This is a genomic window from Rhizobium sp. 01N447_2, assembly GCF_056399245.1.
The window spans coordinates 1-57,671 of record NZ_JBFTQY010000022.1; the positions used below are offsets into that span (position 1 = coordinate 1).

The following is a 57,671-nucleotide window of genomic DNA, read 5'->3' on the forward strand; positions in this document are numbered from 1 at the left end:
GGGTTGCGTAAGGCAACCCGCCAACTCTTCACCTCAGCTCGGCGACGTCACCGGCGCAGCTTCCTGCCCGGCCGGAGCCTCCTCATTCACAGTCTCCGGCCGCTTCGTCCTCAAGAGACGCAGCACGAAGACGAAGAAGACGGGAACGAAGAAGATCGCCAGCACCGTCGCCGAAATCATGCCGCCAAGCACGCCCGTGCCGATCGCATTCTGGCTCGCCGCACTTGGCCCGGTGGCGATCGCCAGAGGCACCACGCCCAAGGTGAAGGCAAGCGAGGTCATGATGATCGGCCGGAAGCGCAGACGGGCGCCTTCGATCGCGGCATCCATCAGCGATTTCCCCTCGGCAAAACCGTCCTTGGCGAATTCGACGATCAGGATGGCGTTCTTCGCCGACAGCCCGATGATCGCGATCAGGCCGACCTTGAAGTAGATGTCGTTGGACATGTCGCGGCTCATCACCGCGAGCACGCAGCCAATGACGCCGAGCGGCACGACCAGCATCACCGACAACGGGATGGACCAGCTCTCGTAAAGCCCCGACAGCAGCAGGAAGACGAAGAGAATGCTGAGGCCGAACAGGAACGGCGCCTGCGATCCCGATCTGAGCTCCTCCAGCGACTGGCCGGTCCATTCGAAGCCGAAGCCGTCGGGAAGTTCCGAGGCCAACCGCTCCATTTCGACAATTGCCGCGCCCGATGAATATCCAGGCGCCGGAGCGCCCGAAATGCGCACTGAGGGGTAGCCGTTATAACCGACGATCTGCGCCGGCCCTTTCTGCCATTCGGCGACGGCAAAGGACGACAGCGGCACCATGCCACCGCTCGCATTGCGGACATTGAGCTTCATCAGGTCTTCCGCCTGAAGCCTGCTCTTGTCCTGCGCCTGCACGATGACGCGCTGCATGCGGCCCGAATTCGGGAAGTCGTTGACATAGCTCGAACCGAGATTGGCGGTGATCGTGCTGTTGATGTCGGCGAAGGCAACGCCGAAGGTATTTGCCTTTTCGCGATCGATGACCAGCACGAGCTGGGCCGAGTCAGGCATGCCCTCTGGGCGGATACCAGCGATGATGGGGTTCTGCGATGCCTTGCCGAGCAGCATTCCCGCCGCCTCGGTCAGTGCCGCCTGCCCCTTCGCCCCGCGATCCTGGAGGCGGAAGGTGAAGCCGTTGGTCGTGCCGAAACCTTCGATCGGCGGCGGCGACAGCGCGAAGGACGTTGCATCCTTCAGGCCGAACAGCTGCATATTGGCGCGGTTGGAAATCTCCTGGACCGAATTGCCGGGGCCGCGTTCGGCCCAGTCCTTGAGCGTGACGAACACCAGGGCGGCGTTCGGTCCCTGCCCGGAGAAGCTGAAGCCCTGGATCGCGACGACGTTGGCAACGGCCGGCTCCTTCTTGAAGATCGCTTCGATGCTTTCGAGCGAGGCCACCGTGCGGTTGCGGCTCGCCTCCGGCGGTCCCTGCACGTCGACGATCAGGAAGCCCTGATCCTCATCCGGCACGAAGCTGCTCGGCAGGTTGACGAAGAGATAGCCAAGGCCGACGAGCAGCGCGACATAGACGGCCATGACCCGCCAGGAGCGCTTGGTCAGTCCCCCGACGGTGCGGGCATAACGGCCGGTCAGGCGGTCGAAGTTGCGGTTGAACCAGCCGGCGATGCCCTTCCTCTCATGATGTCCTTTGATCGGCTTCAGGAAGGTGGCGCAGAGCGCCGGCGTCAGTGACAGCGCCAGGAAGGCCGAAAACAGGATTGAAACAACCATGGTCAGGCTGAACTGGCGATAGATGATGCCGGTTGAACCCGGGAAGAACGCCATCGGCACGAAAACGCAGGAGAGAACCAGCGTAATCCCGAGGATCGCGCCGGTGATCTGCCGCATCGCCTTCTTAGTCGCGTCCTTCGGTGACAGCCCTTCCACCGCCATCAGCCGCTCGACGTTTTCCACCACGACGATGGCGTCGTCGACGAGAATGCCGATGGCAAGCACCATCGCAAACATCGTCAGCACGTTGATCGAGAAGCCGGCGGCATACATGACAGCAAGCGTCCCGAGCAGCGCGACGGGAACGACGAGCGTCGGAATGATCGTGTAGCGGAAGCTCTGCAGGAAAATGAGCATGACGACGAAGACGAGCGCGACGGCTTCTGCGAGCGTATGCGCCACCTTCTCGATCGATGCCGAGACGAACGGGCTGGTATCATAGGGAACGGAATATTCGACGCCCGCCGGAAAGAAGCGTGAGAGCTCTTCCATCTTCGCCTTGACCAGGTTGGACGTATTGACGGCATTGCCTGTCGACGACAGCTGGATGGCGATGGCGGCACTCGGCTGGCCGTTCAAGCGGGTGGAGAAGCTGTAGCTCTCGCTGCCCTCTTCGATGCGCGCGACATCCCGYAGCCTGACATTCGATCCGTCGGCATTGGCGCGCAGCACGATGTCTCCGAACTCCTTGATGTCGGTCAGTTGCCCCTTCACCAGCACCGTCGCCGTCAGGTCCTGCGAGATCGGATTGGGCGCCGCGCCGATCTGGCCAGCTGCGACCTGGGCGTTCTGCGCCGATATCGCCGCGCTGATGTCGGATGCGGTGAGGTTCAGGCCGACCATCTTGTCGGGATCGATCCAGATGCGCATCGCCCGCTGCGACGCAAACAGCTGCGCGCGGCCGACGCCATCGAGACGGCGCAGCTCGCCGATGACGTTCCGGTTGAGATAGTCGCCGAGCGCCACCTCATCGGTCTTTCCGTCCGTCGAGGTCAGCGAGATGAACATCAGGAAGCCGGACGATGCCTCCTCGACMGTGATGCCCTGATCCTTGACGGATTGCGGCAGCCGCGGTTCGACGCGGCGTATCGCGTTCTGAACGTCGACGGAGGCCTGGTCTATATCGGTGCCGGCCGCAAAGGTCGCGGTGATCGTCATTGCGCCCGATGTATCCGACGTCGACTCGAAATAGGAAAGGTGCTCGACCCCGTTCAGCTCTTCTTCGATCTGGCGGGTGACGCCCTGATAGATATCCTGCGGCGATGCACCGGGATAGCTGGTGGTGATGCTGAGCTGCGGCGGCGCGACCTTGGGATATTGCGCGACCGGCAGAAACGGCAGCGCGATCAGGCCGGCGATGGAGATGAAGATCGCAAAGACCCAGGCTAGGATCGGGCGATCGATAAAGAAACGTGCCATCGACCTTACTCCGGCTTCTTGGCGTCACCGGACGCGAGCTGACCATCCCGCCACTCTTCCGGCGCGACCTTTGCGCCCGGCTGCAGCTTCTGGCCGCCGTCGACGACGAGACGCTCGCCTGCCGACAGGCCGCTTTCGACCACCCACTCATTGCCGGAGGATTGACCAAGCTCGACGTCGCGCGGTTGCGCCACATCTCCCTCCTGGACGACATAGACCTGCGCCTTGCCGTCGGCCGTGCGGATGACGGCGCGCTGCGGGATGAGGATCGCCTTCTCCCGCACGGCCTGCTCGATGCGGACGCGGACGTAAAGGCCCGGCAGCAGGTCGCCCTTGGGATTGGGGAATTCACCGCGAAGGGTGACCTGGCCGGTCGTCGCATCGACGCTGGCGCTGCGAAAGAGAAGCTTACCGGCCTCGCCATAGACCGTGCCGTCGTCGAAGACGAGCTTGATGTCGGCCTTGCCCGGTTCGGTCGATGTGAGGCTGCCGTTCTCGACTGCCCGCTTCAGCGCCAGCAGGTCTCCGGAGGATTGCGTGAAGTCGGCATAAACGGGGTCGATCTGCTGGATCATCGCCAGCGCATCGCCGCCATCGGCCGTCACCAGCGCGCCTTCCGTCACCAGCGCGCCGCCGATGATGCCTGATATAGGCGCACGAACTTCGGTATAGCCGAGATTGATCTTCGCTTCGTCGAGTGCGGCCTGCGCCAGCGCGACATCGGCATCGGCCTGGGCAAGGGCGACGGCTGCCGCATCGTATTCGATACCGCTTGCAACATCGCGGTCGCGCAGCGACTTCTGCCGGTCCAACTGCAGGCGGGCATTCAGCTGCGTCGCCTTGGCACGCGCGACGCTTGCCTCGGCACTTGCCACCCGGACCCGAAATAGCGCCGGATCGATCCGGTAGAGCACATCGCCTTGCTGAACGAGGCTGCCCTGCTCGAAGATCCGCTGCTGCAGGATGCCGGAAACCCTGGCCCGCACTTCCGAGACGCGCGTTGCGGCAATGCGGCCAGGCAGTTCGCTAACCACGGGAAGCGGGCGGGCACTAAGCGTCAGGGCGCTGATGGCAGCGGGCGGCATCGCGCCGCCTTCCTGTGCGTGAGCCGGAAGGCCTGCGCCGAGGAAAAGTGCCAGCGTCAGCGCGTAACACAATGATTTCGTGTGAAGAAGCATGTTCAAAAGCCTTCCCGATGGTCGCACTGGGATCCAAAAAAGCACAGCCCGCCGAAATGACGTTCGGCGGGCCTCCTCAGCCGACAGATAGTCGATCTTTTTTCTCTTCGCAAGATACCTACCGGTCGGTATGATAGCATTATCATATTTGGAGTTCCCATGGCCCGGCAATCCCGGGAGTGATACTGATCCTCTCCGGCGCCTCGGCGCGAAGCTTATCTCGAACACAGGTCATGCATTGGTAGATAGCCCCCGCAACAGAAAGAAACAGCCGGATGTCGTGCGGCAAGCTCTTCTCGATTGCGCCACCAAGCTGGCGCTCGAACATGGTCTGGCCGCCGTCAGCCTGCAGGCGGTCGCCAGCGCAGCCGGCGTGACCAAGGGAGGGTTGTTTCACCACTTCCCGAACAAGCAGGCGCTTATAGAGGCCGTGTTCGACGGCATGATGGAAAGCCTCGACCGCGAGATCGACCAGGAACTGGAAAAGGATAAGGGCGGCCGCGGCACATTCACCCGCGCCTATGTCCGCACCCTGTTTGCTGACCGCGCCCTCAACAACAGCCCGTGGTCGGCGCAGACGATGACCGTGCTTGCCGACCCCTACTCCAAGTCTCTGTGGCATAGATGGATGAATGACCGGCTTGTCAGGCACGCCGAAACAGACGTGGGAATGCGGCTCGAGATCGTTCGCCTGGCGGCGGACGGAGCATGGCTTGCCCATGTTCTGAAGCCTGACGACCATGCCGGTTCGGACGACACGGCGCTGTTGCAGGAATTAATCGAACTCACCGAAGGGTGACAAGCGATTGGCGCCTCATCCCGCGCCCGAGTATATCACCCGAGCGCGGGCATGGTCGGGCTAGGCAGCTCGCACCGCCGCCATCGGTTTCACGTTCTGGTTCATGCGGAACAGATTGTTCGGATCGTAGCGCCGCTTGGCTTCGGCAAGACGAGCGTAATTGGCGCCGTAGGCTTCTTCGACGCGATCACCTTCATCATCAGGCATGAAGTTGATGTAGGCGGTGCCGACCGCATGCGGCTTGGTTGCTTCGAAAAGCTCCCGCGCCCAACCGATACAGCTTCCATCCATCCCGGCTTCCCGCCAGCGCGCATGCACATTCATGACGAAATGCGAGCTTCGTTGTGGAAATGCGGTCGCCTGGGTGGGCACGCGGCCAGCGGCACCACCGACATGGCCAATGAAGATCTCGCATTCCGGTCCGGGCAGCTTGCGCACGGCCTTGAGCAGGACCTCGATCGCCGCGTCCGAGAGGGAGGCGAAATCCTGGCTCTTCCAGTAATTGCGCGCCCCTGGCGTGAGCAGCGGGTCAAATGCCTGTTGCCAGCCGGTGAACGGCACCGGGCCGACGACGTCGGCAATCGGATTTCCGATCGCGCGCAATCTGGCCGTCGCCTTTTCTCCCGCCGCGATGTCTCCGCAATAGCACATGGCCAGCACCACGATCTCCTTGCCGTGCCATTCGGCCGGAAGGAACGGCAACGGCGGCGCCTGGCGCATCACCACCCAGCAGGTCAGTTCGTCAGGCGCCGCCTCCAGCGCCTGTCGGTATTCCTTGAGCACCTTTTCCGCATCGGCGAAGGGATGCACGACGAGCCCAGCAAGAACCTCCGTGTTGAGAGGGTTGAGCTTGAATTCGAAGGAGGTCACGACGCCGAAATTGCCGCCGCCGCCGCGCAACGCCCAGAAGAGATCAGGCTTTTCCGTCTCGCTCGCCTTGACCAACTCGCCGTCGGCCGTCACCACATCAACCGAAAGCAGATTGTCGATGGTCAGCCCGAATTTGCGGGTCAGCCAGCCGAATCCGCCACCGAGCGTCAGGCCTGCGATGCCGGTGGTGGAATTGATGCCGGTCGGCAGCGCCAGCCCGAAGGCCAGCGTTTCCTGGTCGACATCGGCAAGCGTTGCACCCGGCTCGATCCTGGCGCGCCGCGTTTGCGGATCGACCCGCACCGATTTCATCGCCGACAGGTCGATGACGACACCGCCCTCGCAGACCGCATTGCCGGCAATACCGTGGCCGCCGCCACGCACCGAAACGAGCAAATTATTGTCGCGTGCAAACCGCACCGCCCGCACGACATCGGCAGCACCGGCGCAACGCGCGATAAGCCCGGGCCGGCGGTCGATCATCGCATTCCAGATCGTCCGCGCTTCGTTGTAATCCATGTCTTTACTGGTCAGGAGACTGCCGCGAAATCCGGCCGCAAAAGCATCGATGGCCACGTCATTGACCATCGTCTGCCCCCTTTGCAGGGTCGTGAGGTTCAAATTGTCCATGATTTCCTCCATGCGACCGGCGCCCCGCACCGTCGCGGCCGGCATTTTGCGCTTGCTGCGGTCCTCAAACAAGTTTCGAAAAGGATTAGCCCTCGGCGGCCGCGACGAAAGGAAGCGACTTCCTATTGAATTTTCATGGGAAATCGATGCCGGTGGCGGCAATCCCCGCACGCCGCGGAACAGTCCCTAATCCCGCAGCCCCCGCGCAATGGCATCAATGATCGCGCCAATCCTGCCGGGCACGAACCGGCGTGACGGATGAATGGCGTGGATCGGCAGTACCAGTTTCCGCCAGTCGGCGAGAACTTCCACGAGCCTGCCATTCGCTATGTCTTCCGCCACGAGATCCACCGGGACGTAGATGACGCCTGCCCCGGCGAGCGCCGCCGTCCGCAACGCCTCTCCATTGTCGATCTCGATGTTGCCGCGAACACCCATTGTGAAACTCTCCCCGGCCTCTGTCTCGAACGGCCATTCGTCGCGGGGCACGAGATTGAGGTTGAGGATGCAGCGGCCAAGGCGAAGATCCTCGGGCTTCTCCGGCACGGAAAACCTATCGAGATATGCCGGAGAGGCGCAGCAGACGAAATGATAGCTGCCGACACGCCGCGCGATAAGCGACGAGGGCTTCAATTCGCCGATCCGGATCGCCAGATCATAGCCTTCGGCCACCAAGTCGACATTGCGGTCGCTGAGATTGAGCTCGACCGAAAGTGCAGGATGCCGCTCCGCGAGTTCGGCCATCACGGGCGCAAGCCGCTTGATTCCCAATGTCGTCGGTGTGCTTAGACGCAGGCGTCCCGACATGGCCTCTGCATCAGGGCGAGAGATATCGTTGAGTTCCTCCAGCTCGTCGATGATTCTGTTTGCCTTGACGAGGAAGCGGGACCCGACCTCGGTCAGCCGCTGCGTGCGCGTCGTGCGTTCGATCAGCTTGACCCCATACTCCTGCTCCAGCGCCTGAATACGCCTGCCGACCATAGCAGGCGAAATGCCGAGCCGCTTCGCCGCTCCGGCAAAGCTTCCCGATGTCGCGGCGGCAATGAGGGTCTGCAAGTTCAAGAGATCGGGCATTCGATACTTTTATGCAACTCTGTTATTGGAAGCAATGCAATTAACGATGGAATGTTTCGGATGTATCCCTGTGACCATCGCATCGGAAACAGGAGACAGAACGATGAAGACTGCAATTATCGGCATCGGAAACATGGGCAAGGGCCTGGCCACACGCCTTGCCGGGAAGACTGAGCTGATCGTCGCGGCACGCAACGATCGGGCCGCGCGCGGCCTTGCCGAAAGCCTTGGCGTTGAAAGCGCCACCATTGCAGAGGCGATCGCCGCTGCGGGGATCGTCATCCTCGCCGTTCCCTATGCCAGTGCTCTTGAGATCGCCGCCTCGCCATCGCTCTCGGGCAAGATCGTCGTTGACATCAGCAATCCTCTGAAGCCCGATTTCTCCGGTCTGCTCTTCGGCCACGAGACCTCCGCCGCCGACAAAATCCAGAATGCCGCGACCGGCGCCAAAGTGGTCAAAGCTTTCAACACCATCTTCGCCGAGCTCTTCAACGCGTCCCGCGATGCCACGGCCAAGGTGCCGGTATTTGTCGCCGGAAATGACGAAGACGCGGTGGAAAAGGTTTCCAGGCTGGTCGTGGACGCAGGATTTGCCGTCGAAAAGACCGGAGGCCTCGACGCCGCCAAACTCCTGGAACCGCTGGGCATGCTCAATATCCGTCTCGGCTACGGCCTCGGCCGCGGAACCGCCATCGCCCCGGCCTGGACGAACATCGCCGCCTGAGGTCTCCCATCGACCGGCAGGACCGACATCCCGTCCGCAAGGGCGGGATGTTTTATTGCCCGGACAAAAACTCGCCAACTCCGCCATTTCCATACTGTCGCCCGTATCCGATTGATGTATGGAGGGAGCTCAAAAGACGTGCACGGAGGCGGCGATGGATCACCCGGAAAAATCGAAGACGGAAAAGAACCTGACGAGCGGCGATCTCGACGAGCAGGCGCTTTTCTTCCACCGCTATCCCCGCCCCGGCAAGCTGGAGATCCAGGCGACCAAGCCACTCGGCAACCAGCGAGACCTGGCGCTCGCCTATTCGCCCGGCGTTGCCGCGCCTTGCCTTGCCATTCGCGACAATCCCGAAATGGCGGCCGAATATACCTCGCGCGCCAATCTCGTCGCCGTCATCTCCAATGGCACCGCCGTTCTCGGCCTCGGCAATATCGGCCCGCTCGCCTCCAAGCCGGTCATGGAGGGCAAGGCCGTGCTCTTCAAGAAATTCGCCGGCATCGACGTCTTCGACATYGAGATCGATGCCCCAGGCGTCGACCAGATGGTTTCGACCATCGCCTCGCTGGAGCCGACTTTCGGCGGCATCAACCTCGAAGACATCAAGGCGCCGGAATGTTTCGAGGTCGAGCGGCGCCTGCGCGAGAAGATGAAGATCCCCGTCTTCCACGACGACCAGCACGGCACGGCGATCATCGTTGCCGCCGCGATCCTGAACGGGCTGGAACTCGCCGGCAAGGCCATCGAGAACGTCAAGATCGTCGCCTCAGGCGCGGGCGCCGCCGCGCTTGCCTGCCTCAACCTGCTGGTCATTCTCGGGGCGAAGCGTGAAAACATCTGGGTCCACGATCTCGAAGGCCTCGTCTATGAGGGCCGGCTCGAGCTGATGGACGAATGGAAATCCATCTATGCCCAAAAGAGCGAGACGCGCACGCTGGCCGAAAATATCGGCGGCGCCGACGTCTTCCTGGGCCTGTCCGCCGCCGGCGTGCTGAAGCCGGAACTGCTGGCGCAGATGGCCGACAAACCGCTGATCATGGCGCTCGCCAATCCGACGCCGGAGATCATGCCCGATCTCGCCCGTGCCGCCCGCCCCGACGCAATGATCTGTACCGGCCGCTCGGATTTCGCCAACCAGGTCAACAACGTCCTCTGCTTCCCCTATATCTTCCGCGGCGCGCTCGATTGCGGCGCCGAGACGATCAATGAGGAAATGAAGATGGCGGCCGTGCGCGCCATCGCAGCCCTTGCCCGCGAAGAGCCGTCCGATGTTGCCGCGCGTGCCTATTCCGGCGAGACCCCGGTCTTCGGCCCCGATTACCTGATCCCCTCGCCCTTCGATCCGCGTCTGATCCTGCGCATCGCGCCCGCCGTTGCCAAGGCCGCCGAACAGAGCGGCGTCGCGCGCCGCCCGATCCAGGATTTCGACGCCTATCTCGACCAGTTGAACCGCTTCGTCTTCCGCTCAGGCTTCGTCATGAAGCCGATCTTCACCGCGGCTAAGGCCGCCGAGCGCAAGCGCGTCATCTTTTCCGAAGGCGAGGACGAGCGCGTGCTGCGCGCCGCCCAGGTGCTGCTCGAGGAAGGCCTTGCCGAACCGATCCTGATCGGCCGCCCGCAAGTCATCGAGACACGCCTGAAGCGCTACGGCCTGCGCATTCGGCCGCTGCAGGATTTCGAGGTCATCAACCCGGAAGACGATCCGCGCTTCCGCGAATATGTCGATCTCTATTTCTCCCTCGTCGGCCGCCGCGGCGTCATCCCGGAAGCCGCCCGCACGATCGTGCGCACCAACACCACCGTCATCGGCGCGCTGGCGCTGAGGCGCGGCGAGGCCGATGCGCTGATCTGCGGCCTCGAAGGCCGTTACGAGAAGCATCTGCGCGACGTCCGCCTGATCATCGGCAAGCGCAAGGATGTCCGCGATTTCTCGGCCCTCAGCCTGATGATCTCGCAGCGCGGCGCTACCTTCTTCACCGACACCTATGTCACCTTCAATCCGACCGCCGAGGAGGTCGCCGAGGCGACGGTGCTGGCGGCCGAGGAAATCCGCCGTTTCGGCCTCACGCCGCGCGCCGCTCTGGTCTCGCATTCCAATTTCGGCTCGCGTGAATCCGAAAGCGCCACGAAGATGCGCAACGCCTTGCAGCTCGTACGCGAAGCCGCGCCCGACCTTGAGGTCGACGGTGAGATGCACGGCGAAAGCGCCATCACCGAGGCACTGCGCAAGCGCGTCATGCCGGACACGACCCTGCACGACGAGGCGAACCTCCTGGTCTTCCCGAACCTCGATGCCGCCAACATCACGCTTGGCGTGGTAAAGTCGATGACGGACGGCCTGCATGTTGGCCCGATCTTGCTCGGCACCGCCTTGCCCGCCCACATTCTCGCCCCCTCGGTCACCTCCCGCGGCGTCGTCAATATGGCGGCACTCGCCGTCGTCGAGGCATCGCAACCGGCCTGAGCCGGCTTAGACTGCTGACAAGTCGGCCAACTCCTCTTTCGTCATGCTCGGGCTTGTCCCGAGCATCTGCAGCCGGTTGATATCAAGCAGATATCACGCTGCGGGGCCTAGGATAAAATCTTTAGTACGAGCGGCCATCGAAGCCGCTCCGACATATGTCCTGATGCCATATCAGGCACCCCGCAACGACAGGCGTCCTCTATCCGCAAGCGCATCCGCGCGTTCGTTACCGGCAATGCCGGCATGGCCCTTGCACCAGGCAATGGTCACCAGAGCGTTCTGGGATAGTCGAAGATCGACTGCTTTCCAGAGTTCCACATTGCCGATCGTTCGGTTTCGGGCATTCCCATTGGGGTTGCCTTTCCTCCAGCCGTTGTTCCTCCATATATGCCGCCGGCTGTTGCAGCCTTTGACGGCATAGACGGAATCGGACCAGATGGTCGCGGGCTCGCCGCTTGTATCGCTGTTGATCCAGATTGCCGCCTTGAGGACGGCGGTCAATTCCATCGAATTATTGGCGGAGTCTTCGACGCCACCGAAGCCAGAGGCAATTTCCGCGGCATCACGATAAGCGACGAATGCCCAGCCCCCGTGCCCGGAACCGGGTTCATAGCAACCGTCCACGAAGACGTGGAGGCCGTGTTGGGCTTCGGGTATCCCGACTGTCGCTGCAGGGGAGCGGAGCTCGTTGGAAATGTCTGTCATTTTCGCCGTCCTTCTCGCCTTGGCCGCGCCCGCCGAAGTGGCTGGCCGATACCGTGCACGCGGTCGCCTGTAAACCCAACCGGCGCCGCAAGCGCGGCATTGGCCAGTCGTGCCGGATCCTGATGTCGCGCAACAGCTTGCCGATATGCTGGCGAACGAGAAGAAGAATCAAGCGCCGGAAAATTGAAAGAAGGAGGTCCCGCTTTTGGCGGCACAGCAGATTCCCCGACAGAGGGACCACCCGCATTTGCTGGATAAAATCGCGAAAATGCGCTAGGAATATCTCCAAGCTTATTAAGAGAAACACGCTAAGAGACAACGCGCGGCTATCGAGGCCGCAATCGACCGATCGATTCTTTGCTCATTCCGGGACGACGCCGTGAAACGCCGAAACCTGTCTCTTGCCCTCCTCCTTGCCTTCGCAGCGCCCGCCGCGGCGCAGACAACTACTATCTGTGAGGATCTGCGCGGTCGCTTGGCCGACCTGCCGCGGTCGATCGGCAATAACAACGGCCCGGAAGTGCGCCAATATGCCAGCGCCATGGCCGAGCAGAACCTCGAGCTGCGCAAGGTCCGCAACGAGCTGCGCGGCAACGGCTGCACCTCGGGCAGCATGGTCGTCATCGGCGGCGAGAATGCCGATTATTGCGCCGAGCTCTCGCAGTCCGAAGCCCGCATGATCGACAACATCCGCTATCTCCAGGACCGCCGCGACGAGCTGGCCGGCCAGAACGGCGCCGATGACGGCGCGCGGCGCGAACTGATTGCCGCTCTCGACCGCAATGGCTGCAACAGCGAAAACTTCTATGCCCCGAGCGATCGCAGCGCCAACGAACCGGCTCCGAGCGTCGAGGAACAGGCGATGCGCACCGATACCTTCATTCCGCTCGGCGGCGGTGACGAGGTCGATCCGCGTTACGGCGTGCCGCGGGCCGAGATGCTATCTCCGGTCAGCACCATGTGCGTGCGCAGCTGCGACGGCGGCTTCTTCCCGATCAGCTCGAACGCCACGTCGGTCGATTTCGGCCGCGACGCCCAGACCTGCGCCAAGATGTGCCCGGGCATCGAGACCGAACTATTCTATCGTGACGTGACGAGCACCGAAGCCTCGAACATGATCTCGGTCGCAACGGGCACGCCCTACAGCGCCATGAAAAATGCCTTTGCCTACAAGAACCGCACGCCCGGGGAAAAATCCTCCTGCGCCTGCAATCTCACCGCCTATTATGAGGAGATGCGCTCCAAGCAGGCGGTGAGCGAACCGCCGCAGCAGGGCTCCATCACCACCATCCGCACCAATCCCCCGGCGAAGGATGCCGCCGCGCCGCAACCATCCGTTCCCGAGCGCCCCTACGATCCCACGCAGAACCGCGTCCGTCAGGTCGGCCCGCAGTTTCTGGCCGGCGATCAGGGCTCGATCGACCTCGCCAATCCGGCAACGCCGGGCCCGCAGCCACAACAGCAGTGATATCAAATCATGCCACCCAAAACTGCGCAGCGGTTTTGGGACTACGACATGCATCTTCGATGCGACGCGCTTGATTTAGGGCTCGCTCCGTCCCCATCCATCATGAAAGACGAGTTCATCGAGCGGCAGCCGCTGCCGCCAGCCTTTGACGGAGAGTTCCGGCTCGTCATAGAGCCGATCGACGAAACCGGCACAGAGCCAGGCGACCACCTCGATATGCTCGGGTATGCCGAGAATGCTCTTCAGGTCGCCTTCATGAAAGATGCTGACCCAGCCGATGCCGACCCCTTCCGCCCGCGCCGCAAGCCAGAGGTTCTGGATGGCGCAGACTGTGGAATAGCTATCCATCCTCGGATTGTGCGTGCGCCCCAACACTACGCTGCCACTGCGCGTGGGATCGCAGGTCACGCATATGCCGAGCGGCGCCTCGACAATGCCTTCGAGCTTGAGCGAGCGGTAGGCCTGCCGCCGTTCGCCTTCGAACATCAGCGCCGCCTCCTCATTGGCCCTCGCAAAAGCATCCCGGACGCGCGCCTGCACGGTTGCGCTTTTCACCAGAATGAAATTCCACGGCTGCATGAAGCCGACTGAGGGCGCGTGGTGGGCGGCCGTCAGCAGCCGCTGCACAAGTTCGTCCGGCAAGGGATCGGGCAGGAACTGGCTGCGGACGTCCCGCCGCGTCATGATCGCATGATAGACGGCCTCGCGTTCGGCCAAAGAAAAACCGGACGCCACCGAAAGGGCATCCTCATCAAAGGGTCGCATCGTCAAATCCCCAACAACGCAACCGCCCCGCCGTCCGCGCGGATCGGTCTATCTTGCCAGGCCGGTCTTCTGACTGGGCGTCATCCGTCTGCCGCAGCCTTCCCGGCAAGAAGCCAGTGGCGTGATGAAGCGGCAAACGTCGGCCTTACAGCGTTGGGCACGTTCCGGCTTTGCACCGGATTCCCGATTCTCCCGCCTTACCGGCGGGCACCTGACGGCGCATCTATTTCAGGAAAGCGCGGCTGCGGCAAGGCGGCCCGCATGACGCCGCCGATACGCTGCATGCGACATCGATTTCATGGACAGAGGCGCATTGCTGCCTTAGAAACAAACCGATCCTGACCGACGCCCATGGCGCCGCACTTTTTCTCTTTGCATTTCGGTTGCCCGTGCCCCGCCTCACGCCCATGATCCTTGCGGTCGCCCTGTTCATGGAACAGATGGATTCCACCGTGATCGCCACCAGCCTGCCGGCAATCGCCGCCGATATCGGTACCTCGCCGATCGCGCTGAAGCTTGCCGTCACGAGTTATCTCGTGGCGCTGGCGATCTTCATCCCGATCAGCGGCTGGATGTCCGATCGTTTCGGCGCGCGCAACATTTTCCGCATGGCGATCTTCGTTTTCATGATCGGCTCGATCGCCTGCGCCTTTTCCAACTCGATCACAGCCTTCGTCGTCTCGCGCCTGATTCAGGGCGCCGGCGGCTCGATGATGACGCCGGTCAGCCGCTTGCTGCTGGTCCGGGGAACACCGCGCCACGAACTCGTCGATGCCATGGCCTGGCTCACCATCCCCGCCCTGATCGGCCCGATCATGGGTCCGCCGATCGGCGGTTTCCTCACCACCTACCTCACCTGGCACTGGATCTTCTGGATCAACGTCCCGATCGGCGTGCTCGGCATCATCCTCGTCACCCGTTTCCTGCCGGCGGTCGAGCCGCGCAGTCCGCGGCCGATGGACTTCCCCGGCTTCTGCCTTTGCGGCATAGGCTTCTCCGGCTTCGTCTTCGGCCTGTCGGTGATCAGCCTGCCGGCCGTGCCCGTCATCTACGGTTATGCCACGGTTGCAATCGGCATCCTTGCCGGCCTCCTCTATCTCCTGCATGCCCGCCGCGCACCCAATCCGCTTCTCGACCCGAAGATGTTCCGTTACCCGATGTTCCGGGCGGCGATCCTCGGCGCCTCGAATTTCCGCATGGGGCTCGGCGCCCTGCCCTTCCTGATGCCATTGATGCTGCAGCTCGGCTTCGGCCTGACGCCGCTGCAATCGGGCTCGGTCACCTTCGTCAGCGCGCTCGGCTCCATGGGCTCGAAATTCGCCGCCTCGCGCACCTTCAAGGCGTTCGGCTTCCGCACCGTCATATCAATCACCACTTTGCTGGCGGCGATCTTCCTCGGCATCAACGGCCTTTTCACCGCCGAGACGCCGCTGTTCCTGATCATGGCCTGCCTGCTGATCGGCGGCCTGTTCCGCTCCATGGCTTTCTCGGGCGTCAACGCCATGGCCTTCGGCGATGTCGACGACGCCGACAGCAGCCAGGCAACCGCGATCAATGCCGTTGCCCAGCGTATCTCCATGGCGATGGGTGTGGCGATCGCCGGCGGCATCCTCGAAATTTCGAGCAGCTTTCACGACGGCAGGCTGCTGGTCTCGGATTTCCACGTCGCCTTCTTCAGCGTCTCGGCGATTTCGGCGCTGGCCTGTATCACCTTCCTGCGCCTGCCGCGCGATGCCGGGGCGGAACTGACGGCGCGTGGCCGCAAGCGCCGGCACGCCGAGCCCGAAGAGGCCGTGGCGGAAAATAGCTGATCGAGACAGATCTGCCTGGCGCGATGGAAGCATTCCTCACCCGCCGGTTCGCAAGACTCGGCGCCGGCAGACGCCAGGGTGAAATGACCCGCGTGTACCCCAGCACCCCATTCTACTTTATGATTTATTCACACATCAAATACACACTGCGTTTGCGCGTTTTGGGTCGCAATTCGGACATGGGCATGAGGGCTCGTGATGTGATCGTCAGCGTCGATGCCCGTATTGATACGCCAGTCGGGAACATGTCCGACTGAGCCGCAATTCTAGGCCGCCGCGGAATGTTCCAATTTTTGAAGACGATGCCTCTGACCGCCAAGCTGGCGGCGATTATCGTTGCCGTGAACCTCTGCGGCATTTCCGCTTTCGCCACCTATACCTGGATGTACGAAACCCGGGCCTTGATCGATGGCGCCAAGGCGAACTGGTCCAAGGATGCCGAGCAATTTGCATCTCTGGCAGCGGGCGGCGTGAAATGGGGGAAGGCGAACGCCGTTCGAGAGGCTTATTCGCTCTATCGCGACGACCCCTCGCTCGATCTCGTGCAGTTTGCCGCATTCAACGCTGAACCTGCCGCCGTCGATACCTGGGCGCGCGATGGCGTTAGTGGGTTGCCCGCACCAGCCGATCTGGCGAAGAGCCTCAGCGCGAAACCGGAAAAGACCACCATCGATGACGGTAGAATATCTGCCGGCGTCGTGACGATCATCGCGCCGCTCCCGCTGGATAAGTCGGGCAAGGCCACCGGTTACATCGTCACGAACTGGTCCGTCGAAAAAATCGCTTCCGAAGTCAGGCAGAAAGTTCTCATTTCGCTGCTCACGCAGTCCGCGATCACCGCCATGGCCGTCGTTGCCTTCCTTCTCGCCATGCGCAGCCTGGTCGGCCGGCCCATCAGGGTGATCAGCGAACGGATCAGCGCGCTGCAGAAAGGCGATCTGGTCTCACCCGTCACCTACAGGGAAAACGGCGATGAAATCGGCTTTCTGGCGCGGGCCCTGGAAGTTTTCCGCCACGAGGCGATTGCCAAGGTCGAAAGAGAGCAGGCCGCCGCCGAGCAGAGTGCTTCGCTCGACGCCGAGCGGGCGCGCAACGCAATGTTGACGGAAGAGGCCAGCAACACGCAGCGGCTGGTGATGCACGCTCTTGAAAATGCCTTGGAACAGCTCGCCGCGGGCGACTTTTCGATACATCTGGCCGATGTCGGTCCTGAATTCGATAAGTTGCGGCAGGATTTCAACAACATGGTCGATGCGGTCGCAGCCGCTCTGACAGAGATCAAGACCGCCTCCGTGGCTGTCGAAACCGGCTCGAGCGAGCTGGCGACCTCCGCGGATCAGCTCGCAAGACGGACCGAGCAACAGGCAGCCGCATTGGAAGAGACCGCCGCCGCACTGGATGAGGTGACCACGACGGTCAGGACATCGTCGCAACGGGCTGAAAATGCCGGGCAGCTGGTCGAGGAGACGAAGCGGAGCGCCCATGTCTCGGCGACGGTGGTGCGCGATGCGATCGGGGCGATGGACCGGATCCAAACCTCGTCGAGCCAGATCGGCCGCATCATCGGCGTCATCGACGAGATTGCCTTCCAGACGAACCTGCTGGCGCTGAATGCCGGCGTCGAGGCGGCGCGCGCCGGCGAGGCCGGCAAGGGTTTTGCGGTCGTTGCGCAGGAAGTGCGTGAACTCGCCCAGCGGTCGGCAAATGCCGCAAAGGAAATCAAGAACCTGATCAACGTATCCGGCCAGGAAGTTGCCGCGGGCGTCGGGCTGGTGAACGAAACCGGTGACGCCCTGCTGAAGATCGAGGAGCAGATCAACCGCATCAGCGATAGCATCGCTTCCATCGTCCAATCCTATCGCGAACAGGCGACGGGCCTGCAGGAAATCAACAGCGCGATCAACCAGATGGATCAGACGACACAGCAGAACGCGGCAATGGTCGAGGAAACCAACGCGGCCTGCCACGAACTGCTGTCGCAAGGACGCCTTCTGCAGGACTCGGCCGGCAGGTTCGTCGTCGGTGCGTCTACCGCCAGCCAGCCCAAACCCGTTCAAGCCGCCCGCCAAGCTCGTCCCGAGCCCAGAGCCTTCGCGCAGCGTCATGCAGGAAGTGCCGCCGTTGCCGCTGCTCCCGGTGCCTGGGAGGAGTTCTGACGTCGTCTGCATCCGATAAGCCTTAGTTCTCAGCAACCTATAATCAGGAAGGAAACGCTTATGAAGAAAATCGTGCCCGCATTTCTTTTGGCCTGCACCGCATTTGCCATGCCCATGGGCGTATCCATGGCGCAGGATGCCAAGCTTGCCCCGATCTCCGACTACGTGACAAGCGATGTAAAGCCCTGGCTTAACGACCCCGCCATCATCGAGGCTATCAAGGCGCAGAACGCTGCCAACGCCAATCTCAGTGCGGCTGATGTCGACGCCCTCGACAAGAAATGGCGTGCCGAAGTCGATGGCTCCGACCACTCGATGATCGACGACGTGCTCAACAGCGCACTGTCGAAATTCCTTCAGGGAAAGAAGGAGGCTTCCGGCGGCAAGATCACGGAAATCTTCGTCATGGATGCAAAAGGCCTGAATGTCGGTCAAAGCGACACCACATCGGATTACTGGCAGGGCGACGAGGCCAAGTTCCAGAAGTCCTTCGGCGCCGGCAAGGACGCCGTCTTCGTCGATGAGATCGAAAAGGATGAATCGACCCAGACGCTGCAGTCGCAGGCAAGCGTCACGATATCAGACGACGCGGGAACGCCGATCGGCGCCATCACCGTCGGCGTGAACGTCGACGCCCTGTGATCTCAGGAACTGCGTTTTCTACAACAGTGCGAATGACCGTCGCCCGGAAGCATCTTTAGGGCGACAGGTTTAAACAAAGCCTAGAGCGCGTCGCATGCACGAGATCGAGTGCGACGTGCTTCTTGCCTCGCCGGGGGTGTACCTTCCGCAGAAGCCGTTGCCATCTCGGGGAGCGCCGGATCTTCAGGCTGCAAATTCTACGTGACAACGCGTGGCTGTGACACTACATACGCCTCATGTCGATCACATCAATCTACGCCTCGCGATTTTATTGGTACCGCTACTCTCAGCGGATGCGGGTCCATGCGTAACTGAATTCGACGCGACGACAACCCGAATAGCCGCTAGTCTACCTGGCGGCTTTTTTGTTCCGCGCGGGTATGACCAAACAGGAGCCATACCGTGTCTGATACCATTGATGATCTGCGTATTGTCGAAATCACCCCGCTGACCAAACCCGCCGATATCATCGCGGAAATTCCCCGCAATGCTGATGTCAGCAAGACCGTGACCAGCAACCGCAATGCGGTCCACAAAATTCTCCGGGGCGAAGACGACCGGCTGATCGTCGTCATCGGCCCCTGCTCCATCCACGATCCCGTCGCCGCCCGCGAATATGCCGAACGGCTGGCGGAACAGCGCCGCCGCTTCGCCGGCGATCTCGAGATCGTCATGCGCGTCTACTTCGAAAAGCCCCGCACGACCGTCGGCTGGAAGGGCCTCATCAACGACCCGCATCTCGACGGCAGCTACCGCATCGAGGAAGGGTTGAGGATTGCGAGACGCCTGCTGCTCGATATCAATGCCATGGGCCTTCCGGCCGGCTGCGAATTCCTCGACACGATCACGCCGCAATATATTGCCGATCTCGTCAGTTGGGGTGCGATCGGCGCACGCACGACCGAAAGCCAGATCCACCGGCAGCTCGCCTCCGGCCTCTCCTGCCCGATCGGCTTCAAAAACGGCACCGACGGCGGCGTGCGCGTCGCGCTCGACGCCATCCTCGCCGCCTCGCAGCCGCATCACTTCCCGGCGGTGACGAAGGACGGACAGGCGGCAATCGCCTCGACGACAGGCAATGAGGATTGCCACATCATCCTGCGCGGCGGCAAGCGGCCGAACTATGAAGCGGCCGACGTCGAAGCGGTTACCGTCGAAGCCGTCAGGCTCGGCGTCGCCCCACGCATCCTCATCGATGCCAGCCATGCCAATAGCGGCAAGGACCCGATGAACCAGCCGCTCGTCGTCAGATCCGTGGCCGCGCAGATTGCCGCCGGAAACGGCGACATCAAGGGCATGATGATCGAAAGCAACCTCGTCGCCGGCCGCCAGGACCTCGTTCCCGGCAAGCCGCTGGTCTACGGCCAGTCCATCACCGATGGCTGCATCGACTGGGATATGTCGGTCGCCGTGCTGGAAGACCTGGCGACATCCGCCCGCGAGCGGTGCCGGACCCGCGTTTAGTCGGCCGGAAAATAGCGGACATAGGCGAATTCTTTGCCATCAGGAGACCAGCAGGGCACGTTGATCGTGCCCTGCCCTCCAAAGAGCTCGAACAGCGTCTTCAGATTGCCACCGTCCATGTCCATCAGCCGCAGCCGCACGTCGAGATCGCGCGGATGGTCGAACACCGAAGGGTCATAGGACAGGATCAGCACCTTGTCATTCGTAGGCGACGGATGGGCGAACCAATTGCCCTGATTGTCCGAGGTCACCTGCTCGAGCCCGGTGCCATCGGGATGGATGCGCCAGATCTGCATCAGCCCGGTGCGGCTGGAATTGAAATAGATCCATTGGCCGTCGGCGGAATAATCCGGTCCGTCATTGCGTCCCTCGCCATGCGTCAGCCGCGTTTCGGCGCCGCCATCGACGGAGATGGTGTAGATATCGAAGAGGTCGTCGCGGATGCCACAATAGGCAAGCTGGCGCCCGTCCGGCGACCAGCCATGCCAGTAGGATGGCAGGTTCTGGGTGATAAGCCGCGGCGTGCCGCCTTCGATCGGCAGGATATAGATCGCGGACTTGCCGAATTCGGTCTTGTCGGAGATGACAATCTCAGTCCCATCAGGCGAAATGCCGTGATCATTGTTGCAGTTGACGGCAAAGCCTGTATCGACCTTGACCACTTCGCCGCCATCGAGCGGCAGGCGATAGAGCAGCCCGTCGCCGTTCAACAGAAGGTAGGAACCATCCGGCGAAAAGTTCGGGGCCTCCACCAGCCTGTCCGTCTGCCAGACCTCGCGGGCCCTGCCCGTCCCGACATTGTAGATCTCAACCGAGCTGCGCATGTTTCCTCCCGAAAATCCTACTGCACCGCGCGTCTTTCAGACGCGTAAAGGACGCTGGAACACTTTGAATTGCCGCCGTCAGCGATCTCGATTGCGTCAGCGATCCCTGAAGCGGTTGGTGATCGGATAACGCCGGTCGCGGCCAAAGTTCTTCTTGGTGATCTTAACACCCGGCGCCGATTGCCGGCGCTTGTATTCGGCGAGATAGAGCAGATGCTCGACCCGGTGGACGGTCGCCACGTCATGGCCGCGCGCGACGATCTCTTCGACCGCCATCTCCTTCTCGACAAGGCATTCGAGAATATCGTCGAGCACGGGATAGGGCGGCAGCGAATCCTGGTCCTTCTGGTCGGGACGCAGCTCGGCCGAGGGCGCCTTGTCGATGATATTCTGCGGGATCACCTCGCCGGAAGGTCCCAGCGCATCCGGCGGCACGTTTTCGTTACGCCAGCGGGAAATCGCATAGACCTGCATCTTGTACAGGTCCTTGATCGGATTGAATCCGCCGTTCATGTCGCCGTAGAGCGTGGCGTAGCCGACCGACATTTCCGACTTGTTGCCCGTCGTCACCACCATCGAGCCAAACTTGTTGGAGATCGCCATCAGAATGACGCCGCGCGCCCGGCTCTGCAGGTTCTCCTCGGTGATGCCGCTATCCGTACCTTCGAAAAGGCTGGCGAGCGCGCTGCTGAAGCCCGTCACCGGCTGCTCGATCGGCACGATGTCGTAGCGGCAGCCGAGCGCCTTCGCACAGTCGGCCGCATCCTTCAGCGAATCCTCGGAGGTGTATCGATAGGGCAGCATGACGGTGCGCACCCGCTCCTCGCCGAGCGCATCGACCGCGATTGCTGCGCAGATCGCAGAATCGATGCCGCCGGAAAGGCCGAGCACCACTGTTTTGAAGCCGTTCTTGTTGACGTAGTCGCGGAAGCCGAGCAGGCAGGCGCGGTAATCGGCCTCCTCGCTTTCAGGGATATGCGCCATGGGCCCTTCGGCGCAGTGCCAGCCGCCTTCGCCGCGCTTCCATGTCGTCACCGCCAGCGCGGTTTCGAACTGGCTCATCTGGAACGCGAGCGACTTGTCGGCATTGAAGGCGAAGCTCGCCCCGTCGAAGACCAGTTCGTCCTGGCCGCCGAGCTGGGCGGCATAGATCAGCGGCAGGCCGGTCTCGATCACCTGCTTCAGCACCACCTGATGGCGGATATCGACCTTGCCGCGATAATAGGGCGAACCGTTCGGCGACAGCAGGATTTCGGCCCCGCTTTCGGCCAGCGTCTCGCAAACGCCGAGATCGCCCCAGATATCCTCGCAGATCGGAATGCCGACGCGCACGCCGCGGAAATTCACCGGCCCCGGCATGGCGCCTTGATCGAAGACGCGCTTCTCGTCGAACTCGCCGTAATTCGGCAGGTCGATCTTGTCGCGCACCGCAATCACCTTGCCGCCATCGAGCACGGCGACGGAATTGTAGCGCCCGGTCTCGTCCTGCCGTGGAAAGCCGATGATGACGCCCGGCCCGCCATCCGCGGTCTCGGCCGCCAAGCTCTCGACCGCCTTCCAGCAGGTACGGATGAAGGCGGGCTTCAGCACCAGATCTTCAGGCGGATAGCCGGAGATGAAAAGCTCGGTCAGGACGAGCAGATGCGCGCCCTCCCGGGCAGCATCGGCGCGCGCCTCGCGCGCTTTGGCAAGATTGCCGGCGACATCGCCGACCGTCGGGTTGAGCTGGCCGATGGCGATGCGGAAGATATCAGAAAGGGCGTTTTCCTGTGTCATGTCATTTATTTAGCCTGCACCTTTCGCAACCGCAACATGTTGGCGCCAAAAGCGACGCTTGGCGGTGACGAAATTTTTATGAACGGATTGCACATCGCGCCGCGCGGCACCGATACGCATTGCAATTTACCGGCGGAGCGGAATACTGGCGCCGAAGTGATAACCGGCATCGGAAACAGGCCATGTATAATCTTTCGAATTTCGTGCATCTTCATTTCGACAAGCCGGCCGATGAACTCGGCGACATCGAAAAGCGCGTGCTGGCGAAAACGCACGAGCGCAAGATCATCTCGACCGACGTCAACGCCGCCTTCTCGGCCGAGGCCTCCTTCGGCGAACGTGTCGCCGACAGCATCGCCCGCATCGGCGGCTCTTGGTCCTTCATCATCGCCTTCTTCGTTTTCCTCATCGCCTGGACTGTCATCAACACCATCATTCTGATGACCGGCGCCTTCGATCCCTATCCCTTCGTCTTCCTGAACCTGATCCTGTCGATGCTCGCCGCCATCCAGGCGCCGATCATCATGATGTCGCAGAACCGCCAGGCCGAGCGTGACCGCTTCGAGGCCGCCAAGGATTACGAGGTCAATCTCAAGGCCGAGCTCGAAGTACTCTCCCTGCACCAGAAGATCGACATGCACGTACTGACCGAGTTGACGGGGCTGCGCGAGGACGTGGCCCGCCTCAGCGCCGAACTTTCCGCCAGAAGCTGAGGCAGCGCTTATTGCGCGACGATCAGCCGCCCGGACCGGCAAACAGGATGAGATTTCCGTCCGGATCTAGCACGATGAAGTTTCTGGCGCCCCACGGCTCCTTCCTGAGGGGCTGATGGAAGGATACGCCTGCGGCCTGGAAATCCAGGAACAGGCGCTTGATCTCGTCTGATGTATCGACGGTGATCGAGGCTGAAAGCAGATGCTCCCGTTGCCTGATATCGCCGACGAACACGGGCTCGCATACCAGCCTCAGAGCGAGTTGAGCATTGTCGCGGATGACCTGTCCGTAAAACGGCGGGTCGCCATAGACGAAGTCGACCCTGAAGCCGAGCTTGCCGGTGAAGAATTCGCACGACGCCTTGATATCGGTGACGAACAACTGCGCGGATAGCGAACTCAGGATGGCTTGTGGTGCGGGCTGTTTTTTCGGATCTGTCATGGCTGCGGCTCCTGTCTTGAGCGCCTGCCATCCCTCGAAACCCATTTGACGTGCGATCAGGTCCTGCGCGTCGCTAAGCTTGAAGCGCGCCTCCAGCACCTGGCTGTCATCGAGATGACGGAAACGCGGCAACGCAGCTCTGATCTCGGCTGCAACCGGATAGTATCTTTCGCGGTGCCATCGCAAATACTGCTTGGCCTGCTTTTTGAGGTTTTCGAGATTCGGCATGGGCGCAACTGTTGATACATTGTAGGCGGGCATTGCCCTTTCGACATTCGACGAAGCGCCCTACGCAGCACGGTAAACCTAGCCTCGGCGATCAACCCTTGTCAATCACGGGGCCAGCGAGGATGACGAGGGGGGATTCCCGTCATATTGCGGTAGGCCATCTGATATTTCGTAGAAATCGCCCTTGTCGGCGCAGTAGATATGATGGCCGAAGGCAAGGCCGCTCGGCGTGTCAAAGGCGCCGGCCATGACCGAAATCTCCGCCGATCCGTCCGCCTGCCAGAACAGCGCGGAGCCGCAATTCGAGCAGAAGCCGCGCTGCGCCTCTTCGCTCGACCGGTACCAGCGGACCGCCTCGGTGCCATCAACCGAAAGAGCCGCGCGGGCCACGTTGACCGCGGCGTAATAAAACCCGGTCTGCCGGCGGCACTGCGAGCAATGGCAGCCGACGACAGGCCCTGGCTTCGCCGTCGTTGAAAATCGCACGGCGCCGCAAAGGCAGCCACCTGTATGCCGTTCGGTCATGGTCGCCCTCCCGTTTATGACGGGACGTTGCCGCCGATCGCCCGCGGCGTCAAATCCATTCCGTTCAACGAAATCATCAGAAATCTTGAAAATTGCCGGCCTTATGCATGCTTGGCACCTGTTGCTCGACAACAACAGCCGCCAACCTCATCTCATCCCGGCATTGAATCGCCGGCTGTTGTCGGCGATACTGCAGGTCAAATTTATTCAACCCCCGGGAGACTGACATGAGAGCGACCCTGTCCGAACAGAAAGGAAACATCCCCCACAAGGACATTCAGCTTCATGAACATTCGGTTCTCCCGCGCGAGGAAAAACTCGCGACGCCATAACCCCTTCCTGAAATTCTTCCGCGACGATGCGAATGCCGCCGACCGCGAGCGGCGCTGGTCGCGTATGCGCAAATTCCTCTCCTACTATCGTCCGCACCTGCCTTTGCTGCTGGCGGATCTGCTTTGCGCCATCCTGGTGGCCGGCACGGCGGTCGCCCTGCCGCTCTGCGCCAACATCGTCACGAGCCGCCTTCTGGCTCTGCCCGACGCGCCGCAGGCCTTCGCACACATCCTTGCCATGGGCGGCGTCATGCTGGCCGTTCTGGCGGTCCAGATCGTCGCCATCTTCTTCGTCGATTATCGCGGCCATGTGATGGGTGCGCGCATCGAAGCGACGGTGCGGCAGGAACTCTTCGAGCACTGCCAGAAGCTCTCGTTCAGCTTCTACGACCGCCAGCGCACCGGCCAGCTGATGAGCCGCATCACCAATGACAGTCTGTGGCTGGGCGAGCTCTTTCATCATGGCCCCGAGGATCTTTCCATCGCCGTACTCAAATACGGCGGCGCCATGCTGGTACTGTTCTTCATCGATCCGCCATTGGCGGCTCTCATCCTGCTGCTCACACCGGCGGCGGTCGCCTATGCGCTCTATTTCAACCGGCGCATGAACCGCGCGCTCGAAGCCAGCAAGCGGCAGATCGCCGCCGTCAACGAGCGGGTGGAGGACGCTCTTGCGGGCATCCGCGTCGTCCAGTCCTTTGCCAACGAGGCGCTGGAGAAGGAACGCTTCGCCGAGCAGAACCGGCGCTTCCTGCAAAGCCGCGCCGAGGGCTATCGGAGCGAAGCCTGGTTTTCGGTCGGCACCGAAACCTTCGCCCAGCTCGTCACCATATTGGTGATTATCGTCGGCGGCCTGCGCATCCTGGCGGCGGAACTGACCGTGCCTGATATGCTGACCTTCCTGCTCTGCATCGCCGTGCTGGTCGATCCCGTGCAGCGGCTGGCGAATTTCGTGCGCCTCTGGCAGGAGGGTTATACCGGCTTCGTCAGGGCCATGGAGATCCTGGAGATCGCTCCCGATATCACCGATCGGCCGGCGGCGCGGCCGATGCCGGCACCAAGGGGCGAGATCAGCTTTTCCAACGTCGCCTTCGGTTACGAGGCCGATGGCCCGCGGGTGCTCGAGCAGCTGTCGCTCACCATCGCTCCCGGGGAGTTCGTCGCCCTGGTCGGCCCGTCAGGGGTCGGCAAGAGCACRCTTTGCGCGCTGATACCGCGCTTCTACGATGTCGAGGCCGGGGCGATCCGGATCGATGGCATAGACATCCGCGATGTGACGCTGGCCTCGCTCCGGCGCCATGTCGGGGTGGTGCAGCAGGATGTCTACCTGTTTGCCGGTACGGTGGCGGAAAACCTGCGCTACGGCCGGCCCGACGCCAGCGATGCCGAGCTGGAAGTGGCCGCGCGCGCCGCCAATGCGCACGACTTCATCATCGCCCTGCCACATGGCTATGACACCGATATCGGCCAACGCGGCGTCAAGCTCTCGGGCGGCCAACGCCAACGCATCACCATCGCCCGCGCCTTCCTCAAGAATCCGGAGATCCTGATCTTCGACGAAGCGACCAGCGCGCTCGACAACGAGAGCGAACGGGCGGTGCAGCAGGCGCTGCTCAGCCTGGCGAACGGCCGAACAACCCTGGTCATCGCCCACCGTCTGTCCACCGTCCGCCATGCCGACCGCATCCTGGTCCTGACGGCCGATGGTATTGTCGAACAGGGCACACATGACGAGCTCATGGCGCAAGACGGCGTCTACGCCAATCTGCACAGCGTTCAGGCCAGCATCTGAGCGGCTGGTGCGGGTGCACGATAACAAAAGCCCGGCGGTCCGCCGGGCTGCTAACAAGTCGACCAACTCCTCTTTCGTCATGCTCGGGCTTGTCCCGAGCATCTGCAGCCGGCACAGCAGATCTTCGGCACAAGGCCGAGAATGACGTCGAGAAAAGAGCGAGGCCTGTCAATAAAAAGCCCGGCGAACCGGGCTTTTCTTCATTCATTTTAGGCTGATCTCAGCCGTTCGCGACCATGCGCTTTTCGTCGCGGCCGCCCTTCATGCGCTCGGCAAGCAGGAAGGCCAGCTCGAGCGCCTGGTCGGCGTTGAGGCGCGGATCGCAATGGGTGTGGTAGCGGTCCTGCAGGTCTTCTGCAGAGACCGCGCGGGCGCCGCCGGTGCACTCGGTCACGTCCTTGCCGGTCATCTCGATATGGATGCCGCCGGGATGAGAGCCTTCGGCGCGGTGGATCTGGAAGAAGCTTTCGACTTCCGACAGGATCCGCTCGAAGGGACGGGTCTTGTAGTTGTTGAGCGTGATCGTGTTGCCGTGCATCGGATCGCAGGACCAAACGACCTTGCGGCCCTCGCGCTCGACGGCGCGAATGAGCTTCGGCAGGCTGTCGGCGACCTTTTCGTGGCCGAAGCGGCAGATCAGCGTCAGGCGCCCGGCCTCGTTGGCAGGATTCAGGATGTCGATCAGTTGCAGCAGGTCGTCAGCCTGCAGCGACGGGCCGCATTTCAGGCCGATCGGGTTCTTGATGCCGCGGCAATATTCGACATGCGCATGGTCGGCCTGGCGCGTACGGTCGCCGATCCAGATCATGTGGCCCGACGTTGCATACCAGTCGCCCGACGTGGAATCGACGCGGGTCAGCGCCTCCTCATAGCCGAGCAGCAGCGCCTCGTGGCTGGTGAAGAAATCGGTCTCGCGCAGCGCCGGCTGGTTTTCCGAGGTGATCCCGATCGCCTTCATGAAATCCATGGTTTCGCTGATGCGATCGGCAAGCTTGCGGTAGCGCTCGCCCTGCGGGCTGTCCTTGACGAAGCCGAGCATCCACTGATGCACGTTTTCGAGATTGGCGTAGCCGCCCATCGCAAAGGCGCGCAGAAGGTTCAGCGTCGCGGCCGACTGGCGGTAGGCCATGGCCTGGCGTTCCGGGTTCGGAATGCGCGACTCCTCGGTGAATTCGATGCCGTTGATGATGTCGCCGCGATAGGCCGGCAGCGTCACGTCGCCCTGCTTCTCGACATTCGACGAACGCGGCTTGGCGAACTGGCCGGCAATGCGACCAACCTTCACGACCGGCAGCTGCGCGCCAAAAGTCAGCACGACGGCCATCTGCAGGAAGGCGCGGAAGAAGTCGCGGATATTGTCGGCGCCGTGCTCGGCGAAGCTCTCGGCGCAGTCGCCGCCCTGCAGCAGGAAGCCGTTGCCTTCGGCGACATTGGCGAGATGTTTCTTCAGGCGGCGCGCCTCACCTGCAAAGACAAGCGGCGGATAGCTGGCAAGCGTGGCTTCCGTTGCCGCCAAAGCGGCTGCGTCGGGATATTCGGGAACCTGCAGGATCGGTTTTTGCCGCCAGCTGCTCGGGGTCCAATTCTCTGCCATCTCACTCACCTGTTCTCACATCCATACCTCAGGATGCCCTCAATATGCGGCGGCTTATAGACCTTTAGGTCAGGCTTGCAAAGACCAATCGCCGACAGTTGTCGCCTCACTACCGCCGCCCCGCCGTTGTCTGGTTAAACCCGCATATACCATGTCGATTTCCCCATATTTTAGACTTTCAATGTAGAACCGCAAAGAGTTTCAACATCGGGGACATGGCATGGCGATCCTTCCGCCCGGTTTCATATCGGACCGCTCGGGCAATTTTGGCATCATGACGGCGCTGCTGGTCGTACCGCTCTTCGGTGCGGCCGGCATGGCGGTGGATTTCGCCCATGCGCTCAGCCTGAGGACACAGCTTTACGCCGCCGCCGATGCTGCCGCCGTCGGTTCGATCGCCGAGAAATCCGGCGCGGTCGCAGCCGCCATGACCATGAGCGGCAACGGCACGATCTCGCTCGGCAAAGACGACGCCCGCAGCATTTTCATGTCTCAAATGTCCGGGGAGCTGACCGACGTTCATGTCGATCTCGGCATCGACGTCATCAAGACCGCCAACAAGCTGAATTCACAGGTTTCCTTCAGCGCGACCGTGCCCACCACCTTCATGCGCATCCTCGGCCGGGACTCGATCACGATCTCAGGCTCGGCGACGGCCGAGTATCAAACCGCCGCCTTCATGGATTTCTACATCCTGCTCGACAACACGCCTTCCATGGGCGTCGGCGCAACCGCGACCGATGTTTCCAAGCTGCAGGCCAAAACAGGCTGCGCCTTTGCCTGCCATCAGATGGACCAGAGCACCAACAACTACACCATCGCCAAGAGCCTCGGCGTCGCCATGCGCATCGACGTCGTGCGCCAGGCAACCCAGGCGTTGACCGATACGGCCAAGACCGAACGCGTCAGCAGCGACCAGTTCCGCATGGGCGTCTATACTTTCGGCATCAAAGCCGAAGACGCCAAGCTGACGACGATCTCTAGCCCCACCTCCGACCTGACGAAGGTGAAGAATTACACCGACGCCGTCGACCTGATGACCATTCCCTACCAGAACTACAACCAGGACCAGCTCACGAGCTTCGATAGCGCGCTGACGCAGATGAATACCATCATCGATCCGGCCGGTGACGGCACGTCGAATATCAGCCCCGAAAAGATCCTGTTCTTCGTTTCCGACGGCGTCGGCGACAGCTACAAGCCGTCGGGATGCACTAAGAAGACGACTGGCGGCCGCTGTCAGGAACCGATCGACACCTCTTTCTGCAAACCGCTGAAGGACCGCGGCGTCAAGATCGCCGTGCTCTACACCACCTACCTGCCGTTGCCGAGCAACGATTGGTACAATACATGGATCAAGCCCTTCCAGAGCGAGGTCCCGACGAAGATGCAGGCATGCGCCTCGCCCGGCTTCTATTTCGAAGTAACGCCGACCGAAGGTATCACCGATGCGATGAAGGCGCTTTTCCTCAAGGTCATCCGGGCGCCGCGCATCACCAGCTAGCGCATCGGCCCGAAAATCAGAATCGATTTTCGGAAAGCACGATGCGTAGATTCAAAAAGTTAGAGCGTCCCTTGTGCGTCCGAAGGGACGCACGGCGCTCTAATACATGTTGCCCGGAAGTGTGCAGCGGTTCCGGGTCAACGAGATAGATAAAACAAAGAGCTAAAGCCCGTCGCGGCTCAAAGCCGCTTGCCGTCGCGGATCCGATAGCTCGGCGCATACATGGTCACGAGCTCTTCGGCGGCGGTCGGATGCAGCGCCATGGTGCGGTCGAAATCGTCCTTGGTGCAGCCGGCCTTCAGTGTGATGCCCAGCAACTGCGCCATCTCGCCGGCGTCGTGGCCGAGGATATGGGCGCCCACCACCTTGCGGCTCGCCGCATCGACGATCAACTTCATGATCATCCGCTCGGCTCGGCCGGAAAGCGTGGCCTTCAGCGGCCGGAACTGGGCGCGGTAAACCTCGAGCTCGCCGTAACGTTTGCCCGCATCCTCTTCCGAGAGGCCGACAGTGCCGATCTCCGGCTGCGAGAAGACGGCGGTTGGGATCAGCTCGTAGTCCGGCCGGGTCGGATTGTTCTTGTATTCGGTCTCGATGAAGCACATCGCCTCGTGGATCGCCACCGGCGTCAGCTGTACCCGGCTGGTGACATCACCGAGCGCATAGATGTTTTCAACATTGGTGCGGGAATATTCATCGACGATAACGGCGCCGCGTTCGTCGACGGCGACGCCGGCCGCCTCAAGGCCAAGGCCTTCGGTGTTCGGATCGCGCCCGAGCGCCAGCATGACGACGCCGGCCTGCAACGTGCCGTTATTCAGCGTCTCCAGAATGAGCCCGTCCTCACCCTTCGAAACCTTCTGCAGCGTGTCGTGACAAAGGATGCGGATACCCTTGGCGACCATAGCCTCGTGCAGCCCGCGTCTCAGATCCTCGTCGAAGCGCGACAGGATCTCGGCGCCGCGATAGATCAGCGTCGTCTCGACGCCGAGGCCATGGAAGATATTGGCGAACTCGACGGCAATATAGCCGCCGCCGGCGATGACGATCGATGTCGGCAGCTCTTCGAGATGAAAGGCCTCGTTGGAGGAGATGCAGAGTTCGTGACCGGGAAGGGCTGCATGCGGGTTCGGCCGTCCGCCGGTGGCGATCACGATCGTCTTGGCCGTCACCGTCTGTCCAGTCTTCAGCAGCCGGACCGTATGGGCATCGACGAGCTCTGCGCGCGTTTCCAGGATTTCGGCATTGGCGCCGGCGAGACCTTTCTTGTAGAGGCCCTCCAGACGGGCGATTTCAACATCCTTGGCCGCCACCAGCTTCTTCCAGTCGAAGCTGCTTTCGCCGACCGTCCAGCCGAAGCCCGCGGCATCCTCGAAATGCTCATGGAACTGCGAGGCGTAGACGAAGAGCTTCTTCGGCACGCAGCCGCGGATCACGCATGTGCCGCCGTAGCGGTATTCCTCGGCGATCGCCACCTTCTTGCCGAGCGAGGCGGCGACACGCGCGCCGCGCACGCCTCCGGAACCGCCACCGATGACGAAGAGGTCGTAGTCGTAGGAAGACATGAGGAGCTCCGGAAGGGAATCGCAGGAAGAATGTTCCTGATATAGGGGCGATCATCACGAAAACAAAAGCCCGCTCCTGCGTCATCCCGTTCCCATCGCCGAATCTTCGTTGTAAACGGCTGCGATTGACCCGGTCAGCCGAGGCTGGCAGGCAATCCATGGGATGGAAAAGAATGCCGGAGCAAAAAATGGATCAAACTCTCTTCACCAACCTGTGCAGGGCTGGCAAATTCAAGGAAGCGCTCGGCCTCGCCATTCAGGGCCATGAGGACGAAAAATACACGCCGAGCCGTTTCTCGATCGACAAGAAGACGAGACTGCCGATCTTCTACCGCGGCAACAAGCGCGTGGAACCGGATGAGGACGGCGTGTGGCAACTTGCAAAGAACCCGAACGCATAGGGACTGAATTCCGGCGCATATGCGACGCCAATTGCATCTGCCTAGCGATTGATGCTCTCAGCGGGTAATGTGGAAATCCGTCGGGTTCTTCTCAAGCTGGGCTGCTTCCGTCTCGACGCCCGAAACCGACGCCCCCGAAGGCCCGCGCCTGAAACGCTCGATCATCGTCGAGATGGCGCTGTCGGGTCCTGCGATCACAGCGACGACGGCCCCGTCCTCTTCATTGCGAACCCAGCCCGTCAAACCGAGCCGTACGGCCTCGTCGCGCGTCCAAAAGCGAAAACCGACACCCTGGACCTTGCCGGATATCCGCACTCGGACAGCCTTGTCATGATCGGACATCTGCAGTCACCTGAAACCTCGCCGGCGGCATTTGCCGCATCATAGCAAAAAAGCCCGGACGATGCCGAGCTTTCGCAAATTGACGGGGCAAGCCTTACTGCTGGGCAGCCGGTGCGGGAGCCGGAGCGGCGGGGCTGTCGGTTGCCGGCGGCGGCGCCTTGATCACCTTGGAAAGCTCGGCGTTGCTCTGCTTTTCCAGGTCGCGGGAAATGCCCTGTGCCCAGATGTCGGCAGCCTTCGCCGTCTCGCGCGAGGCGACTGGACCGTCGCGCAGCAGCTTCTTGCCGATGTCGGAATTATAGAAGTCAGCGATCGCCTTCAGCTCATCGACGGTGAAGGTTTTGGCATAGGTGAGTGCCGCCTCCTTCTCCAGATCGCCGCGGCGCGGCGCCAGCGCCAGCGCCTGCGCGTCGACCGTCGACGAAATGATGTCCTGGTAGTTCGGCGAATCCTGGATCAGGCCGGCCTTCAGGCGCTCGGCGAGACCCGGCAGGATATTGTCGAACTGGGCAGTGGCGCCAATGGCGTCGATCGCCGCGCGAGATGCCTTCAGCTGCTCCTCGGAGACTTCCTGCGCCTTAACGGCGGAGCCGAAAGCAAGCCCGGAAAGAACGACGGTCGCAGCGGCGAGACGGCCAAGACCTGCAATGTTCATCATGAGTATACGCTCCTGTTATCTGTTTGCCTGCAGTGTGCGCACACCCGCAGGACCGGCAATAATCGCAAGTGCCGCCATATTGATAAAGAGCCCGTGTTCGACGACGCCGGGTATGGAATTCAGCTCGCTCGAAAGCGCCTCTGCATCAGGAATGCGGCCAAAAGATGCATCGATGATGTGATGGCAGCCATCCGTGGTAAACTCTCCGTCACCCGACTGGCGCAGAGCGAGTTCACCCGAGAGGCCGAGCCGGGCCGCGACCTTTTCGATCGCGATGCGCGTCGAGACGAGCCCGAAAGGATTGACCTCGATCGGCAGCGCGAAGGCGCCGAGCATTTCGACCAACTTGCTCTCGTCGGCAATGACGATCATCCGCTCGGAGGCGGCTGCGACGATCTTTTCGCGCAGCAGTGCACCGCCGCCGCCCTTGATCAGCCTGAGCCCCGTATCGACCTCGTCGGCGCCATCGATCGTCAGGTCGAGCGCCGGCAGTTCGTCGAGCGACTTCAGCGGCACGCCGAGTTCGACGCAGAGCCGCGCGGTTCTTTCGGACGTCGGAACACCTTCGACCCTGAAGCCGCCCGCGACCTTCTCTGCCAGCAGGCGAACGAATTCTTCCGCCGTGCTGCCGGTGCCGATCCCGAGACGCATCCCGCCTTCGACATGGGCGAGTGCGGCCTCGGCGGCCTTGATCTTCATTTCGCGGGYATCCATGCGCCGCCAGCTCCGATTATTGCGTTGGATGTGCTGTTTACACGGCTCGCCTGGCAAACGAAAGTCAAAATCATCACGGAAAATGAAAAGCCGAAACAGAGGCCTGCGGCCTTCCCGGCCATCGCCGGACGTTGCTTTCCGCCGCGCGATCGCCTACCTCAGGACGATCCATCGCTCCTCAAGACGACCATCGCTCAAAGAGACATGCCCTTGACCCCTGCCCCTGCTCGCCAAGCGCTCGTCGTCTTCGATCTCGACGGCACCCTTCTCGATACCCATGTGGACCTGGTCGAGAGCCTGAACCATACGATCTCGGCGCTTGACCTCGAACCGGTCAGCTACGACGACCTCACCCATCTCGTCGGCCAGGGCGCGCGCGTGATGATCGAGCGCGCCTGCCGGCTGCGCGGCCATCCGCTTGAAGGCGACGCCCTGCCGTCGCTGGTCGAGCGTTTCGTTGCCCACTATGCCGGCAACATGCCAGGCCGTACCGAACCCTATCCCGGCCTGGTCGCCGCCATGGACCGGCTTAGATCCGAAGGTCACCGCCTCGCCGTCTGCACCAACAAGATGGAAAGCCTGGCACTCGGCCTGCTCGACAAGCTCGACCTCACCCGATATTTCGACGCGATATCAGGCGGCGACACCTTCCCCGTGCGCAAGCCCGACGCCCGCCACCTCACCGGCACCATCGAACGCGCCGGTGGCGACATCGCGCGCACGGTGATGATTGGCGACAGCATCAACGACATCGCGGTTGCCAAGAATGCCGGCGTGCCCTCGATTGCCGTGCCATTCGGTTATTCCGACGTGCCGGTTTCGAGCCTCGATCCGGATGTTATCATCACCCATTTCGATGAGCTGACATCGGAGCTGGTGGAAAGGCTGTTACGGGAATACGCGGAGAAGGTTGCCGTCTGAGACCGGAGCCGCGCCCCCGCTTTCTGCTGGGGTGCCACACAGTGCGCGCCCTCTCCACTTTGTTCCCATTCCGTAATCACCGCCAAAAACAAAAACGGGCGACCCAAAGACCGCCCGCCAGCATCGCTAATCCGATCCGATTATCAGATCTGCGCCCCACGTGCCTTGGTCGTCGCGTCGAAGGCCTTGTCGACATAGGCGTCGCGGCCGTAGACGTCGTCGAAATATTCCACCACGCCGTCCTTGTTCGGCCAAGCCGTGAAGTAGGAGACGTAGACCGGGATCTTCTGCGGCACGCGCACCGCATGGTTCTGCCCGCTGGCGATCTGTTTGGCGACATCGTCGACCGTCGTGCTGAGCACGGCAGCCGCCATCGCACGCGGATCGGCAAGGCGCACGCAACCGTGGCTCAGCGCCCGCATGTCGCGCTTGAAGAAGCTCTTCGACGGCGTGTCGTGCATGTAGATCGCGTGGCTGTTCGGGAACAGGATCTTCAGTTCGCCGAGCGCATTGTCGCTGCTCGGCGGCTGGCGTACCGAGACGTTATCGGTCGAGCCGTACCAGTCGACGCTTGAAGAGGCGACGGCATGGCCGTTCACCTCGACTTCATAACCGAGCTGGTCGAGATAGTTCGGATCCGAGCGCAGCTTCGGCAGCATCTCATTGATGATGATCGACTGCGGCACGCCCCAGAAAGGGTTGAATTCCACCGTCTCGATCTCGTCGTCGAAGAAATAGGTCTGGTTGTTCTTGCCGCCGACCACCACGCGCATCGACAGCTGTTCCTTGCCGTCATTATGGTAGTAGACCATGTAAGCGGGCTGGTTGATCATGACGTACCGGGAACCGAGATCTTCCGGCAGCCACCGCGCCTGCTCCATGGCGACGACGAGCTTGTCGATCTTCGAGGCATTGGTGTCGCCGCCGGTCATGGCGCGCACGGTCGCCTGGCCGATAACGCCATCGGACTTCAGCCCGCGCTCCTTCTGGAAGTCCTCGACCAGCGAAACGATGTCAGGCGAATAGTCGCTGCTGCCTGCGTAAGCAGCAAGCGTTGCCGCATGATCGGTCCTCAGTGTTTCGGAGCCGTGCTTGCCGATCGCCTTGACGATATTGGCAATCTCGGGCGAGCTGTCGCCAGGCCTCAGCAAATTGTCGAGCGAAACGACGATTCGCTCCTCATTGCCGCCATCGGCGGCGCGAAGCTTTGCAAGCTCCGCCTTGAGCGCCAGGAACTGCGGACTATCAGGCGAGCGACTGGCGATGTAGGCGCCGACATCGGGGCTCATGCGGGCAAGCTTCAGCACCGGGGCCAGATTGACCACCTTGCGCTGGAAGTCGTGATAGCCGGAGATCTTGTTCGGATCGATGCGGCCGCGCACCGTATCCTGGACGAAGGCGAGCACCTTGGCGGAGAGTTCAAGCTCGAACTGTGTCAGCGCCCGATCGCGGAAGGCGGGATCGGGATTAGCCGGGTCGATATCAGGAGTCTGGACGGCGTAATCTGCCGGATCGAGACCGACGACGGCCGCATCGGCAAGAACTGACATTGCCGACTTGGCGCGGTCGTTGATCTGGTTGCCCTCGACCCAGACGAGCGGATTGCGGCTGTCGCCGTAATAGGCTTCGAGCGCCTTTGCGACGTCGGCATTGGCGCGCACCTTGGCCTGCGCCAGGAAACGGCGCTGTACGGCGGGTTCGGCGCTAGCATCGCCACTGCCCGAAACATCGGCGACCGCGCCGGTGACGACGGGATCGGCGAACTTGCCGGCATCGACGAACTGCAGCGTCTCGGTTTTGTAGGTATAATAACGCGGACCGCTCACCTTCGGCAGCGGCGCCTCAGGGTCGAGCCCACCGAGCGATCCGCCGATGCCGCCGCGCTGGCCTACGCGGCCGGGCGGCATCTGGTCCATGAAGATGGTGCTCTGGGTCCGCTGCCTGTCGCCGCGCAGCATATCCATCAGCGTATAGGCATGCGCGGGAGCAGCACTCATCACTGCCAGGCCGCAGGAGAGTGCCAATGCGGATACCGCGCTTTTCAAAACGAACGTCATATATCTTCCAGTCCCGGTGTCATGCTGTTCTTGTCACGAGCGCAAGGCTCAAGCTCAAATCCCGCGAAACTCAAGAGCGTAGGCCCTCATTGATCAGAAACCGGCCTGCGCCGCCAGCGCCGGCGGACTCAATTTTGTGTGACGGAGATCCTGCACGGCGCCGCGCAGCAGTTCACACAAAATTATGAAATTATTAGTTAATTTTTTACCGAATTTTCGCTCCCAGACCAGTGTGGCGAAAACGCCCGGACGCATAAAATTTCCAAAGTGGCTTAAAAAGCACGCCGAAAAGCCTGCGCAAACATGACTTCCGATTTCAATATTTCGCACGGCGTCCAGTTTTCTTGTCCGGCTTTCCAACCTATAAGACCTCATCTTTCGAAGATGCCCGAAAACAGCATGTAAGGGAAGGCAAGGCTGATGACCGCAACCCGCACCGAAACCGATACTTTTGGCCCGATCGACGTCGCCGCCGACCGATACTGGGGCGCCCAGGCCGAGCGTTCGCTCGGCAATTTCAAGATCGGCTGGGAAAAGCAACCGCTGTCGATCGTGCGTGCGCTCGGCATCGTCAAACAAGCTGCCGCCCGCGCCAACGTGTCGCTCGGCCAGCTCGATCCTGTCCTCGGCAAAGCGATCGTCGACGCCGCCCAGGAGGTGATTGACGGCAAGCTGAACGACCACTTTCCGCTGGTCGTCTGGCAGACCGGTTCGGGCACACAGTCCAATATGAATGCCAACGAAGTAATCTCCAATCGTGCAATAGAAATGCTTGGTGGCGTCATGGGTTCCAAGAAGCCGGTGCATCCGAACGACCACGTCAATATGAGCCAGTCGTCGAACGACACCTATCCGACGGCCATGCACATCGCCTGCGCCGAACGGATCGCCCATCACCTGCTGCCGGCCATGAAGCACCTACATGCCGCCCTCGACATGAAGGTCACCGAATTCAGCCACATCATCAAGATCGGCCGCACCCACACCCAGGATGCGACGCCGCTGACGCTCGGCCAGGAATTTTCCGGTTATGCCGCCCAGGTCGGCTCCGCCATCAAGCGCATCGAGATGACCCTGCCAGGCCTCTGCGAACTCGCCCAGGGCGGTACTGCCGTCGGCACCGGCCTCAATGCGCCGGTGGGCTTTGCCGAAAAGGTCGCCCAGGAGATCGCCAATATAACAGGCATGCCCTTCGTCACGGCGCCGAACAAGTTCGAGGCGCTCGCTTCGCATGACAGCATGGTCTTTTCCCATGGCGCCATCAATGCGGCGGCTGCCGCCCTCTTCAAGATCGCCAACGATATCCGCCTGCTCGGCTCCGGTCCGCGCGCCGGCCTCGGCGAGCTGGCGCTGCCGGAAAACGAGCCCGGCTCCTCGATCATGCCCGGCAAGGTCAATCCGACCCAGTGTGAAGCGATGACGCAGGTCTGCATCCATATCTTCGGCAACAATGCTGCTCTCACCTTCGCCGACAGCCAGGGCCATTTCGAACTCAACGTCTACAATCCGATGATGGCCTATAATTTCCTGCAGTCGGTGCAACTGCTCGCCGACGCCGCCGTCTCCTTCACCGACAATTGCGTCGTCGGCATCGAGGCGCGCGAGGACAATATCAGGGCCGGCCTCGAACGCTCGCTGATGCTGGTGACGGCACTTGCCCCGAAGATCGGCTACGACGCAGCCGCGAAAATCGCCAAGACAGCGCACAAGAACGGCACGACGCTGAAGGAAGAGGCCCTCGCCAGCGGCCTGGTGACATCGGAAGAATATGACGCGATCGTGCGCCCGGAAACGATGATCGGGCCTAAGTAGGACGGGGCCGCCCCTCATCCGCCTGCCGGCACCTTCTCCCTGTAAACGGGGCGAAGGGGACAGGTCGCAACATCTCCGCTCCCCGCCACGTCTCGTATGGCAAGTCCTCTCGCCCCGTTTTTACGGGGGTCCGGAGGACGGGTCGATACGGGTGGCTCGACCCCGGTAAGGTTAGGGTGAGGGGCTGACTCTGGGCAAATCCAGTAAGCGTCCTTGTCCAGCCTCAAACCAACAGCGAAAAGTTGTCCATCACGACGGAATTGCCCATGAAGTCGAAACGGATTTCGTCGATGTCTTCGAGATTGACCTCGAGATTGGGGTCGGTGATCTCGAGTTCCTGCTGATAGACGATCAGGCCGTCGTTCAGGGCAGTCAGCGTCAGGTGAAACGGCGATGCCGACAATTCGGCAATCGAAACGCTCTGAAAGGTGAACTCCCCGCCATCGAGCATTTTCAAGCTTACGGGCGCAGAACCCGGCGATAGGACCGTATCGCTGAAACCGTCCTCGGTGATGGCGTCGACTCCCGGGATGGTATCATAGACATACCCGTTCAGAAGCGTGAATTCGTGACCGCCGTTCACCGAGAGCGCAAAGTTGCGGTAGTCAGGCAGAGAGAAATTATCCGCCCTCGAGGTGACGCCCAAATCGTCGAAATCCAGGTTTTCATGGTATTTTTCGCCTTCGTTGACGCCGTCGATCGCCAGCGTCAGCACGCCGAGGTCCGTGCCCCCTGAGCCATCGGACATCTTGAAGCTCAGCTTCTCGATGAGCTGATCGTATTTCGTTAAATTTTTCACGACGTCGAGCGTGTAGTCCAGCTCGTACTCGAAGTGACCGTCAGGTTTCAGTTTGAAGGTTCCGTACTCGCCCCTTATGATCGTTTCGTGGTCAGGCCCATGTTTGGCGTCGATACGCACGCCATTGACGAAGCGAACATACATGTCCGCTCCCTCGGGATCGCTGGAGAGGCGCAGCAGATTCCCGCGGATCCAATTGTCTTCGAAAAAAACGAGAAGGTCGTCGACAGCAGTTGGCTTTGCATTTGTCATTTGAAGCCCCGGCAGGTTAACGCTGCCGGGAATATGGACTGGCCTCGAACCGAAGGCAACCTGGAGTCGTCTTTGTCGAGGCGATTACGCTAGTTTCACCCGTTTCGCGTGGTGCAGCACGCGCGACTCTGGCTTAACCGGCCGGACTCCGGCGCAGCCTGATTGCATTTGCCCCGCGGCGGATTTAGACCGGTTCCAATCTAGCGACGCCCTACCAGAAAGGTCACTTCGATGGCTGACGATCTCTTCCCCCTCGGCAAGGATGCCACCCCCTATCGCAAGATCAGCGGCGACCATGTCTCGGTTGATACGTTCAAGGGCCAGGAGATCCTGACCGTCGAGCCGGAGGGCATCCGCCTGCTTGCCGAAACCGCCTTTGCCGACATCAACCATCTCTTGCGCCCCGGCCACCTCAAGCAGCTCGCCTCGATCCTCGACGACCCCGAGGCGACCGACAACGACCGCTTCGTCGCCTATGACCTGCTGAAGAACGCCAATATTGCTGCCGGCGGCGTGCTGCCCATGTGCCAGGATACCGGCACGGCGATCATCATGGGCAAGAAGGGCCGCAGGGTCTGGACCGAAGGCGAGGATACGGCGGCGCTCGCTCGCGGCGTCATGGATGCCTACGAGAAGAAGAACCTGCGTTACTCGCAGCTCGCGCCGGTCAAAATGTTCGAGGAGAAGAACACGAAGAACAATCTGCCGGCCCAGATCGACATCTACGAGGAAGGCACCGACGCCTATGAATTCCTCTTCGTCGCCAAGGGCGGCGGCTCGGCCAACAAGACCTTTCTCTACCAGGGCACGCCCTCGCTCTTGACCCACGATCGCATGATCGACTTCCTCAAGGAGAAGATCCTGACGTTAGGGACGGCAGCCTGTCCTCCCTATCATCTCGCGATCGTCATCGGCGGCACCTCGGCCGAGATGAACCTGAAAACGGTCAAGCTCGCCTCCACCCGCTATCTCGACGAGCTGCCGACCGAAGGGTCCGAGAGCGGCCACGCCTTCCGCGACATCGAGATGGAGAAGGAAATCCACAAACTGACGCAGCAAATGGGCGTCGGCGCCCAGTTCGGCGGCAAGTATTTCTGCCATGATGTGCGCGTCATCCGCCTGCCCCGCCACGGCGCCTCGCTGCCGATCGGCCTCGGCGTCTCCTGTTCCGCCGATCGCCAAGCCAAGGGCCGCATCACCCGCGATGGCATATTCATCGAGCAGCTCGAAACCGATCCGTCTAAATACATGCCTGAGATCGACGAGGCGAAACTGTCGGAATCGACAGTGCGCATCGATCTCAACCGGCCGATGGCCGACGTGCTTGCCGAACTCTCCAGGCATCCGGTCAAGACGCGCCTGTCGCTATCAGGCACCATCATCGTCGCTCGCGACCTGGCGCATGCCAAGATCCGCGAGCGGCTGGAAAAGGGCGAAGGCATGCCGGATTACCTGAAGAACCACCCGGTCTATTATGCCGGCCCCGCCAAGACGCCTACAGGTTACGCCTCCGGCTCCTTCGGTCCGACGACCGCCGGGCGCATGGACAGCTACGTCGACCAGTTCCAATCCTTCGGCGGCTCGATGGTAATGCTCGCCAAGGGCAACCGTTCGCGCGCCGTGCGCGAGGCATGCAAGAAACATGGCGGCTTTTACTTAGGCTCGATCGGCGGCCCCGCCGCCCGTCTTGCCCAGGACTGTATCCGCAAGGTCGAAGTCTTCGAATATCCCGAGCTCGGCATGGAAGCCGTCTGGAAGATCGACGTCGAAGACTTCCCTGCCTTCATCGTGATCGACGACAAGGGCAATGATTTTTTCCAGGAGCTGAATTTGGGGTGAGTGGCGGGCTGCGTTACCGCCTGCTGTACCGAGCCGACGCCTTATCCGACGCGCTTGTGTTATGCGCCGTTACCGCCTCGCCTACGCTTACCACATCCCCGCCATTGACCATTGCCAGGATCTCCGTGCGGAAAGCCCCCGCGAAGAAGCCGGTGTGCTCCAGCAGCAAGGCGCCGGCGGCGAGGACGGTAAGGGCGAGGATGGCGAAAGAATTAGAGCGGGACGTTTCCATCATCTCACACCCTGGTTTGCGAGCTGCGATCGCGTCTGCTGCCCAGGAAATATCATTGCAAAATATCGGCGCTGCAATACGAAACGACCAAAACCAACTGTCGACAAGATGAATACGCTCTCCGGCACAGAAGAACTGTAAGTTTTTCAGACACCGTTCCCGCTCAGCGAGTATGCACTGTCTCGCTAAAGATACGTTTTTCCGTGGAGAATCATAGGCCTGATCGAAGTATTGCCCCATGCGGCATTTGTCGTATGTAATCTTTGGTATATATCGCTTTAATCTTTTCCCAAGAAATTTAAGCTAACAAATAGAATATTGCCTTTGAATATATGAGGAGTTCGCCGGATGAATACGGCTGTCGCGCCCAAGGTGCAAGTTCCCGACGTTGCGGGTCAGATCACCTATGCCATGCGCTCCATGGGCGTCGCGCCGATACCGCGCAATTACCAACTCTTCTATGAGGCCTATATCGGCTCCAATCCAGCCCTTACCCGCGAGCTCGCGGCCCTCGGCGGCCAGGTGACCCAAGCCGAACTCGATGCGCTCGGCGCGCAGCACTTCACCCACAGTCCGGCCCGCGTCTTCGACGATGCCCATACGCGCATATCAGGCGAACTCGACGGCCTGCTGCGTATCCTGAGGCAGGAGCAGAGCTCGCTCGAAAGCTACACCAGGCTGCTCGGCGAGACCCACAAGCGCATCACCTCCAAGAGCAATGCCAGCGTCGAACTGATCGAAAACGCCATCGATCTCCTGAGCCAGGCGACCGGTGACACCATGGCGCATGGCGAACGCACCGTCGAGGACGTCGTCCAGCGCTCCCAGGAGATGGATCAAGTCCGCAAGGAACTCGACGAATACAAGCGCATCGCCAACACCGACTCGCTGACGCGGCTTTCCAACCGCCGCGCCTTCGACGACCGCCTCGCCGCCATCTTCGACAATTCGAGCATGCGACCGGTGACGGCGCTGCTGCTCTGCGACATCGACAATTTCAAGAAGATCAACGACACCTACGGGCATCCGGTCGGCGACAAGGTGCTCGCCACCGTCGCCTCCGTGATCCGCAGCAACGTCCGCCGCGACGTTTTCGTCGCACGCACCGGCGGCGAGGAGTTCGCCCTCATCATCGAGGGCAATACGCCTGAGGAAGTCACTGGCATCGCCGAGCGCATCCGCCGCACGCTGGAGACGACGCCCTTCAAGAATTCCCGTACGCGGGTGAATTACGGTCCGGTCACAGTCTCGATCGGCATCTGCATGGCCTCCAACGCCGATGATGCCGGCGAACTTTACAGCAAGACCGACATCGCGCTTTACGGCGCCAAGAATGCTGGCCGCAACTGCACAATCCTCTATCAGGACGGCATGCAGAAGGATTTCACCAAGAGCTGGCTGATCTACAAGACCTGACGGCCCGCACGCTGTCACTGGCAGGTGACGGCGACAAGCTGCTGTCCGGTTCGCCCGCTTGCTCCCTCTTCTCCCCAGCGGGGAGAAGGTGGCCCGAAGGGTCGGATGAGGGGGCCACACGGCACATCATTCATTGCCCTTCGCTCGCGCTCAGTGCATTCGCGGCCCGGCCGCTCACCCCCTCATCGCCTCGCTATCGCTCCGGCACTTCTCCCCGCTGGGGAGAAGAGGTATGTGGCAACGTCGTATTCCTCGCTCGTCCGTCAGGAGCCTGAGGGAACGGACGAGTTTGCCGCTTGTGACGCCGAGTAAAAAGCCGGCGGCCACAGGCACGCTTCTCTACCACATCGTCTTTGCCGCCCGCCCCGGCCATTCCCGGTCGTAGGTTTCCTGGTCGAAATCGCCGGTTGCGGCCTTCAGCATCTGCCCGGGCGTCGGCAGCTTTGCCGGATCGGCGAAGTGCTCTCCATTCCAGAGCTCGGCCCGCATCACAGCGCGCGCGCATTGGAAATAGACCTCGTCGATCGAAATCACGACGACGGTGCGCGGATGTTTGCCGTCCATCTCGAAGCTAGAAAGCAGCGCCTCATCGTCTGAGACGACGCCGCGGCCGTTGATGCGCATCGTCGTGTTCGAGCCGGGGATCAGGAACATCAGCGCCAGTCTCGGATCGCGCACGATGTTGGAGAGCGAATCGACCCGGTTGTTGCCGCGCCAATCCGGCAGATGCAGTGTCTCGTCGTCGGCGACGCGCACCACGCCGCCAAGATCGCCGCGCGGTGAACAATCGAGCCCCTCCGGCCCGACGGTCGCAAGCGCTGCAAACGGCGAGATCTCGATCATCTCACGATAGAGCGGGGTCAATTGCTTCGTCACCTTGGTGACGGAGGCCGGCGAAAGTCCGGCGCCATAGATCGTGTTGAGCTCTTCGATGCTGCTGATGATTTTCATGAGGCGTCCCGCCGCGGCTTGATCTTCGCGACGGACGCTACAACGCCGCGCGCCTTGCCGGAAGCTCAAAAAACGGAATGATCTCAGCATCTTTTTTGATGTTTTCATCACGCGCTTCACCCGCGTCCCGATCGCCGTCGAGAAACGCCGCAATCGCGGTAAGAACCGGCGCGGCGCCGATGATGCGTCGGTGGCCGAAGCCGTTCGCCCAGAACAACCGAACGCCCTTTCCCGCCGCGCCGTAGCGCCTGGCATGGAGAGGCGACACCTCCTTGTCGTCCTCGGCATGGATGACAAGTACCGGGCGGCCGATCTCGCCCGCCGCTTCGCCTGCGTCGAAATCCTCAAGTCTCCGTCCGGTGACGCGATGAACCTCATTCTCCAGTGACGCTTGCGCCACAGGGCGAAGGCCGACCATCCCGCCGAAATCGGTAAACAGCCAGCCCATCTCGCTCGGTGCACCGATCAGTACCAGGCGCTCACCGCTGACAGGCGCCACGCCAGGCAGCAGGCCTGCCGCCGAGACCATCAGTGCCGCACCGCCGAAGGAATGGCCGATCGCCGCATCGAAGGTGCCGAAGCGCGCCTCGGCCGCCGCGATCGTCTCGACCGCAAGGCCCATATGCAGGAAGCGCCCGCCGGATCGGCCGTGGCCGGGAAAATCGAGCGCCACGACCTCCGCACCCGTTGCAGCAAGCATCGAGACGAGTTCGGCCATATATGCCGCGCTCGATCCCCAGCCATGCGTCACCAGATAGCGCTTGCGCTTGCCCCTCGCTCCGCCGTTCAGCCGATAGGCATGCGCTTGGAGCCCGCCGGCAAGCCTGAGGGTGAAGCGTTCGGCGCCGGCAAGCCGGGCCGCACCCGCCGCATGCGCTGCCTTCGCCCTTGCTCCCTTCGGCTTTGCCGATGGCGTCCGGCAGAACAGCTGGAATGCCGCTCTGCCTGCCAGATCAGGCGAAATCGCCTGCAGAGCCGAGAACCCGAGGCGGGTGACGTCAAGCGCAAAGTTTGCCATAGTGGGATTCCAAAAGACTGTTCAACACTGAACAATAAAGTACAACGATGAACAAAAATCAATCCCTTCCCTGGGATCATCCGCGTTTTCGCAGCTGGATCGCGGTGGCTCGCGCCTGCCAGCTGATGCAGCAATCGCTCGCCCGCTCGCTTGCCGATCTCGACATCAAGCCGCCGCACCTCGATATCCTGGTCAATCTCTATCGTTTCGAGGGCATCTCGCAGCAGGAGCTGGCGCGCAAGCTGCTGGTCGGCCGCTCCAATATGAGCATGCTGCTGCCGCAGATGGAAAAGCGCGGCCTGATCCTTCGCCGCGATGACGAGCGCGACAAACGCGTGCTGCGCCTCTATCTGACGCCGGAGGGTCGAAAGCTGAGCGAGGAAGCCATGGCCATCCAAACCGGCCTCATCGACCGCGTGTTGTCGGACGAACCGATCGAGCAATGCATGGCGACCGCCGATTCCATGGAGCGCATCATCACCGTGCTGCTCAAGGATTTGCGCGACGAAGACTGAGGCGAGTCCCATGTCGCCGGCGCGGTCCAATGGTTGCGGCCGCTTGGGCTCGCCACAGCCGCGCGCCGGGCTGACTTTAGGTTGTTGTCTGGACTTTTCAGACTGCTTTGTTTAGCGTTCGCTTAAAGACTAGAAGATGATGTCGTGCTGGACGTTGAATTTAAGAGGTTCGACGGCGAATGGCAGTCTCTCCGGAAGAAAATCGGTTCAGTTTCGGTGCATTTGTGCTGGATCTCCAGACGGGCCTGCTTGCCCGTGACGGTTTCGTGGTGCCGATCCGACCGAAGACATTCACGCTTCTGATGCATTTACTCCATAATCCGAACCGGGTGATCTCCAAGGACGAACTGATCGCGGCCGTCTGGGAACGGGCGGTGGTGACGGACGATGCGCTCACTCAGACCGTGCGCGATCTGCGCCGTATCCTGGGCGATGAGGGTGCACGCCTGCAATCCCTGCCGAAGCGGGGCTATGTCTTCGCTCATGAACCGGCGAAGGATAATGGCGCCAAGCCAGGACTGGATGGTCGTCATCCGCCGTCCGTCGACCTCTCCCCGCCCGGGTCGGCCAGTCACGCGGCCAGTATTCACGCGGCGCTTCTGCCGCCGGCCGATCTGTCGCGGATCATCGGTGTCATCTACGATTGCACCCTGGATCCCACCCGCTGGGAGACCGCGCTCTCGGAAATCGCGGCGGTGATGGATGCCGAATCCGCGATCCTGTCGCTGAACGACCTGAGCCGGCATCGCGTCATCATCCACAAGAATGTCGGTTGGGGAGAAGAGGGCATTGCCGAGCGACAGAAGCATATGCCCGAGATCCACGCCCGCCTCGGGGAATGGTTCGCGACGGGGGCACCCCTCGATGAGCCCTATGTCGCCTCCCGCCGGCTTCCGCGGAGCTACCTGGACAGCTCGCCCTATGTGCAGACCTGCCTGAAGCCGCGCGGCATCGTCGATATCTTGCATCAATTCCTGATATACACACCGACACATCTGTCCGAACTTGTGATCAGCCGCCATTTGAGACACGGCCCGATCACCCATCGCGAGATCGGCATCAGCGCGCTGCTGCTCCCCCATTTGCGGCGCGCCGTCACCATCACCAATGTCCTCGATGCCCGCAGCGTCGAACGGCTGCGCTTGGCCGAGACGCTCGATCTCCTGCACTACGGCGTGGTTCTGACCAATTCGGACGGCCGCATCCTCCACACCAATGCCCGGGCCAAACGCATGCTTGATGAAGGCAGGTTCGTGACAGGCCGAAGCGGCCTGCTTGCAGCAGCGACGACCCGCGCTTCGCAGGAGCTCGCGCGGGCCATCCGCATTGCGGCAAGGGACGAGGCTGCGCTTGACGGGGCCGGCCTATCCGTTCGGCTTGCCGGCGAAAGCGGGGGCGAACTTGCCGCGCATGTCCTGCCACTCAATGGAAGCGACCTGCGCATCAGCCTGGAGCCCGCAGCCGTGGCCGCCGTCTTCATCGGAGCGCCGCCGCCGCTCGATCCGGTCCATTCGAAAGGCACCATTGAGAAATTCCTTCGCGAGCGCTTTGGCCTCAGCAAAGCGGAAACAGACATAGCGCTCGAGGTCGCCTCCGGCGATGACCGCGCTATGGTCGCTGACAGGCTGGGCGTCAGTGCAGCCGCCCTTCGCAATGATCTCGGCCGCATCTTCCTGAAAACGGGCGTGCGTCATCTGTCCGGCCTGGTCCGTCTGCTGGCCGATGCCGGTCACAATCAGCACGGTCCGTAACTACTGCATAATTCCTTAAATCGGAATCGATTTAAGGATAAAATTATGCAGCAATTCAAAGTGCTACAGCGTCCTTTGCGCGTCTAAAAAGACGCGCGGCGCTGTAGCGCATAACCCCGAAAACCGGAATCGGTTTTCGGAAAGGATTATCCGCAGATTCAAAGTGATAGAGCGTCCTTAGCGCGTCTGAAAAGMCGCGCGGCGCTCTATCCGGCCACCCTCGACGCACGAACCCTCAACAGACTGCCGATCGGGCCTGCAACGCAGACCAGCAGGATTGCGCAGAAGATGAGGCCGGCACCGGCCAGCGTGGAAAGCCCGGGACGTTCCTGCAGCACGACAAAGGCGCCGAGCGCACCGAAAATGCTTTCGGCCGAAACGATGACCGCGGCGCGGGAGGCGGAGGTGTGGCGCTGTGCCCAGGTCTGCAGGCCGAAGGCAGCGCCCGTCGTGAAGACGCCGAGGATGAAGAGATGCGGCGCCGCCGCGCCGATACTGGCCGGCGCCGGCATCTCGCCGATCGCGAACGGGCTCGAAAACAGGGCAGCCATCACAAACTGGATGCATGCGGACCGGACAGGGCATCCATGCGCTGCCGCATGCCTGCCAAGCGCAACCATCCAGATCGCATAGAACAGCGCCGCAACGAGACAGGCAACATCACCATACTGCATGGTCGGCGCGCCGGAGGAGGCGCCAGACATCAGGAAGATGCCGCCGATGGCGATCACGGTCGCGGCGATCTCACTACGGCCCGCAATCTGGCCAAGTGCCAGCCATGCGATCAGGGGCGTCAACACCACACATGTATTGACCAGGAAGCTGGCATTGGTCACGCTCGCGCCGAGATAAGCATATTGCTGGATGGTGATCGCGGCCGTGAATGCCCCTGAGACCATCAGGATACTCTTCCAGTAGCCTTGGTCTGCCACCGGCTTCTTCTCGAACAGAATGAGTGGGATCATGACGGCAGCGGCAATCGCACACCGGAGACTGACTGCACTGAACGGACCGATATCCGCGAGCACGAGCTTCTGCGACAGATTGCCGAAACCCCAGAAGGCCGCAGCGAGCAGAAGGGCGAGTGGGGCAAGGCTCGTCGGCATCGCATAGCCCTCGCTCAGCTGTCTTTAACGAGGTTGAACACCATACCCAGCAAGACGGCCGACAGCAGGATGCCCGAAATCGGACCGACGGAAATTATCGAGGCGGCGCCCGTGGCGAGGCCGATCCGGAAACCGCTGAGACTCGCAAACGCTGACATGACCCGCCCCATCCCACATGGCGGGGGGAGAATCGTTCAAATCGAAATTTTTGTCCGGTAGGCTTTCTGAAATTTTACTGAAATCGACCTGCCGATGACAGCGCCACGCCTCTGAAAGGACGCGACGCCGGACTCCCTAATGCAGCGTCGGCGCAGTCTCCGTGCCGGTCAGCGAGCGATATTCCCAGGCGGCGACAATGATCAGCACTAGCGTCGCCAGGATGCCCATCGGATAGACCTCGATGAAGGGTGCTGCGAAGGCGAGCAGGATCAGAAACACCAGGCCGGCAAGATGTGATAGCGGCAGCTGGCCGCTGGTCGCGCCCTTGAACCAGAGATTGCCGATCAGGAACAGGCCGGAGCCGCCGAGCACGGCCGCGGCAATGCCGAGATCGCCGGTCTCGTGCGGATGCGAGAACATGAATTCGACCGCCACCGCATGAACGATGATGCCGGCCAGAATCGGGATATGCCCATAGGTGAAGGCCAGCCGCGCCAAGCTCCCCGGCGTCTCTTCATGCTCGATGCGGTGGGCGGCGCGCCCGTGGCCGAAGCGGAAATAGAGCCACCACATGGCGACCGTGCCGACGAAGCCGGTGACGAAGACGATGCTGGTCAGCCCGGAGAATGGCAGTTCCGAAAAGGTGCGGCCGGAAACGAGGATCGCTTCGCCGAGGCAAATGATGACGAAGAGCGCGCAGCGTTCGGCCATATGCGCGCCGGAAACATCCCAGTCCCGCGCTGTCGAGCGGCCAAGCCCTGGCACGGCAAAGCCCGCGGCCGGCCCGGCATATTCGATCGCAAGCGCAATCACCCAGGCGATCAGCCGGGCTTCATGCTCGAGCAGCCCGCCGGCAATCCAGAAGACCCCGGCAACCACGAGCCAGGCGGTGATGCGGACGAAATTCAGCGTGTTGGGGCGGTCGACGCGCGTCATCGCATAGGTCGTAAACAGCGAGCGCCCGACCTGCATCGCCACATAGGCGCCGGCAAACAGCAGCCCCTTGTCGCCGAAGGCCTCGGGGATGGAGGCAGACAGCAGCAGCCCGAGCATCATCAGCGCCACCAGCATGCCGCGCACTGGCATTTTGTCCGGATCGAGCCAGTTCGTCACCCAGGCCGTGAAGATCCACACCCACCAGACGGCAAAGGTCATCAGCGCCGCTTCGGCGGCACCGAGCGGCGTGTAATGGGCGGCAAGCGCATGCGAAAGCTGCGAGATCGAAAAGACGAAGACCAGGTCGAAAAACAATTCGAGAAAGGTCACCTTGCTGCCGCTAGCGCTGCCCTTGGCGCGCAGCCAGTTCTTTCCGTTCGTCTTCGCCATATGGCCCCCGATGGCTGGATTATGCGTGGATTGAAAGTGTAGCGGCGCTCAGCGCGGCTTTTCCGCCGTGTCGCGGCTTATGCCTTTTTCGCGGAGCTCGTCCTCATAGGCGGAAAACAGCTCAGCGCCCCGTTCGCCGAGCTCGCGCAGATAGGTCCAGGTGTAGATGCCGGTATCGTGCATGTCGTCGAAGCCGATCCGGACCGCGTAATTGCCGGTCGGCATCATCGAGATGATCGCGACGTTGCGTTTTCCCGGCACCGTCACCTTCTGCCCCGGCCCATGGCCCTGCACCTCGGCCGAGGGCGACAGCACGCGCAGGAGTTCGGCCGACAGGTCGAAGCTCTGGCCGTCGTTGAAGGTCACCACCAGCCGCTGCCTGTCTTTCGAGACGCGAAGTTCGCTCGGCCAGATATCGCTCATCATTTTGTCCTCTTCTCATGCGAGGAGTAGGCGCTGATCTTTTTCAGCGCAAGCTGAAATTGGCATGCTCGCGCGGGCTGTTTCCCTTGACGCGACAATAGCATATGCCCACATTGATGAGAGCACGGAGATACAGGTGAACACCAGAGTTGGAACGATAGGCAATGCATCGCCGCTGGTGGCAGGTGCGCACCCGATGATCGACCCCTTCGGGCGGGCGGTCACCTATCTCCGTGTCTCCGTCACCGACCGCTGCGATTTCCGCTGCACCTATTGCATGGCGGAGAATATGACCTTCCTGCCAAAGAAGGATCTCTTGACGCTGGAAGAGCTCGACCGGCTCTGTTCCGCCTTCATCGACAAGGGTGTCAACAAGATCAGGCTGACCRGCGGCGAGCCCTTGGTGCGCAAGAACATCATGTATCTGGTTCGCCAGCTCGGCCAGAAGATCGGCTCCGGCCTCGACGAGCTGACGCTGACCACCAACGGCTCGCAGCTTTCGCGCCACGCCGAGGAGCTCTATGATTGCGGCGTGCGCCGCATCAACGTCTCGCTGGATACGCTCGACCCCGACAAGTTCCGCAAGATCACCCGCTGGGGCGATTTCGCCAAGGTCATGGAAGGCATCGACGCCGCGCAGAAGGCAGGATTGAAGATCAAGCTCAACGCCGTGGCGCTGAAGGATTTCAACGATGCCGAGATGCCGGAGCTGCTGCGCTTCGCCCATGGCCGCGGCATGGATCTCACCGTCATCGAAACCATGCCGATGGGCGAGATCGAAGAAGACCGCACCGACCAGTATCTGCCGCTTTCAAAGCTGCGTGCCGATCTCGAAGACCAATTCACCCTTGCGGACATCGATTACCAGACCGGCGGCCCGGCGCGTTACGTCAGGGTCGAAGAAACCGGCGGCCGCCTTGGCTTCATCACGCCGATGACCCATAATTTCTGCGAGAGCTGCAACCGCGTGCGCCTCACCTGCACCGGCACGCTCTACATGTGCCTCGGCCAGAACGATGCCGCCGACCTGCGCGCGAGCCTCCGCGCCACCGAAGACGACGCCCTCCTCCACGCCGCCATCGACGAGGCCATCACCCGCAAACCGAAGGGCCACGACTTCATCATCGACCGCACGCATAATCGTCCGGCGGTGGCGCGGCATATGAGTGTTACGGGTGGGTGAGAAGCGGTCCCACAAAGCGGGAGCAATCGATCCAGTGAATCGATTGCAGCTTCGAACGCCCTGAGCCATGCGAAGGGCCGGGATACGGTGCGGCAGACTCCCTCTTCTCCCCAGCGGGGAGAAGATGCCCTTCAGGGTAGATGAGGGGGTGAGCGACGAAGCCGCGAATGCGCTGAGCGCAAGCGAAGGGCAATCAACGCTGTGCCGAGTGGCCCCCTCATCCGACCCTTCGGGCCACCTTCTCCCCGCTGGGGAGAAGAGGGAGCCAACCCAACCCCATCACCCAGGCTTGCGCGCGCAAATCGCAAACCGCTCCTGCACCATCCGCTCCAGCCCACGCAGAAACGGCATCTTGCKGGCCTGAGCCCAATGGATATCGCTGAGCTTGCGGTCGATGACGATATCCGTAAAACCGGCTTGGCGCAGAAGATCGACGACTGCTTCGGCCGGCATCTGGCTGGAGAAATGCACGCGTGAGCGGATCTTCTGGTGCCGCGCCATCATCTCCGGCGACATGTGGCTTGCCGGCGGCTTGCCGGTCACCTTCGTCCAGAGCTTCTGCAGGCCCTTGACCCAGGTTTCCCTACCCATATTGCCGTCGAGGATCAGCACCTTGCCGCCCGGCTTCAATACCGAGAACCATTCCTTAAACGCCGAAGCCGGGTCCACCAGCGTCCAGACGAGATGGCGGTTGGTGATGACGTCGTAGCTGTTCTTGGGCTCCATGGTGTTTTCGGCGTCGCCGGAAACGAAACGGATATCGGTGCCGCGCTTCTTCGCCTTGGCACGCGCCTGCGCCAGCATCGCATCCGACCAGTCGAGGCCGGTGACTGCAAAGCCTGCACCATGCATCAGATGTGATATGACAGCGGTGCCGCAGGCAAGATCGAGGGCCGCGCGCCCTTGGCCCTCGCCCAGATGTTTTCTGATCAGCCGCTGCCAGCCTTTCCGCTCCGCTTCCGAAAAGATTTCATGGCCGACGCTCTGGTCGAAGGTCGCCGCCCGTTCCGACCAGAAGTCGCGGATTTCATCGCGGATCGAGTAGTTCGTGTTCATGGAATTCATCTGAGGCACCCCGGCATCGGATCAGTTTGGAAAGGCTCTAAAACATATAACTTGATTCATAAAGTCATATTTCTTATGCCTGCGGACATTATTCAGACATCGGGGGAATTTCCAGATGAATTTCGTGAAAATACTCGCAGTCTCCGCAGCGGCGATTGCGAGCCTGATGCCGCTTTCGGCCTGGGCGCAGTCCTTCACCGTCAAGGATGTCGCGGGCCGCGAAGTGATCTTCGACAAGCCGGTCGAGCGTGTGATCCTTGGGGAAGGCCGCATGCTCTACGCCGTCGCGCCGATCGAGAAGGAAGATCCTTTCGCCAAAATCGTCGGCTGGCGCAACGATCTCTGGACCACCGACAAGGACGGCTTCAACGCCTATGTAGAGAAGTTTCCGAAGGGCAAGGACCTGCCCTTTCTGGGCAACCTGACCGACGGCACGCTGCAGACCGAGACGGTCGTCAAGCTTCATCCCGACGTGCTGCTGCTGCCGATCGGCAACAAAGCGGCCGCCGACGAAGTGAAACTCGAAGACATGCTGAACGGCATCAGCGTGAAGATCGTCTACATCGATTTCCGCGAGCACATTCTCGCCAACACCGAGCCGAGCTTGAAGATCCTCGGCCAGATCTTCGGCCATGAGGACCGCGCCGAAGCCGTCGCCAGCTTCTGGAAAGAGCAGATGGCCCGCGTCACCGACAGACTGAAGGCCGCCAATCCGCCGAAGCCGAATGTCTTCATGTACCGCGCCGCAGGCCTGGTCGAATGCTGCGGCACCTTCGGCCCCGACAATTTCGGCCTGATGGTCGATTGGGCCGGCGGCCACAATCTCGGCTCCGATTTCCTGCCGGGCTATACCGGCTCGATCAATGCCGAGCAGGTCGTCGCCTCCAATCCTGACGTCATCGTCGTCACCGGTTCCAACTGGAGCCAGACCAAGAATGCCAAGGACTTTGTGAATGTCGGCCCGAATGCCGCCGTCACCTTCGACGACAGCCGCAAGGCGCTGAACACGTTGGTGGAAAACCCTGCCTTCACCGGCTCCAGAGCGGTTGCCGGCGGCAATGTCCATGCGATCTGGCACCAGTTCTATACCAGCCCCTACCAGTTCGTCGCCGTGCAGCAGCTGGCCAAGTGGTTCCATCCGAACCTCTTTGCCGATCTCGATCCCGATGCCACCTTCAAGGAATTCCACGAAAAATTCCTGCCGGTCGCCTATCAGCCGGGTTACTGGGTCGACGCCAAGGCGGGTCAGTAATCCGACATGGCCGAGATCGCCGCCATATCGATAGAAGCCGAAGCCGGGAGGGAGCGCTACCGCGCCCTCGCCCGGCGCAAGCTGCTGATCCTTGCCGCCATGACGGCAGCGCTCTGCCTGTCCTTTGCCGTCGATCTCGCCTGGGGCCCGGCCCGCTACAGCCTTAGTGAAGTCGTCGCCGCCCTTCTCGACCCCTCCTCCGYTTCGGATCAGGTGCGCGCCGTAGTCTGGGACATCCGCATGCCGGTTGCGGTGATGGCGATTGTCGTCGGCGCATCGCTCTCCGTCGCCGGCGCACAGATGCAGACGATTCTTGCCAATCCGCTCGCCAGCCCCTTCACGCTCGGCATTTCAGCGGCGGCAAGCTTCGGCGCCGCACTGGCGATCGTCACCAGCGTTCCGCTTCTGCCGGTTGCAGCCGGCCTGCTGGTGCCGGTCAACGCCTTCATCATGGCGCTGATCGCCACGCTCTTCATCCATTTCGTCTCGCAGGCCCGCGGCGTCTCGGTGCAGACGGTGGTGCTGCTCGGCATCGCGCTGGTCTTCACCTTCAATGCGGCTCTCGCCTTCCTGCAATATCTCGCCTCCGAACAGGCACTGTCGGCTGTCGTCTTCTGGACGATGGGCAGCCTCACCAAGGCCACCTGGCCGAAGATCTGGGTAACGCTTGCCGTTCTGCTGATCGCCCTGCCGCTCTTTGCCCGCAATGCCTGGGCGTTGACGGCCATCCGCCTCGGCGAGGACAAGGCCGCAAGCTTCGGCGTCAATGTCCGTCGCATCCGGCTCGAAACCATGCTTGTTGTCTCGCTGCTCGCCGCGGTGCCGGTCAGCTTCGTCGGTACGATCGGTTTCGTCGGCCTCGTCGGGCCGCACATCGCACGCATGATCCTCGGCGAGGATCAGCGCTTCTTCCTGCCGGGCTCTGTCCTGTCGGGCGCGCTGCTGCTGTCGCTGACCTCGATCGTCTCGAAGTCGATCATTCCGGGTGTCGTCTTCCCGATCGGCATCATCACCGCGCTGGTCGGCGTGCCCTTCTTCTTCTCGCTCATCCTCTCGAACAGGAGCCGGTCGTGGTAGCGCTTCAGTTGCAATCGGTCGGCGCCTATCACGGCCGCAAGCTCTTCGTCGAAGACGTGACGACGCCGGTGATGACATCGGGCGAGGTCGTGGCGGTGATCGGCCCGAACGCTGCCGGCAAGTCGACCCTCTTCAAGCGCATTACCGGCCTCCTCAAAGGGCCGGGCCATGTCGTGGTCGAAGGCTCGAAGGCCAAAAAGGCCATCGGCTACATGCCGCAGGATACCTCGGCCAACGCGGTGCTGACGGTCTACGAATCCATCCTGCTTGCCCGCAAGCAGGGCCAGTCCTGGGCCGTCAGCGACAGCGACTTGCGCTTCATCGACGAGATCATGAAGGCGCTAAACATTACCTCCATCGCCTTCCGCGATCTCGGCGCGCTTTCCGGCGGCCAGCGCCAGCTCGTCTCGATCGCCCAGGCTCTGGTCCGCGAGCCGGAGATCATGCTGATGGACGAGCCAACCAGCGCGCTCGATCTTCATCGCCAGGTCGAGGTCCTCGATTTCATGCGCCGCCAGGCCCGCACCAAAGGCATGATCGTGCTGATCGCCATCCACGACCTCAACCAGGCGCTCCGCTTCGCCGACAAAGTCCTCGTCATCGCCAACGGCCGCATGCATGCCTGCGGCACCCCCCGCGACGTCGTCACCGCTGAGATGCTACGGGAAATCTACAGGGTCGAGGCCCGGGTGGAGAGATGCTCGCTGGACCACGACCACGTGATTGTGGATGGGACGGCGCATTGAGGTTGGGGAATCAGTCTGCCTCATCAGTTGATCAATCGCTGCGCGGTAAACTTGTCCGTAACAAGCATGTGGATGACCCCCACGCGGAGCGCGCCTGCGATCGCGTCGGTCTTTTTGGACCCGCCGGCAAGAGCAATGACCCGGTCCACCCGTTCGAGATCCTCGAGTGGAAGCCCTATGACCCGGTCGTCCAGGGGCGTCTTGACCGGCTTGCCGTTTTTATCGAAGAAGCGAAGCGAGATATCGCCGACGGCTCCCGCTTCCGCGAGATCAGACAGTTCGCGGGACGAAAAGATGTTGCCTGACCGTGCGAGAAGTTCGGACGGTTCGACCGCTCCGATTCCGACAATCGCAAGCGTTATGCTGCCGAACAGGTCCATCGTCTCCCGAACGTATGGATCGGCCTGCATAAGAAATTTTGCCTCTCTGGACGTTGTAACGCCCTGCACAGCGAGCAGTTTTGGCTCAGCGCCGGTCAGCCGAGCAAGCCGCGTGGTAAGCTGCGTCGCATGTGTCTGCACTGAAGGATCGCCCATGCCTCCAAGGGTTTGGACGACGTATTTCGCCTGAGCGCTCTTAAGGGGATGAATGTTCTCGACCATCTTGGAGATGGTCTGGCTCCAACTCGAAACGCCGATGATCTCCCCTGGCGCAAGCGTCACCTCCAAGAGATGAGCCGCTGCCTCTCCGATACGGGCCATGATGGCGCCGTCCCGATCTTCCGTACACTCAACGACGATCGCCTCCGGCAAATCATATTTCTCGCGAAGCGCGCTCTCAAGCTCGCTGTAGGTGCCAACGGGGGGGGTCACGCTGGTTCGCACAATATCTTCGGCCTCGGCACGCTTGAGCATGCGCGACACTGTCGCCTGCGACAGGCGAAGGTGCTGTGCGATCTCCGCCTGTCGCCGCCCCTCCAAGTGGTACATCTGGGCGACCCTTGAGATGAGGCGGAGTTCATTGAGGCGAGTCATCGCTAATCCTAGGGTGAATTTTTATTCATCATTAGCCGTTGTTTCGCGTGCCGTCGAGCGGGCAAGTGCATCATTCCAGGTATTCAGAAGCACCGCTCGATCCACGGGTTCCGGGTCAATGATATGTGAGCTCCGGGGCAGCTCCGCGATAACCTGAAGATCGCTCCACAAGCCAAGTGAGAGACCCGCGAGATATGCGGCTCCCAAAGCCGACGCCTCGGGTGCTTCGCATTGAATCACGGGATGTTCGATGAGATTCGAGACACATTGCATCAGGAAGCGGTTCTGGCTCGGTCCGCCGTCCACATAGAGGGCCCCGAGCTCGCCGCCGCTTTGTGCTCGCATGGCGGCGATCACGTCGTGCACCTGGAAGGCGATCGAGTCGGTGACCGACCGCGCCATTTGCGCACGTGTCGTATTGAAGTTGATCTGGGAGAACAGGGCACGGGCGTCGGAGTTCCAATAGGGTGCGCCCAGTCCCACGAATGCTGGCACGAAGCCCGGTCCGCCCGGTTCGGCGCTCGCCGCAAGTTCGACAAGGGCCGCCACGTCCGAAAGGCCGAGAATGCCTGCCATCCAGGGGAGACTGGCGGCGCAGACGAGAATATTGCCTTCGAAAGCGAAGGTCGGCTTTCCATGGAGACGCCATGCGACGGTCGTAGTGACGCCGTTGCGTGGGGGAATAAATCGCGGAAGCGTCGTCATCACCGACGAGCCGGTTCCGAAGGTTACCTTGCCATCACCCGGCTTGAATGCTCCATGACCGAACAGCGCAGCATGACTGTCTCCGATCACGGCCATGATCGGAGTTCCATCCGGCACGCCTGGCAACCCTTGCGTCCTGCCGAAGTCGGCAGAGCTGTCGAGTACCTCGGGCAGGAGCGCGATATCCACGCCGAAGATCTCGCCAAGTTCCTCGCTCCATCTCTGCTCCTGGAGATCGAACAACTGGCTCCTGGCGGCATTGGAAGCGTCGCAGACATGCCGGCGCCCGCCCGTCAGGCAGTGGACGAGCCAACTGTCGACCGTTCCTAGCCGCACCGAACGCCCAGCCGGAATACGGTCGAGCAGCCATCGGAATTTCGAACCCGGAAACATCGGATCCAGCGGCAGGCCCGTGAGCGCCTGCACACGGTGAAGGTGGCCTTCGGTAATAAGACGTTCGCAATCCTGTGCCGTTCGGCGGCACTGCCAGCTTACCACCGGCCCAAGTGCTTCTCCCGTTTCGGCGTCCCAGGCAGTGACTGACTCGCGCTGGTTGGAAATCGCCACCGCCTCAATAGCTACATCGGGGCCAGCCTTCAGGCAGGCGTCGATCGCCTCGCAGACGGATGCGTAGAGCCGGCGTGGGTCTTGTTCGACCCAGCCTGGTTTCGGATAGGCGATGCCGACTGGAGCCGAACCTCTGCCAACAATTTCTCCCTTTTCGGAAACGAGAACTGCCTTTG

The 57,671-nt window shown here is 61.7% G+C and carries 50 protein-coding genes and 1 riboswitch (1 of these 51 running past the window's edge); of the genes, 22 read left to right on the forward strand and 28 right to left on the reverse strand.

Features of this window, described 5'->3' with window-relative positions:
- Positions 1–33 precede the first annotated feature (33 nt).
- On the reverse strand, positions 34–3,186 hold the full coding sequence (locus tag AC1ECN_RS17365; RefSeq protein WP_018072315.1) for an efflux RND transporter permease subunit: 3,153 nt from the start codon (positions 3,184–3,186) through the stop codon (positions 34–36).
- Positions 3,187–3,191: 5 nt separating this feature from the next.
- Positions 3,192–4,364, reverse strand: coding sequence for an efflux RND transporter periplasmic adaptor subunit (locus AC1ECN_RS17370; protein ID WP_130662804.1), 1,173 nt, complete (start codon positions 4,362–4,364; stop codon positions 3,192–3,194).
- Between the two features lie 238 nt (positions 4,365–4,602).
- Between AC1ECN_RS17370 and AC1ECN_RS17375 the strand changes: the two genes are divergently transcribed.
- A complete protein-coding gene (locus AC1ECN_RS17375) occupies positions 4,603–5,163 on the forward strand; it encodes a TetR/AcrR family transcriptional regulator (RefSeq protein WP_018072316.1) in 561 nt (186 codons plus the stop codon).
- Between the two features lie 60 nt (positions 5,164–5,223).
- On the opposite strand, the gene AC1ECN_RS17380 is transcribed toward AC1ECN_RS17375, so the two are convergent.
- Together AC1ECN_RS17380 and AC1ECN_RS17385 are read right to left on the reverse strand one after the other, a co-directional pair.
- The gene (locus AC1ECN_RS17380; protein WP_026170916.1) at positions 5,224–6,663 is read right to left on the reverse strand and encodes an FAD-binding oxidoreductase; all 1,440 of its coding nucleotides are present in this window, start codon (positions 6,661–6,663) and stop codon (positions 5,224–5,226) included.
- 186 nt (positions 6,664–6,849) lie between these two features.
- The gene (locus AC1ECN_RS17385) at positions 6,850–7,737 is read right to left on the reverse strand and encodes a LysR family transcriptional regulator (protein ID WP_130672665.1); all 888 of its coding nucleotides are present in this window, start codon (positions 7,735–7,737) and stop codon (positions 6,850–6,852) included.
- A 103-nt stretch (positions 7,738–7,840) separates the two neighbouring features.
- On the opposite strand from AC1ECN_RS17385, the gene AC1ECN_RS17390 reads away from it, so the two are divergent.
- The gene (locus tag AC1ECN_RS17390; protein WP_130672666.1) at positions 7,841–8,461 is read left to right on the forward strand and encodes an NADPH-dependent F420 reductase; all 621 of its coding nucleotides are present in this window, start codon (positions 7,841–7,843) and stop codon (positions 8,459–8,461) included.
- Positions 8,462–8,615: 154 nt separating this feature from the next.
- Positions 8,616–10,928: an NADP-dependent malic enzyme gene (locus tag AC1ECN_RS17395; protein WP_024321857.1), complete on the forward strand. Its 2,313-nt coding sequence runs from the start codon at positions 8,616–8,618 to the stop codon at positions 10,926–10,928.
- Between the two features lie 171 nt (positions 10,929–11,099).
- Here AC1ECN_RS17395 and AC1ECN_RS17400 read toward each other — a convergent pair whose 3' ends face one another.
- The gene (locus tag AC1ECN_RS17400; protein WP_130672667.1) at positions 11,100–11,633 is read right to left on the reverse strand and encodes a ribonuclease H family protein; all 534 of its coding nucleotides are present in this window, start codon (positions 11,631–11,633) and stop codon (positions 11,100–11,102) included.
- A 379-nt stretch (positions 11,634–12,012) separates the two neighbouring features.
- Between AC1ECN_RS17400 and AC1ECN_RS17405 the strand changes: the two genes are divergently transcribed.
- A complete protein-coding gene (locus AC1ECN_RS17405) occupies positions 12,013–13,101 on the forward strand; it encodes a DUF2865 domain-containing protein (protein ID WP_024321859.1) in 1,089 nt (362 codons plus the stop codon).
- Positions 13,102–13,176: 75 nt separating this feature from the next.
- Here the strand turns inward: AC1ECN_RS17405 and bluB are convergent, their stop codons facing one another.
- Entirely contained in the window at positions 13,177–13,866 is a 690-nt protein-coding gene (gene bluB / locus AC1ECN_RS17410) for a 5,6-dimethylbenzimidazole synthase (RefSeq protein WP_075225836.1), read from the reverse strand.
- Between the two features lie 42 nt (positions 13,867–13,908).
- Positions 13,909–14,096: riboswitch (cobalamin riboswitch) on the reverse strand.
- Positions 14,097–14,273: 177 nt separating this feature from the next.
- Here bluB and AC1ECN_RS17415 point away from each other — a divergent pair.
- The 4 genes from AC1ECN_RS17415 (at position 14,274) to AC1ECN_RS17430 (ending at position 19,939) form a co-directional block, all read left to right on the forward strand.
- The gene (locus AC1ECN_RS17415; RefSeq protein ID WP_075225842.1) at positions 14,274–15,677 is read left to right on the forward strand and encodes a DHA2 family efflux MFS transporter permease subunit; all 1,404 of its coding nucleotides are present in this window, start codon (positions 14,274–14,276) and stop codon (positions 15,675–15,677) included.
- 281 nt (positions 15,678–15,958) lie between these two features.
- Positions 15,959–17,833, forward strand: a complete 1,875-nt coding sequence (locus AC1ECN_RS17420) for a HAMP domain-containing methyl-accepting chemotaxis protein (RefSeq protein ID WP_130672668.1) — start codon at positions 15,959–15,961, stop codon at positions 17,831–17,833.
- A 60-nt stretch (positions 17,834–17,893) separates the two neighbouring features.
- The gene (locus AC1ECN_RS17425) at positions 17,894–18,475 is read left to right on the forward strand and encodes a hypothetical protein (protein WP_130655662.1); all 582 of its coding nucleotides are present in this window, start codon (positions 17,894–17,896) and stop codon (positions 18,473–18,475) included.
- 402 nt (positions 18,476–18,877) lie between these two features.
- Positions 18,878–19,939: a 3-deoxy-7-phosphoheptulonate synthase gene (locus AC1ECN_RS17430; RefSeq protein WP_130672669.1), complete on the forward strand. Its 1,062-nt coding sequence runs from the start codon at positions 18,878–18,880 to the stop codon at positions 19,937–19,939.
- Here the strand turns inward: AC1ECN_RS17430 and AC1ECN_RS17435 are convergent.
- Together AC1ECN_RS17435 and AC1ECN_RS17440 are read right to left on the reverse strand one after the other, a co-directional pair.
- Positions 19,936–20,763, reverse strand: a complete 828-nt coding sequence (locus tag AC1ECN_RS17435) for a TolB family protein (protein ID WP_024321866.1) — start codon at positions 20,761–20,763, stop codon at positions 19,936–19,938. The genes AC1ECN_RS17430 and AC1ECN_RS17435 overlap by 4 nt on opposite strands.
- Before the next feature lie 96 nt (positions 20,764–20,859).
- Entirely contained in the window at positions 20,860–22,539 is a 1,680-nt protein-coding gene (locus AC1ECN_RS17440) for an NAD+ synthase (protein ID WP_018072338.1), read from the reverse strand.
- A gap of 182 nt (positions 22,540–22,721) precedes the next feature.
- Here AC1ECN_RS17440 and AC1ECN_RS17445 point away from each other — a divergent pair, with 182 nt between their 5' ends.
- Positions 22,722–23,252 (forward strand): DUF1003 domain-containing protein, encoded by a 531-nt coding sequence (locus tag AC1ECN_RS17445; RefSeq protein WP_018072339.1) that lies wholly within the window; start codon positions 22,722–22,724, stop codon positions 23,250–23,252.
- Positions 23,253–23,274: 22 nt separating this feature from the next.
- Here the strand turns inward: AC1ECN_RS17445 and AC1ECN_RS17450 are convergent, their stop codons facing one another.
- The gene (locus AC1ECN_RS17450) at positions 23,275–23,922 is read right to left on the reverse strand and encodes a VOC family protein (protein ID WP_105008164.1); all 648 of its coding nucleotides are present in this window, start codon (positions 23,920–23,922) and stop codon (positions 23,275–23,277) included.
- 105 nt (positions 23,923–24,027) lie between these two features.
- Entirely contained in the window at positions 24,028–24,447 is a 420-nt protein-coding gene (locus AC1ECN_RS17455) for a GFA family protein (protein WP_018072340.1), read from the reverse strand.
- A 285-nt stretch (positions 24,448–24,732) separates the two neighbouring features.
- On the opposite strand from AC1ECN_RS17455, the gene AC1ECN_RS17460 reads away from it, so the two are divergent.
- Complete coding sequence (locus AC1ECN_RS17460) at positions 24,733–26,571, forward strand: ABC transporter ATP-binding protein (protein ID WP_130655664.1); 1,839 nt, start codon at positions 24,733–24,735, stop codon at positions 26,569–26,571.
- A gap of 220 nt (positions 26,572–26,791) precedes the next feature.
- Here the strand turns inward: AC1ECN_RS17460 and AC1ECN_RS17465 are convergent, their stop codons facing one another.
- Positions 26,792–28,165, reverse strand: coding sequence for a class II 3-deoxy-7-phosphoheptulonate synthase (locus tag AC1ECN_RS17465; protein WP_018072343.1), 1,374 nt, complete (start codon positions 28,163–28,165; stop codon positions 26,792–26,794).
- Between the two features lie 220 nt (positions 28,166–28,385).
- Between AC1ECN_RS17465 and AC1ECN_RS17470 the strand changes: the two genes are divergently transcribed.
- On the forward strand, positions 28,386–29,669 hold the full coding sequence (locus AC1ECN_RS17470; RefSeq protein WP_130672670.1) for a pilus assembly protein TadG-related protein: 1,284 nt from the start codon (positions 28,386–28,388) through the stop codon (positions 29,667–29,669).
- A 179-nt stretch (positions 29,670–29,848) separates the two neighbouring features.
- On the opposite strand, the gene gor is transcribed toward AC1ECN_RS17470, so the two are convergent.
- The gene (gene gor / locus AC1ECN_RS17475) at positions 29,849–31,234 is read right to left on the reverse strand and encodes a glutathione-disulfide reductase (protein ID WP_130672671.1); all 1,386 of its coding nucleotides are present in this window, start codon (positions 31,232–31,234) and stop codon (positions 29,849–29,851) included.
- 188 nt (positions 31,235–31,422) lie between these two features.
- Here gor and AC1ECN_RS17480 point away from each other — a divergent pair, with 188 nt between their 5' ends.
- The gene (locus AC1ECN_RS17480) at positions 31,423–31,635 is read left to right on the forward strand and encodes a hypothetical protein (protein ID WP_026170920.1); all 213 of its coding nucleotides are present in this window, start codon (positions 31,423–31,425) and stop codon (positions 31,633–31,635) included.
- A gap of 57 nt (positions 31,636–31,692) precedes the next feature.
- Here the strand turns inward: AC1ECN_RS17480 and AC1ECN_RS17485 are convergent, their stop codons facing one another.
- From AC1ECN_RS17485 to rpiA, 3 genes are all read right to left on the reverse strand, one after another.
- Positions 31,693–31,977, reverse strand: a complete 285-nt coding sequence (locus tag AC1ECN_RS17485) for an acylphosphatase (RefSeq protein WP_018072347.1) — start codon at positions 31,975–31,977, stop codon at positions 31,693–31,695.
- Positions 31,978–32,071: 94 nt separating this feature from the next.
- Positions 32,072–32,635 carry a DUF2059 domain-containing protein gene (locus AC1ECN_RS17490; RefSeq protein ID WP_018072348.1) on the reverse strand — a complete coding sequence of 188 codons (564 nt, stop codon included), beginning with the start codon at positions 32,633–32,635 and terminating at the stop codon, positions 32,072–32,074.
- Between the two features lie 15 nt (positions 32,636–32,650).
- Positions 32,651–33,349, reverse strand: coding sequence for a ribose-5-phosphate isomerase RpiA (gene rpiA / locus AC1ECN_RS17495; RefSeq protein ID WP_477953656.1), 699 nt, complete (start codon positions 33,347–33,349; stop codon positions 32,651–32,653).
- 204 nt (positions 33,350–33,553) lie between these two features.
- Here rpiA and AC1ECN_RS17500 point away from each other — a divergent pair, with 204 nt between their 5' ends.
- Positions 33,554–34,270 carry an HAD family hydrolase gene (locus AC1ECN_RS17500; RefSeq protein WP_197727408.1) on the forward strand — a complete coding sequence of 239 codons (717 nt, stop codon included), beginning with the start codon at positions 33,554–33,556 and terminating at the stop codon, positions 34,268–34,270.
- 143 nt (positions 34,271–34,413) lie between these two features.
- Here AC1ECN_RS17500 and AC1ECN_RS17505 read toward each other — a convergent pair whose 3' ends face one another.
- Positions 34,414–36,327: a L,D-transpeptidase family protein gene (locus AC1ECN_RS17505; protein ID WP_130672674.1), complete on the reverse strand. Its 1,914-nt coding sequence runs from the start codon at positions 36,325–36,327 to the stop codon at positions 34,414–34,416.
- 93 nt (positions 36,328–36,420) lie between these two features.
- Positions 36,421–36,687 (reverse strand): hypothetical protein, encoded by a 267-nt coding sequence (locus AC1ECN_RS17510; protein WP_130655671.1) that lies wholly within the window; start codon positions 36,685–36,687, stop codon positions 36,421–36,423.
- Between the two features lie 60 nt (positions 36,688–36,747).
- On the opposite strand from AC1ECN_RS17510, the gene fumC reads away from it, so the two are divergent.
- Positions 36,748–38,139, forward strand: coding sequence for a class II fumarate hydratase (fumC, locus tag AC1ECN_RS17515; RefSeq protein ID WP_130672675.1), 1,392 nt, complete (start codon positions 36,748–36,750; stop codon positions 38,137–38,139).
- Positions 38,140–38,362: 223 nt separating this feature from the next.
- Here fumC and AC1ECN_RS17520 read toward each other — a convergent pair whose 3' ends face one another.
- On the reverse strand, positions 38,363–39,190 hold the full coding sequence (locus AC1ECN_RS17520) for a VCBS domain-containing protein (protein WP_024321878.1): 828 nt from the start codon (positions 39,188–39,190) through the stop codon (positions 38,363–38,365).
- A gap of 231 nt (positions 39,191–39,421) precedes the next feature.
- Here AC1ECN_RS17520 and AC1ECN_RS17525 point away from each other — a divergent pair, with 231 nt between their 5' ends.
- Positions 39,422–41,029, forward strand: a complete 1,608-nt coding sequence (locus tag AC1ECN_RS17525) for a fumarate hydratase (protein WP_018072355.1) — start codon at positions 39,422–39,424, stop codon at positions 41,027–41,029.
- Between the two features lie 13 nt (positions 41,030–41,042).
- On the opposite strand, the gene AC1ECN_RS17530 is transcribed toward AC1ECN_RS17525, so the two are convergent.
- Positions 41,043–41,261, reverse strand: a complete 219-nt coding sequence (locus AC1ECN_RS17530; protein WP_130725977.1) for a hypothetical protein — start codon at positions 41,259–41,261, stop codon at positions 41,043–41,045.
- 348 nt (positions 41,262–41,609) lie between these two features.
- On the opposite strand from AC1ECN_RS17530, the gene AC1ECN_RS17535 reads away from it, so the two are divergent.
- Positions 41,610–42,677 carry a GGDEF domain-containing protein gene (locus tag AC1ECN_RS17535; RefSeq protein WP_130661705.1) on the forward strand — a complete coding sequence of 356 codons (1,068 nt, stop codon included), beginning with the start codon at positions 41,610–41,612 and terminating at the stop codon, positions 42,675–42,677.
- Between the two features lie 339 nt (positions 42,678–43,016).
- On the opposite strand, the gene AC1ECN_RS17540 is transcribed toward AC1ECN_RS17535, so the two are convergent.
- Entirely contained in the window at positions 43,017–43,628 is a 612-nt protein-coding gene (locus AC1ECN_RS17540; RefSeq protein WP_105006345.1) for a pyridoxamine 5'-phosphate oxidase family protein, read from the reverse strand.
- Positions 43,629–43,665: 37 nt separating this feature from the next.
- A complete protein-coding gene (locus tag AC1ECN_RS17545) occupies positions 43,666–44,646 on the reverse strand; it encodes an alpha/beta hydrolase (RefSeq protein ID WP_130655674.1) in 981 nt (326 codons plus the stop codon).
- Positions 44,647–44,693: 47 nt separating this feature from the next.
- Between AC1ECN_RS17545 and AC1ECN_RS17550 the strand changes: the two genes are divergently transcribed.
- Both AC1ECN_RS17550 and AC1ECN_RS17555 read left to right on the forward strand, forming a co-directional pair.
- Positions 44,694–45,161, forward strand: a complete 468-nt coding sequence (locus tag AC1ECN_RS17550) for a MarR family winged helix-turn-helix transcriptional regulator (RefSeq protein WP_011652244.1) — start codon at positions 44,694–44,696, stop codon at positions 45,159–45,161.
- Positions 45,162–45,340: 179 nt separating this feature from the next.
- A complete protein-coding gene (locus AC1ECN_RS17555; RefSeq protein WP_130672676.1) occupies positions 45,341–46,912 on the forward strand; it encodes a winged helix-turn-helix domain-containing protein in 1,572 nt (523 codons plus the stop codon).
- A 206-nt stretch (positions 46,913–47,118) separates the two neighbouring features.
- Here AC1ECN_RS17555 and AC1ECN_RS17560 read toward each other — a convergent pair whose 3' ends face one another.
- From AC1ECN_RS17560 to AC1ECN_RS17575, 4 genes are all read right to left on the reverse strand, one after another.
- A complete protein-coding gene (locus tag AC1ECN_RS17560; protein ID WP_024321885.1) occupies positions 47,119–48,018 on the reverse strand; it encodes a DMT family transporter in 900 nt (299 codons plus the stop codon).
- A gap of 14 nt (positions 48,019–48,032) precedes the next feature.
- A complete protein-coding gene (locus tag AC1ECN_RS17565) occupies positions 48,033–48,176 on the reverse strand; it encodes a hypothetical protein (protein WP_018068663.1) in 144 nt (47 codons plus the stop codon).
- Positions 48,177–48,312: 136 nt separating this feature from the next.
- A complete protein-coding gene (locus AC1ECN_RS17570; RefSeq protein ID WP_477953662.1) occupies positions 48,313–49,503 on the reverse strand; it encodes a low temperature requirement protein A in 1,191 nt (396 codons plus the stop codon).
- A 48-nt stretch (positions 49,504–49,551) separates the two neighbouring features.
- Positions 49,552–49,926, reverse strand: a complete 375-nt coding sequence (locus AC1ECN_RS17575; RefSeq protein ID WP_075225750.1) for a gamma-butyrobetaine hydroxylase family protein — start codon at positions 49,924–49,926, stop codon at positions 49,552–49,554.
- A gap of 136 nt (positions 49,927–50,062) precedes the next feature.
- Between AC1ECN_RS17575 and moaA the strand changes: the two genes are divergently transcribed.
- Positions 50,063–51,109 (forward strand): GTP 3',8-cyclase MoaA, encoded by a 1,047-nt coding sequence (gene moaA / locus AC1ECN_RS17580; protein ID WP_477953664.1) that lies wholly within the window; start codon positions 50,063–50,065, stop codon positions 51,107–51,109.
- A gap of 279 nt (positions 51,110–51,388) precedes the next feature.
- Here moaA and AC1ECN_RS17585 read toward each other — a convergent pair whose 3' ends face one another.
- Positions 51,389–52,174 (reverse strand): class I SAM-dependent methyltransferase, encoded by a 786-nt coding sequence (locus AC1ECN_RS17585; protein WP_477953666.1) that lies wholly within the window; start codon positions 52,172–52,174, stop codon positions 51,389–51,391.
- Between the two features lie 115 nt (positions 52,175–52,289).
- Here AC1ECN_RS17585 and AC1ECN_RS17590 point away from each other — a divergent pair, with 115 nt between their 5' ends.
- The 3 genes from AC1ECN_RS17590 to AC1ECN_RS17600 are packed head-to-tail and all read left to right on the forward strand — an operon-like array spanning position 52,290 to position 55,249.
- A complete protein-coding gene (locus tag AC1ECN_RS17590) occupies positions 52,290–53,426 on the forward strand; it encodes an ABC transporter substrate-binding protein (protein ID WP_130672677.1) in 1,137 nt (378 codons plus the stop codon).
- A gap of 6 nt (positions 53,427–53,432) precedes the next feature.
- Positions 53,433–54,503 carry a FecCD family ABC transporter permease gene (locus AC1ECN_RS17595; protein ID WP_477953668.1) on the forward strand — a complete coding sequence of 357 codons (1,071 nt, stop codon included), beginning with the start codon at positions 53,433–53,435 and terminating at the stop codon, positions 54,501–54,503.
- A complete protein-coding gene (locus AC1ECN_RS17600) occupies positions 54,497–55,249 on the forward strand; it encodes an ABC transporter ATP-binding protein (protein ID WP_018068656.1) in 753 nt (250 codons plus the stop codon). The genes AC1ECN_RS17595 and AC1ECN_RS17600 overlap by 7 nt, the downstream gene beginning before the upstream one ends.
- A gap of 23 nt (positions 55,250–55,272) precedes the next feature.
- On the opposite strand, the gene AC1ECN_RS17605 is transcribed toward AC1ECN_RS17600, so the two are convergent.
- Both AC1ECN_RS17605 and AC1ECN_RS17610 read right to left on the reverse strand, forming a co-directional pair.
- Positions 55,273–56,223 (reverse strand): sugar-binding transcriptional regulator, encoded by a 951-nt coding sequence (locus AC1ECN_RS17605; RefSeq protein ID WP_003540269.1) that lies wholly within the window; start codon positions 56,221–56,223, stop codon positions 55,273–55,275.
- A gap of 21 nt (positions 56,224–56,244) precedes the next feature.
- A protein-coding gene (locus AC1ECN_RS17610; protein WP_018068655.1) for an FGGY family carbohydrate kinase crosses the window boundary here: on the reverse strand, positions 56,245–57,671 show its 3' portion. 40 nt of this gene lie beyond the right edge of the window; the window shows 1,427 of its 1,467 coding nt (coding positions 41–1,467); the start codon falls outside the window, past its right edge — the gene reads right to left on this strand; it ends in the stop codon at positions 56,245–56,247.

Coding starts and splice junctions, on each gene's coding strand:
- AC1ECN_RS17370 (WP_130662804.1), bottom strand. CDS start 4,364: ATGCTTCTTCACACGAAATCATTGTGTTACGCGCTGACGCTGGCACTT.
- AC1ECN_RS17380 (WP_026170916.1), bottom strand. CDS start 6,663: ATGGACAATTTGAACCTCACGACCCTGCAAAGGGGGCAGACGATGGTC.
- AC1ECN_RS17385 (WP_130672665.1), bottom strand. CDS start 7,737: ATGCCCGATCTCTTGAACTTGCAGACCCTCATTGCCGCCGCGACATCG.
- AC1ECN_RS17390 (WP_130672666.1), top strand. CDS start 7,841: ATGAAGACTGCAATTATCGGCATCGGAAACATGGGCAAGGGCCTGGCC.
- AC1ECN_RS17400 (WP_130672667.1), bottom strand. CDS start 11,633: ATGACAGACATTTCCAACGAGCTCCGCTCCCCTGCAGCGACAGTCGGG.
- bluB (WP_075225836.1), bottom strand. CDS start 13,866: ATGCGACCCTTTGATGAGGATGCCCTTTCGGTGGCGTCCGGTTTTTCT.
- AC1ECN_RS17415 (WP_075225842.1), top strand. CDS start 14,274: ATGATCCTTGCGGTCGCCCTGTTCATGGAACAGATGGATTCCACCGTG.
- AC1ECN_RS17420 (WP_130672668.1), top strand. CDS start 15,959: ATGTTCCAATTTTTGAAGACGATGCCTCTGACCGCCAAGCTGGCGGCG.
- AC1ECN_RS17425 (WP_130655662.1), top strand. CDS start 17,894: ATGAAGAAAATCGTGCCCGCATTTCTTTTGGCCTGCACCGCATTTGCC.
- AC1ECN_RS17435 (WP_024321866.1), bottom strand. CDS start 20,763: ATGCGCAGCTCGGTTGAGATCTACAATGTCGGGACGGGCAGGGCCCGC.
- AC1ECN_RS17440 (WP_018072338.1), bottom strand. CDS start 22,539: ATGACACAGGAAAACGCCCTTTCTGATATCTTCCGCATCGCCATCGGC.
- AC1ECN_RS17445 (WP_018072339.1), top strand. CDS start 22,722: ATGTATAATCTTTCGAATTTCGTGCATCTTCATTTCGACAAGCCGGCC.
- AC1ECN_RS17450 (WP_105008164.1), bottom strand. CDS start 23,922: ATGCCGAATCTCGAAAACCTCAAAAAGCAGGCCAAGCAGTATTTGCGA.
- AC1ECN_RS17455 (WP_018072340.1), bottom strand. CDS start 24,447: ATGACCGAACGGCATACAGGTGGCTGCCTTTGCGGCGCCGTGCGATTT.
- AC1ECN_RS17465 (WP_018072343.1), bottom strand. CDS start 28,165: ATGGCAGAGAATTGGACCCCGAGCAGCTGGCGGCAAAAACCGATCCTG.
- AC1ECN_RS17470 (WP_130672670.1), top strand. CDS start 28,386: ATGGCGATCCTTCCGCCCGGTTTCATATCGGACCGCTCGGGCAATTTT.
- gor (WP_130672671.1), bottom strand. CDS start 31,234: ATGTCTTCCTACGACTACGACCTCTTCGTCATCGGTGGCGGTTCCGGA.
- AC1ECN_RS17480 (WP_026170920.1), top strand. CDS start 31,423: ATGGATCAAACTCTCTTCACCAACCTGTGCAGGGCTGGCAAATTCAAG.
- AC1ECN_RS17485 (WP_018072347.1), bottom strand. CDS start 31,977: ATGTCCGATCATGACAAGGCTGTCCGAGTGCGGATATCCGGCAAGGTC.
- AC1ECN_RS17490 (WP_018072348.1), bottom strand. CDS start 32,635: ATGATGAACATTGCAGGTCTTGGCCGTCTCGCCGCTGCGACCGTCGTT.
- AC1ECN_RS17500 (WP_197727408.1), top strand. CDS start 33,554: ATGCCCTTGACCCCTGCCCCTGCTCGCCAAGCGCTCGTCGTCTTCGAT.
- AC1ECN_RS17505 (WP_130672674.1), bottom strand. CDS start 36,327: ATGACGTTCGTTTTGAAAAGCGCGGTATCCGCATTGGCACTCTCCTGC.
- fumC (WP_130672675.1), top strand. CDS start 36,748: ATGACCGCAACCCGCACCGAAACCGATACTTTTGGCCCGATCGACGTC.
- AC1ECN_RS17520 (WP_024321878.1), bottom strand. CDS start 39,190: ATGACAAATGCAAAGCCAACTGCTGTCGACGACCTTCTCGTTTTTTTC.
- AC1ECN_RS17525 (WP_018072355.1), top strand. CDS start 39,422: ATGGCTGACGATCTCTTCCCCCTCGGCAAGGATGCCACCCCCTATCGC.
- AC1ECN_RS17530 (WP_130725977.1), bottom strand. CDS start 41,261: ATGGAAACGTCCCGCTCTAATTCTTTCGCCATCCTCGCCCTTACCGTC.
- AC1ECN_RS17535 (WP_130661705.1), top strand. CDS start 41,610: ATGAATACGGCTGTCGCGCCCAAGGTGCAAGTTCCCGACGTTGCGGGT.
- AC1ECN_RS17540 (WP_105006345.1), bottom strand. CDS start 43,628: ATGAAAATCATCAGCAGCATCGAAGAGCTCAACACGATCTATGGCGCC.
- AC1ECN_RS17545 (WP_130655674.1), bottom strand. CDS start 44,646: ATGGCAAACTTTGCGCTTGACGTCACCCGCCTCGGGTTCTCGGCTCTG.
- AC1ECN_RS17550 (WP_011652244.1), top strand. CDS start 44,694: ATGAACAAAAATCAATCCCTTCCCTGGGATCATCCGCGTTTTCGCAGC.
- AC1ECN_RS17555 (WP_130672676.1), top strand. CDS start 45,341: ATGGCAGTCTCTCCGGAAGAAAATCGGTTCAGTTTCGGTGCATTTGTG.
- AC1ECN_RS17560 (WP_024321885.1), bottom strand. CDS start 48,018: ATGCCGACGAGCCTTGCCCCACTCGCCCTTCTGCTCGCTGCGGCCTTC.
- AC1ECN_RS17565 (WP_018068663.1), bottom strand. CDS start 48,176: ATGTCAGCGTTTGCGAGTCTCAGCGGTTTCCGGATCGGCCTCGCCACG.
- AC1ECN_RS17570 (WP_477953662.1), bottom strand. CDS start 49,503: ATGGCGAAGACGAACGGAAAGAACTGGCTGCGCGCCAAGGGCAGCGCT.
- AC1ECN_RS17575 (WP_075225750.1), bottom strand. CDS start 49,926: ATGAGCGATATCTGGCCGAGCGAACTTCGCGTCTCGAAAGACAGGCAG.
- AC1ECN_RS17590 (WP_130672677.1), top strand. CDS start 52,290: ATGAATTTCGTGAAAATACTCGCAGTCTCCGCAGCGGCGATTGCGAGC.
- AC1ECN_RS17605 (WP_003540269.1), bottom strand. CDS start 56,223: ATGACTCGCCTCAATGAACTCCGCCTCATCTCAAGGGTCGCCCAGATG.